This window comes from Porphyromonas macacae DSM 20710 = JCM 13914, from assembly GCF_000379945.1.
GTDB lineage: Bacteria > Bacteroidota > Bacteroidia > Bacteroidales > Porphyromonadaceae > Porphyromonas > Porphyromonas macacae.
The window spans coordinates 1-57,671 of record NZ_KB904150.1 but is presented as its reverse complement, the minus strand read 5'-3'; the positions used below and the strand labels follow the sequence as shown (position 1 = coordinate 57,671).

Here is a 57,671-nt window from a genome sequence, read left to right as displayed (position 1 = left end):
GACACATCCGGCGAGATATGCCTCAGACCATCGATAACTTCCTTTTGAACCTTACGGTTTACGTCCTCCGTCTCTAATGCTGCATACAGTCGTTTTATAACAAAACGCAGTTCAAAAGCAGCATGCGGATGTTCATCGATTACGGTTTGCAGTATAGGGCTAAGTGTTTTGCCATGCAGTTCTATTTGCAAGGGATAACGTCGAACGGTAAAAGCAACCGCCGTCCATAAACGTGCCCGCAAATGTGGAGAAATCCCCCGGCGGGTAAGCAAACCAAGAATAAGTTCTATTTTTTTCAGATCCCACCACTCTTCCAGGCTCATCATGAGGGCCGATGCGACTACGCATAAAAGGTAATCATCCAAACGTGTATCGAAAATTGCCTGAACCTGTTCCTCACTCAATGATCTGGTGACCCATATAGCATAAAATAAATCCTGCACATAACGATCATAAGCGCGTCTATCGGAAACGACCAAAGCCTCTTCTATCAATTTTATAATACCCAATTCATCAATGCCACTGCAAAACCGCAGACGATTGTAAAATTCAGCGGAGCTGTTTCTCTTCTCCGTTTTATATACGATCAAATCGGCAACTTCCGCCAGATTGTGCCCCACATATAATAAAATGTCTTCCCGCTTGACATCTTCTATGCCTCTGATGTAATAACTTAATAAATCATGATAAACAGACTCCAGTTCATCGATTTTTGCCGTATACTTCATCACCTGATCGGAGTTGATCAAAGCTCTGGTTTTACCGAAAGCTTCGGAGAGACGACGGGATTTTATGAGGGAATATATATCATTCAGTTTCTTTTTCATCTGTCAGAGATATTCATTTATTTAGTTGCTTAATAACAAAAGTAAGACCATTCGATCATTTATTGTCAAAAAGTCAGAGAAAAGTAAAACCGGAATCGAAACAGATTCATTTTGCCAACCGTTTACTCTTAAAGAAATTCTGCATCAATTGTTTGCATTCGTCCTCCATTACTCCGCCAATAACGATACAGCGGGGATGTAGCGCATTCGAGCACAAAACACGGTATCCGACCTTTGGCTCTCCGGCTCCAAAAACAACCGTTTTCACTTGCGCCCATCTCATTGCCCCGGCACACATGGTGCACGGTTCTATGGTCACATATAATATACAATCGGAGAGATATTTACCGCCTAATGTATCCGTTGCCATCGTAATAGCCAACATTTCCGCGTGAGCCGTCGGATCAGACAAAGCCTCGACACGATTGTGCGCTCTGGCTATCAATCTGCCCGCGGCTTCTCCCTCCGGCCGGTAAACAATGGCTGCTCCGATGGGTATCTCGCCCTCCTCATAAGCCTGCACTGCTTCCTCAAAGGCCACAGACATCCATTTGGCGTGTTCTGCCGAAACCTGCTCCCGGCAATCCCTACAATCATCATTCATGGTTCTGCATCTCTTTAATGTCAAAAAGACAGGGCATTTGCGAGTAATACTCTTCGAATATATGCGTCATCAACGTTTCACGAATCCATTTGGAACGATTGCGAATACGAAACTTTTTGCAATATTGCTCCAGAGCTTTGTACTCGGATTTATTCAGGCGAAAATGAATCTCATAGCTCAATCGAGGACTGCAACAGCCAACCTTAGAGGTTTCTCTTTTCTTTTTGATCATAAAATATTCAAAAGGGGCATCAAAATTATATGACACAGCGTCCATTCATAAATAACACTCAGTTATACAAATTTAACCTTTTTAGTATCTTTACCGTCAGAATTAACGTCGGCAGACCGTATTTCTTTTCTCTTAATAAATTCACATTCCGCCTCGCCTGCACGATACAAGACCAATCGGGATGTATTGTTTTTCTATGGTTCTTTTCGTATCTTTGCAGCGCTAATTTTATCAAATAGTACCGAAAGGATTGGGAATCAGCATGTTTCCATGCAATTTTGCCGAAACAAAAGCATAAATAATTTACAACAAGCCCGAGATAAATATTTATGAATTTGCAAGGGAACAGCACGTCCGCGAGGATAGATTGCTCAATTAATTCGTCTATCAATTAACCAATTAACAATTAAAGAAGTGGATACTTTAAGTTTTAAGACCGTTTCTGCAAACAAAGCAACTGTTAATAAAGAATGGGTTGTAGTAGATGCTACGGGGTTGAGCCTCGGCCGTCTGGGATCCAAAGTGGCAAAGCTGCTGCGTGGGAAATACAAACCCAACTTTACACCACACGTAGACTGTGGCGACAATGTTATTGTTATTAACGCAGATAAAGTCGTTCTAACGGGTAAGAAATGGGACGACAGAGAATACAAACGTTATACCGGCTATCCCGGTGGTCAACGTATCATCAGCCCTCGTGAGCTTTACGCAAAAGGTTCAGACCGTTTGGTGCGCAAGGTGGTACGCGGTATGCTTCCTAAAAACAAATTAGGAGACAGCATCATCAACAACCTTTATATTTACGGCGGTGCCGAGCACAAGCATGAAGCTCAGCAGCCCAAGCTTATTGATATTAACACACTAAAATAAAGTACACTCATGGAAGTAGTAAACGCTATCGGTCGTCGTAAGGCAGCTGTTGCCCGTGTGTATGTATCAGAAGGCACCGGGAAGATCATGATCAACAAGCGTGATCTGAAACAATATTTCCCATCTTCTATTCTTCAATACATCGTTCGCCAGCCTTTGGCAAAACTCGATATTGAAGAAAAGTATGACATCAAAATCAATCTTTACGGTGGTGGTTTCAAAGGACAAAGCGAAGCTGCTCGTCTTGCCATTGCCCGTGCTCTTGTAAAAATCAATCCGGAAGACAAGGCCGCTCTGCGTGCAGAAGGCTTTATCACACGCGACTCTCGCAGTGTTGAGCGTAAGAAACCGGGGCGTCCCAAAGCACGTAAAAGATTCCAGTTCAGCAAGCGTTAATTTATTGAGAGTCTCTCTGAATTATTCGCGTTTAGTATCTAAATCTGTTGGATTTCGGTTAAGCGCTTGATCTACCACACAGATTGCAAGTAACAAATGTTTTACATTATAGAACGTAAACGAAATTATTATGTCAAGACTAACTTTTGACCAATTATTAGAAGCCGGCGCACACTTCGGGCACTTAACAAAAAAATGGAACCCGGCTATGGCTCCTTATATTTTCATGGAGCGCAACGATATACATATTATCGACCTGCACAAAACAGTTGCTAAAGTAGACGAAGCAGCAGAAGTAGCAAAGAACATGGCTCGTAACGGCAAAAAAATCCTGTTCGTTGGTACGAAAAAACAAATCAAAGCTCCCGTAGCTGAGATGGCTGCATCTGTAAATATGCCATTCGTCACCGAGCGTTGGCCGGGTGGTATGCTTACAAACTTCCCCACAATCCGTAAGGCTGTGAAGAAGATGGACTCTATCGAAAAAATGAAGTCCGACGGTACATTTGATAACCTTTCAAAACGCGAAAAACTGCAAATTACCCGTCAAAGCGAGAAATTGCAAAAGAACCTGGGTTCTATCGCAGAAATGAAACGCCTCCCCTCCGCTTTGTTTGTAGTGGATGTAATGAAAGAGCACATTGCCATTCGTGAAGCCAATCGTTTGGGAATACCTGTGTTTGGCATCATCGACACAAACAGCGACCCTAAAAACCTGGATTACGTTATTCCTTGCAATGACGACTCTACGGAAGCGGTGGAACTGATATTAAGTGCTATTTGTCAAGCTATTGCAGAAGGACTCAACGAACGCAAAGCCGAAGCAAAAAGCGATCATCCCAGTGGAGACGAAGAAGAGCCGCAAAAGATTGGCGGTGCCCGTAAAAGCGGTGCTCGCCGTCAGCGTATAAACAAAAACAACGCTGAGGAGGTAAATGAAGAAAATGCTGAAGAAGAAGGAACTGAAGAAGCGGTAGAAGAGTAAATCATCGCTTCACTTACCTTTCAAACATTATTTTCAAATCATAACAATCAAGCTCCCGGCAGACAAGGCAATATTATCTCCGGGAGCTTTTCAAATTAAAATTCTTAACATAGACATAATCTTATGGCTGTTACAATTCAAGACATCGCAAAATTGCGTAAAATGAGTGGTGCAGGTATGATGGACTGCAAACAAGCTTTAGAGGAAGCCAACAACGACTTTGAAAAAGCAATGGAAATCATCAGAAAAAAAGGACAGGCTGTTGCAGCGAAGCGTTCAGACCGAGAAGCTACGGAAGGCTGTGTGCTGGCCGCTGCAAAAGATGATTTTGCTGCTGCAGTCGCTCTGCAATGCGAAACCGATTTCGTTGCCAAAAACCAAGGATTCATCGACCTGACCAGAAATATTTTGAATTTGGCTTTGACTAACAAGCCGCAAAATAAAGAGGATTTGAAAAATATGATTCTGGCAGAAAACCGTACGGTACAAGATCATATTACAGATCAGGTGGGTATTACCGGTGAAAAGATGGAGTTGGGATACTACGAGTTTGTAAATGGCCCCACAACCACAGCATATATCCACCCGGGGAACAAGTTGGCTACAATCGTAGCATTTAATGAAAAAGCAGATTATGAAGTCGCACACAACATTGCCATGCAAGTAGCCGCAATGAATCCTATTGCGATCAGCGAAGAAGATGTACCTCAGGAGATTAAAGAAAGAGAACTGGAACTGGCTCGCGAAAAAGCTCGCGAATCAGGCAAACCGGAAAATTTAATCGAACGTATAGCCGAAGGCGGTCTGCAAAAATTCTATAAAGAGAATACATTGTTGCAACAGGAAAATATCAAAAACAACAAACAGTCTGTTGCCGACTACTTGAAAGAAAACAGCAAATCTCTGTCTGTAAGTGCATTCAAACGCGTAACATTAAATGCCGAATAACCCTCCGGTATTTTATATTACAAGTCATTATTAAACAGAAAAGACGAGGAAATTTTCCTCGTCTTTTCTGTTTAGAGAAAGTCATTAAGGTTAATTAGACAAACACAATTTCATACCTATTTATTGGTATATTAAAAAAGTATGTTATCTTTGCATCGGAAAAGAAATTCAATATTTCACTTAAACAATTAAAATAATGGCACATTTAATTACAGACAATTGCGTAGCATGTGGTTCTTGCATTGACGAATGTCCTGTTGGAGCTATCTCTGAGGGCGATATCTATAAAATTGACCCGGACACCTGCATCGATTGCGGCGCTTGTGCAGCAGCTTGTCCTTCGAGCGCAATTGAGGGCGGTCACTAATTTTTTCTTAGAAAAGAACCAGACCTTACAATAAAGCGCAACATTTTAGCATACGGCTATTCTGTATCAATGACAGTATAGCCGTTTTTCTTTTACACTAATATCAACATTAATTAGTACCTTCATAATTATATTATTTTCACAAAAATGAAGCAGTACTTAGACCTTATACAACATGTGCTTGTGAATGGCCAGGAAAAAGAAGACCGTACCGGAACAGGCACAAAAAGTATTTTTGGTTACCAAATGCGATTTGATTTATCGGATGGATTTCCCCTTATGACTACAAAAAAAATCCATCTAAAAAGTGTTATCCATGAATTGCTATGGTTTCTAAAAGGAGACACCAACATAGCTTATCTCAAAGAAAACGGTGTAAGGATATGGAATGAGTGGGCAGACGAAAATGGAGAATTGGGGCCTATCTATGGTTATCAATGGCGTTCATGGCCGGATTATAACGGTAACTATATAGACCAGATCAGCGAAACTGTCGAAGAAATAAAAAACAACCCCGACAGCAGACGTATAATTGTCAGTGCATGGAACGTTGCGCAACTACCGGAAATGCATCTGGCTCCATGCCATTGTTTTATGCAGTTTTATGTTGCCAACGGAAAACTGAGTCTGCAACTTTATCAGCGGAGCGCCGATATATTTCTCGGGGTACCTTTTAACATAGCCTCCTACGCTTTGCTGCTAATGATGATGGCACAGGTTTGTAATTTGCAACCCGGAGACTTCATTCACACTTTGGGAGATGCACATATCTACAAAAATCATATGGAACAGGTGCGACTGCAGCTAAGCAGATGCCCCGGGAAGTTACCCCAAATGAAGCTAAACGAAAATATTAAGAATATTTTTGAGTTTACATATAAAGATTTTGAATTGATAAACTATACCCCCCACCCGCATATCCCGGGAGTGGTTTCAGTATAAATACTGCAATTATGTTAAAATCGATCATCGTAGCGACAGATGAACATGGAGCCATAGGACGTAATAATACGCTTATGTGGCATTTACGGGATGACCTGAAAAGATTTAAGGAATTGACAACAGGCCATACCATAGTGATGGGAAGGAATACTTTCAATTCTTTACCGAACGGCCCCTTACCCAACAGAGTAAATGTTGTAATTTCATCTACCATAAAAGAAAAAGAAGGAATTATCTGTTTCGATACTTTTGAAAAAGCATCGCATTACATTGAAGCTCAAGGGGAAGATGAACTGTTTATTATCGGCGGAGGGAAATTATACGGTTCAACTTTAGATGAAGCAGACAAACTCTATCTTACGGTTGTTCACCACTCTTTCCCGGATGCCGATACTTTTTTCCCGGACTGGGACCCAAGAAACTGGGATGTGTTAAAAATAAAACATTGCCAGGCAAATGAACAAAATGAATATGACTCTACGTTTTATGAATTAAGACGTAAAAAGATATAAGAACTGACATCTATGCAAAAACCGACCATACCTAAAGGAATGAGAGACTTCGGGCCTATTGAAATGGCTCGAAGAAACTATATATTCAATACGATTAAAGACGTTTATGCCATCTACGGATTTAGCCAGATAGAGACGCCTACGATGGAAAACATGAACACTTTGATGGGTAAATACGGAGAAGAAGGCGACCGTCTTCTTTTTAGAGTCTTGAATTCCGGAGATTTTTTCAAAGGTGTTTCCGATGAAGAACTTATCGGACGGAACACCGTACTTTTTTCAAATAAAGCCTGCGAAAAAGGATTGCGTTATGATCTGACCGTCCCCTTCGCCAGATATGTAGTCAATCACTTTAACGAGCTCAGTATGCCTTTTCGACGCTATCAGATTCAACCGGTATGGCGTGCCGACAGACCCCAAAAAGGAAGATACAGAGAATTCTATCAGTGCGATGCCGATATCATCGGTTCAGATTCCCTCATTAACGAAGTAGAATTGATTCAGATTATCGATGATGTGTTTTGCAGATTGGGAATCAACGTGAAAATACACCTCAACAATCGAAAAATCTTAGCCGGGATGGCAGAGGTAGCGGGAGAACAGGATCGGATCGTGGACATTACTGTTGCTATCGATAAATTGGAAAAAATCGGTTTGGAGAATGTCAAAAAAGAACTCCGGGAAAAAGGCTTCAGCGAGAATACGATACAAACATTGGAACCTTTAATCACACTGGACGGTAACAACAACGAAAAATTAGACCGATTGGGCACGTTGCTGCAAAACTCGGAAATCGGGCAGAAAGGTATTGAAGAAACACGGTATATATTAGACCGTTTGAATGTTGTAAATATAAAAAACGAGATTCTGGTGGATCTTAGTTTGGCCAGAGGGCTATCATACTACACGGGAGCTATTCTGGAAGTAAAAGCGAAGGATGTGGCCATGGGAAGCATTACGGGCGGAGGAAGATACGATAATCTTACCGGTATTTTCGGCATGCAGGGTCTTTCCGGTGTGGGAATATCATTCGGTGCGGATCGTATCTACGACGTGATGCAGGAATTGAATCTGTTTCCTGAAGAACAGCTTAAAAATACCCAATTGATGTTTGTCAATTTCGGTGAAGATGAAACAAAGTTTTTGCTACCCGTCATTGCACAAATAAGAAAAGCCGGGATAAGAACAGAATTGTATCCGGAACCTGCAAAAATGAAGAAGCAGATGGCTCATGCCGACAGTCTGAATATTCCATTTGTGGCTTTAATGGGAAGTCAGGAATTAGAGCACAAAAAAATTAACATAAAAAACATGAAAACCGGGGAGCAAAACTTGCTCTCTGTTGAGGAGGTTATCACATTAATCGGAATATAGTTAATAACTCAGGATCTTTTTGAAAAAGATATCGACATGGTAAACGTTAAAGATATTCAGGAATACAAGCTTTTGACTAAGATAAACAGTCCGGCAGACATGCGTAAGCTTCCGGTTAAATCTTTACCGAGGCTATGTGCCGAACTTAGAAAATATATTCTTGATGTCGTATCGCAACGACCGGGACATCTTGGTTCCAGTTTGGGTGCAGTAGAACTGACCGTTGCACTACATTATGTTTTTAACACTCCTAAGGACCTTATTGTATGGGATGTGGGACATCAAGCTTACAGTCACAAAATATTGACCGGAAGACGAGATGAATTCAAAACATTAAGACAATGGGGAGGTATTGCCGGTTTTCCGACTCCGGAAGAAAGCGAATATGATACATTTGCTGCAGGCCATGCTTCAAATTCCATATCCGCAGCCTTAGGAATGGCCGTAGCCGTAGCACAGAAAAATGAAGACAAGCTGGTTATTGCCGTTATTGGAGATGGTTCGATGACCGGCGGTTTGGCTTTCGAAGGCTTAAACAACACTTCATCTTTCCCGAATAACCTGCTCATTGTCCTAAATGACAATAACATGTCCATAGACAACAATGTGGGAGGGCTAAACCATTACATGGTTGATTTATTGACAAGTAAAGCATATAACACATTAAGGTACGATGCCTATCGAGGACTAAAGAAACTCAAACTGATTGACGACGTTAAAAGAAAAAATGTACAACGTTTGAATAATAGTCTTAAAGCGCTCGTATCCAGACAAAACTTATTCTTTGACGGCTTTAGCATAAGATACTTCGGCCCCATTGACGGGAATAACATCAACCGTCTGGTTACCGTTCTCGGGGATATTAAAGATATGAAAGGACCTCGTATCCTGCATATCAAAACAATCAAAGGGAAAGGTTATCTGCCGGCGGAAAAACAGGCAACCATTTGGCATGCCCCGGGTGTTTTTGATGTAAATACAGGACAAAGAATAAATCAAAAGACGGACGTACCTCAACCACCCAAATTCCAGGATGTATTCGGTAAAACATTGGTTGAATTTGCAGAAAGAGATGAACGTATTGTAGGAGTAACTCCGGCCATGCCAACGGGCTGTTCCATGACTTTTATGATGAAAGCCTTCCCTAAAAGAACTTTCGATGTAGGTATTGCAGAAGGGCATGCCGTTACATTCTCGGCCGGACTCTCAAGAGAAGGGTTGATACCGTTTTGCAATATTTATTCTTCTTTCACGCAACGTGCTTACGATCAAATCATTCATGACGTAGCACTGCTGAAAGAGCATGTTATTCTCTGTCTGGACAGAGCCGGATTGGTTGGTGAAGACGGAGCTACGCATCAAGGGGCATTTGATTTGGCATACCTGCGCATTATACCCAATATGACCGTCTGCTCGCCTTACGACGAAATCGAGTTAAGGAATCTGATGTACACTGCATACAAAGGACAAAACGGACCGATTGCGATCCGATATCCGCGTGGTACCGGTTCCGTAGTCGATTGGCAAACTCCTCCTCAATTAGTAGAAATAGGGAAAGGCAGGACACTCCAGGAAGGAGAAGATTTAGCTTTTCTTACGATCGGACCTGTGGGAGCAAGAGTTGCATCCATTGTAAAAGAGTTAAAAACGAAAGGATACTCCACAGGACATTACGATATGGTCTTCATAAAACCATTGGATGAAGACTTATTGCATCATGTAGCCAAACGATACAAACATATTATCACAGTTGAAGACGGCTGCATAACGGGAGGTATGGGAACCGCTGTAATAGAGTTCTTAATGGATAACGGTTACGGAAACAAAGTTAAGAGATTAGGTATTCCAGACCGTTTTATCCCTCACGGAACACCTTCTGAACAGTATCAGGACTGCGGTTTGGATAATCAAACCATTTATGAAACAGCTGTAGACATGCTGAAATCATAACAAAAGTTTATAGATCGATTTACAATGAGAATCTTGATTGCCGGTGCAGGGGAGGTTGGAACACATTTAGCCAAATTGCTTTCTAATGAGGATTTCGATATAACCCTCATAGACCCGGATCCGGCCAGACTCGAACAGGCAAGCCATCGTTTAGAGTTGCTGGCAATACAGGCAAACCCCACATCACTCAAAGATCTTCAGGAAGCGGGAGTAAGTAACACAGATCTTTTCATCAGTGTAACTCCGGAAGAATCCACCAACCTTACCGCATCGATTCTTGCATCAAGGCTGGGAGCCAAAAGGACATTGGCACGGATAAACAATCATGAGTATTTAACCCCGGATAACATGACTTTCTTCGAGAATCTGGGGATTAACTCCATGATTTATCCGGAAGAATTAGCTGCAGATGAAATTTATGCGGCAATACGTTATCCATGGGCACGACAATTTATCGAACTGTTCAACGGATCTTTAATTCTGGTGGGAGTAAAAGTTCGGAATGGAGCGGAATTGGTCGGTAAATATTTACATGAACTTGGGAAAGACAACAATAAAGTTTTTCACATAGTGGCAATTAAACGGGATTTGGAGACTATTATTCCTTCGGGAAATACCAGGGTAGAGCATGGAGATGTGGTTTTCTTCACTTGTGCACCGGATCAAATATCCACCGTAAGAAGTATAGCAGGAAAGAGAAATCCCACAGTTCACAAAGTTGTTATCATGGGAGCAAGCAGAACAGCCCTAAGAGCAATAGCACGCATCCCTAAAAACATCAATGTTTGTCTGATCGAACGAAATAAAGAAAAATGTATAAAGCTCAGCTCTGTTCTCCCTTCGGAAGTCAAACTCTATCATGGGGATGGCAGAGATCCCGACCTATTAAAGGAGATAGGCCTTAACGAAACAGACGTTTTTATCGCACTTACAGAAAACTCAGAAACCAATGTGATGGCATGCCTGTCCGCAAAACGTTACGGCGTATTCAAAACCGTCGCTAAAGAAGAAAACATTGACTATATACACTTAGCTTACGGCTTGGACATAGGCACACTAATCAACAAAAAACTAATCACGGCAGGACATATATTCAGAATGCTTCTGGGAGCTGACAGCAGTACGGTAAAATGCTTATCTGTGGCCAATGCCGACGTAGCCGAGTTGATTGCCAAAAGAGATTCGAAAGTAATCGCAAAGCCTATCAAAGAACTTAATTTAGGAAACAACATCACTTTCGGCGGTATGGTGCGCAATGGAGTGCCCATGATGATTGACGGCGATACGGTTTTGGAACCGTACGATCACGTAGCTGTTTTCTGCCATGATATCTCTATGAATCAACTGAAAGACCTGTTTAATTAGCCATCAAGAAAGAGCATTCATAACCGATGTCAAGAATTAACTGTAAATTCATCTCTCGAATCGTAGGAATGATGTGTATCATAGAAGGAGTCGTACTGCTGTTCTGTTTACTTGTCTCCCTGATATATCGAGAAAATATTTTCCCCATTCTTATCTCTTCTCTCGCTTTTGCCACAATCGGATTTGCTTTTTTTCTTCCTTCTAAAAATTACAGAGAGAAAAAAATCGGAAGCCGGGAGGGTATGCTTACCGTTACTTTGACCTGGCTAATACTTTCCTTAATCGGCACCCTGCCCTTTTTATTATCTCAGAGCACAAATAACTTTATCGATGCTTTTTTTGAAACCATGTCAGGTTTCACCACTACGGGCGCAACCATATTCACCGAAGTAGAAAACCTGCCCAAAGGAATTTTACTTTGGCGAAGTATCACACAATGGCAGGGAGGTGTCGGTATCGTAGTTTTTTCCATTGCACTCATTCCTCTTATAGGAGGTGGAGCCAGTTCTCTTTTTAATGCTGAAACAACAGGTATTACACATGATCGTTTTCTGCCAAGAATAACTCAAGTGGCCAAAAGAATTTTTACCATTTATTTATTCCTGACCTTTCTGCTCTTTATCTTATTATTAATTGGCCCAATGGAGCTATACGATGCAATATGCCATTCTCTAACGTGTATATCTACAGGAGGTTTTTCTACTAAAAACAACAGTATCGGCAGTTATAACTCTCCCTATCTGGAATATATTGTTTCGATATTCATGTTTATTGGCAGTTTAAGCTTGGCATTACTTTATTTTGCAATTTTAAGGAAACAGCCCCAAAAACTTTTGCGAGATGAAGAATCAAGGTGGTACGCAGGCATCATGGGGGTCTGTGTAATCATAACAATGAGCTGGCTTATCTATCATAACGAATATCCATCTATTGAAAGCAACTTCAGGCATGCTTTATTCCAAGTAACGTCTTTATTCAGCAGTACCGGCTATTTAACGGCAGACATCGGTAGTTGGGGAGCTTTTTTCGGTATTTTAGCTGTTTCCATGATGGCGGTAAACGGATGTGCAGGCTCTACGAGTGGGGGATTAAAAATGGGACGTTTCCTGATACTGCTTAAAAATCTGAACAACGAATTTCACAAACGCGTAAGTCCGAATCAAGTCGTTCCCGTAAAAGTAAACGGACATACTCTTGCAGTAAGTACCGTGCATCAGGTTTTAGCTTTTACTTTTTTGTACTTTTTTCTAATACTGACCGGAGCAATGCTTCTGATGCTGATGAACGATCATTCTTTCATAGAAGGGATTAGCGTAGCGACCTCAGCAATCAGTAACTCGGGGCCTGCTTTGGGCTCTTTTGTAAACAATTTCGAACATGCCGGCTTTTTCACCAAAATCATCATGTGCTTTCTAATGTTAGCCGGTCGTTTGGAAGTTTTTACCGTTATAACGATACTGACACCCACTTTCTGGCGAAAATAAACTGTATTTATTGCTATTATAATATTTATAAAGAGCATAAAATCCATATCCCAAAAAAGAAAACACCACAAAAAAATTCTTTTTACAATTTATAAACCGCTCCAAATTTTTCTTGTTTTTTTCTTTATCGGATAAAAGAACATTGATATATTCCTTTTTAATAGTATATATTATTTTGTATTATTTATATTTGTAATGGAATTATCCTAAAGACCACGAATCAAATACTAAACAATATAGATATGGACTCAAAGATCCAGGAACTCACTCAAAAAATTTTTAACGAAGGCGTCCAAAAAGGTAACGCAGAAGCAGAAAGAATCATTGCAGAAGCCACGGCAAAACGTGATACGATAATGCAAGAAGCCAAAGCGCAGGCTGAAAGTATTATTAAGGAAGCCGAAAAAAAGGCAACCGTACTTCAGCAAAATACGCAATCCGAACTAAAGCTGTATGCTGATCAAATGATCGAATCGTTAAAAAGTGCCGTAACAGATAAATTAACCGGTGACATTGTAAGCAACAATGTAAAGGCGGCAATGGCAGATCCGGCCTTCATGCAGCAGATTATTTTAGAAATGGTTCGTAGCTGGAATCCTGACAATGGTTTGGAAATCAAAACCTCCGAAGCAGAAAAGCTAAATGCCTATTTTGTATCAAATGCCAAGGAATTACTGGATAAAGGCGTATCCATAAATAGCGTTAGCGGTATTCCTACTTCTTTCCAAATCGGGCCAAAGGACGGATCATACAAAATGATTTTTGGAGAAGCTGAATTTATTGAGCTGTTTAAAAGCTTCCTGAGACCTCAATTAGCCAAAATGCTTTTCTAATCAATAGCCATGGCTAATTATTACGCATTAGTTTCCGGACTGCCCAATATTTCTGTGGAGCAACGCAAGTTGCCTATGACACAGAACGGATTTGCGGAAATTTTAGAAAAAGAGCTAACACCCGGAGACCTGAAATTGCTCAATATTCTTCGCTATGAAAATGAGAATAGAAGACTTCTCGTATTATTAGAAAAATTAGACGAAGAAAAAAAAGAAGAATCCGCAACCAAATCTTCATCCGATGAATTCTTAGATGAAGCAGATAATAAGCCCGGAATAAACGAGTTCGATCGAAAAGAAGAAAACGCTGAAAAGTTTCAAGCTTTTACGGAAGTTGAAATCAAAAAGATCGTTTTTTCCATAGCTCGCAAAAAACAGCCTGAGAAATTCAAACACATCCCGGAATACATATACAAATATCTATTGGAAAGATACACGCCCATAGATGAAGACGAAAAAAAGGCATTAGAAGAAAGTAAAGACCGGGATAGCGATATTATTGATTATAAACCGTCCAAAGAAGACAGGCTATCGGCTCTATATTATGAATATGCCATGAAGCAATCGAACGACTTCATGGAAGACTGGTTCAAACTCAATCTTAACCTTAAAAATGTATTAGCGGTATATACAACGAAAAAGTTGGGATGGGAGACTAAAAATCTTATCGTTGGAGATTCATATGTTGAAAATCAAATGCGGACTTCAACGGCCAAAGATTTTGGGTTAGGAGACGAACTGCCCTATTTACCGCAAATGATTGCAATCGCCGAAGAACAGGATATCAGCAAACGTGAACGTGATTTAGACTTATTTCGCTGGAGATGGCTGGAAGATGAATGTTTTACCAAGGTTTTCAGCATAGAAAGAGTATTAAGTTACTACATACAGTTAGGAATCATCGAACGCTGGGTAAACCTCAATGAAGTAACAGGAGAAAAAACATTCCGCAATATTGTGTACTCACTTAAATCGGAGAGTCGAAAATCATTGGATGAATTCAAAAAGAAACAACAGAAATAAAATAAATAATGGCTACAAAAGGAGTTGTCAAAGGTATCGTTTCCAACCTGGTAACTTTAGAGGTTGACGGACCTGTATCTCAGAATGAGATTTGCTACATTACCGTAGGTGGCGTAAAGTTGATGAGCGAGGTCATCAAGGTAATAGATGGCGTAAAAGCCTATGTACAGGTTTTTGAAAGCACCCGTGGCATGCGTATCGGCGATGAAGCAGAGTTTGCCGGACACATGCTCGAGGTCACATTGGGACCGGGACTTCTGTCTAAGAATTATGACGGACTGCAAAATGACCTGGACAAGATGGAAGGTGTATTCCTGAAACGAGGCGACTATACCGAAGCTTTAGATGCAGACAAGGTATGGGAGTTCAAACCTCTCGCCAAAGAAGGAGACATCGTTCAGGCCGGTTCATGGTTAGGGGAGGTAGATGAAAATTTCCAGCCTCATAAAATCATGGTACCTTTTGTCTTTGAAGGAAAATATAAAGTTAAAAGTGTAGAAAAGGAAGGTTCTTACCGTATTAACGACGTGATTGCAGTGGTCACGGACGGTGAAGGAAAAGACCATGAAATAACTATGGTTCAGAAATGGCCTGTTAAAGTACCGATCACCTGCTACCGCGATAAACCCAGACCCTTCAAATTATTGGAAACAGGCGTTAGAACCATCGATACGATCAACCCCATTGTCGAAGGAGGTACCGGATTTATCCCCGGTCCGTTCGGTACGGGGAAAACAGTTCTCCAGCACGCTATTTCAAAACAGGCGGATGCCAATATCGTAATTATTGCAGCTTGCGGAGAGCGCGCGAACGAAGTTGTAGAAATTTTTGCCGAATTCCCGCACTTGGAAGACCCTCATACAGGCCGGAAGTTGATGGAACGTACCATTATTATTGCAAACACTTCAAACATGCCTGTTGCCGCTCGTGAAGCTTCTGTTTATACGGCAATGACTATTGCTGAGTATTATAGAACCATGGGATTGAAAGTTCTTTTAATGGCCGACTCCACGTCACGTTGGGCACAAGCTCTGCGTGAGATGAGTAACCGCCTTGAGGAGCTACCCGGCCCGGATGCTTTCCCGATGGATATTTCCGCTATCATAGCAAACTTCTATGCACGTGCAGGATACGTCAATCTAAATAACGGGGAAACCGGTTCTGTAACTTTTATCGGTACCGTATCCCCTGCCGGCGGTAACCTTAAAGAGCCTGTTACCGAAAATACAAAGAAGGTAGCCCGGTGTTTCTATGCTTTGCAACAAGAGCGTGCAGACAGCAAACGCTATCCGGCTGTAAACCCCATAGACAGTTACTCCAAATACTTGGAATACCCGGAATTTAAAGAGTATATCAGCAACCGTATCGGTGCAAACTGGGTCAATAAAATCAACGACCTGAAAATGAGACTGCATCAGGGACGCGATATTGCGGAACAAATCAATATTCTTGGAGATGACGGTGTTCCCGTAGATTATCACGTTACATTCTGGAAAGCAGAATTAATCGACTTCGTTATCCTGCAGCAAGACGCTTTTGACGATATCGACTGCAATACTCCGCTGGAAAGACAAGAGTATATGATGAACCTCGTTTCCGATATTTGCCGAAAAGAGTTTGAGTTTGAAGGCTTCGTAGAAGTATCTGAATACTTTAAAAAGTTAATTAACATCTGCAAACAGATGAACTACTCAGAGTATAACAGCAATAACTTCCAGAAATATGAGGCTGAATTAAAAGCAATGGTTGAAGATAAATAAGATATACTACGAAATATGGCAACGAAAGCATTTCAAAAAATATACACCAAGATATCTAATATTACCAAAGCCACTTGTATGCTTCACGCTACAGGTATCGGTAACGACGAGCTTGCAACCATAGACGGACGTTTGGCACAGGTTGTGCGTATTATCGGGGATGAAGTTACGCTTCAGGTATACGGAGGCACAGAAGGCATACCGACAAACGCCGAAGTCATTTTCACCGGCAAAGCCCCGACATTAAAGGTGGGAGATCAATTAGCCGGACGTTTCTTCAACGCATACGGTGAACCGATAGATGGCGGTCCTATGCCTGAGGGAAAAGAGGTAGAAATCGGAGGACCTTCCGTAAACCCCGTACGTCGGGATCAACCCTCGGAACTAATATCCACCGGTATCGCCGGTATCGATTTGAATAACACTTTGGTAACCGGACAAAAAATTCCATTTTTCGCAGATCCGGACCAACCCTTCAATGAAGTTATGGCGATGGTAGCCCTCCGCGCACAAAGCGATAAAATTATCTTGGGAGGTATGGGACTTACCAATGACGACTACCTGTACTTCAAAAATACTTTTAGCAACGCAGGGGCTTTAGACCGTATCATCAGTTTTATCAATACCACTCAAGAACCCTCTGTAGAACGTTTGTTAATTCCGGATATGGCATTAACTGCGGCAGAATATTTTGCTGTAGAAAAACATGAGAAGGTACTGGTCTTGCTAACAGACATGACTAACTATGCCGACGCTTTGGCTATCGTATCTAACCGTATGGACCAGATTCCGTCGAAAGACTCCATGCCGGGTTCTATTTATTCGGATTTGGCTAAGATTTATGAAAAAGCAGTACAATTCCCCGATGGCGGCTCTATCACAATCATTGCAGTAACGACACTGTCCGGTGGCGATATCACACATGCCGTACCCGACAATACGGGTTATATTACGGAAGGTCAGCTTTATTTACGTAAAGATGCAAACGTCGGAAAGGTTATCGTAGACCCGTTCCGTTCTCTTTCCCGTCTGAAGCAATTGGTAATCGGCAAGAAAACCCGTCAGGATCACCCACAGGTAATGAATGCCGCCGTACGGCTTTACTCTGATGCCGCAAATGCTCAAACGAAAATGGAAAACGGTTTCGACCTCACGGATTACGACAATCGTGCATTAAGGTTCGCCGAAGACTATTCTTCTCAATTATTAGCAATCGATGTTAATCTCGACACCACAGAAATGTTGGATAAGACATGGGGGCTTTTCTCAAAATATTTCACTCCTGCAGAAGTTAACATCAAGCAAGCTCTTATTGATGAATATTGGCCTGAAAATACCCGGGTAAAGCACGGAAAATAGATCGATAGATATGGCTATTAAGTTTCAATACAATAAAACATCCCTTCAGCAGCAGGAAAAGAACCTGAAAATGCGTTTGCGCACTCTTCCGACAATCAAGAGTAAGGAAAGTGCACTGCGTATTCAGGTCAAACAAACCAAGCGAGAAGTGGTAAAATTGGAACAGCAACTTGAACAGGAAATCCAGGGCTATCAAAGTATGGTTAGTATGTGGGATGAATTTAATCCGAACCTGATATCCGTAAACCGTGTAGATCTTTCTACAAAGAAAGTGGCAGGCGTGGTTATACCCGTATTAGAAGATATCCACTACGAGATCAAGCCCTTCAGTCTATTCAACTCCCCATCCTGGTATGCAGAAGGAATCGAACTGCTCGAGCGTTTGGCCACCACCGGTATACAGGCAGAGTTTTTGAAATTGAAATTGGATTTTCTGGAATATGCACGAAAGAAAACGACCCAAAAAGTCAACTTGTTTGAAAAAGTGCAGATTCCGGGCTATCAAGATGCTATTCGTAAAATCAAGCGTTATCTGGAGGATGAAGAAAGCCTCTCTAAATCGTCGCAAAAGATTATGCGTGCCAATTTAGAAAAGCGAAACAATAACAACAGGAAGGAGGAGGCAGTATGATCGTAAAAATGGAAAAATACATATTCCTGATCTTCCATCAGGAGTATAAAGAATTTCTCTATAAACTACGCTCATTAGGTGTTGTACATATCGGGGAGACACAGAATCCGAAAGATGTGGCTACGCTTCAGGAAACAATCGAAGCGCGAAAAGATCTAAAAGCCACAATGCGGGCGGTTAAGTCTTTTCAAGATATGGAAAACATAACAGAATCGCCTGTTGCAAAGACCGAGCGTTCCATGGAAGAGGGGCTTGAATCTCTAAAAGAAGCACAGTATTTACTTCAGAGACGAAATGAGTTAGAGCAAGAATTTGCAGCTAAACAGCGTGAAGTAAATGATATGAGCAATTGGGGAGATTTCGACATGTCCACCATTCAAAAACTTCGGGATAATGGCTATATCATAGATTTCTTCTCCACTACCAAATCTAACTTCAAAGAAGACTGGGAAGATAAATACAATGCTGTTGTAATTAATAATGTACGCTCAAACGTCTATTTCATTACAATTAATAAACAGGGAGAAGATTATCTGAAACCGGAAGCAGACTTAATTCGGATGCCGAATAAGAGTCTCTCCGAATTTGAAGCAGAATTGAACAGTATCGAAAATCTGCAGGTAGAAAACATAAAAGGTCTGCGTCATTTTGCCAACAACCGTTTATGGGAGTTGGAAGAGTACGACAAACAGCTCGAAAGCAGCTTCGACTTCTCCAATGCTTTAATTCAAGCCGAATCTCAGGCAAGCGAAACGGTTAAAGTATTACAGGGTTGGGTACCGGAAGAGAGTGTCGAGACTCTTGAGCAGACATTGGAAGCAGGAGGTTATTTCTTCAAAAAAATGGAAATCGAAGAAGGGGACAAAATTCCGGTAAAACTTAAGAATAATGCTTTTGCACGTTTTTTTGAGCCTATTACCGAGATGTTTTCCTTACCCAACTATACAGAAATAGACCCTACCCCGCTTTTCGCTCCATTCTTTTTGCTGTTTTTCGGTCTCTGTTTCGGAGATGCCGGCTATGGCTTGTTGCTGCTGATAGCTGCTACCATCGGTAAAATCAAGAGTGACAGCAAAGGAGTTAAAAATGTTTGCACCCTTCTTCAATATCTCGGAGGAGGAGCCTTGGTTATCGGGCTTATGGTGGGCACTGTATTTGGAGTTACTCTACCCTATGCAAGAAAAGAATCTTTTATTTTGAACCAGGACAATCTGATGACCTTATCGATTATCATCGGTCTTATCCAAATACTGTTCGGTAAGTTCATCGCAGCTCTTAAAGTAAAAAAACAGCAAGGATTAAAATACAGCCTTTCCCGCTTTGCATGGGTATTGGTATTGATTGCAGCCGGAGCGGCTTTGATTTTACCGGTCTTAATTGCCGGAATATCTCCCACTGTCATCTATGTATGCTGGGGAGTTGCGATAGCAGGTCTTTTGGTTGCATTCTTTTATAATTCACCCGGTAAAAACCCTCTGATCAACGTAGGAGCAGGTTTGTGGAATACATATAATATGGCTTCCGGACTCTTGGGAGATACACTCTCATACATCCGGCTGTTTGCTATCGGTTTGACAAGCGGTATTTTAGGAAGCGTTTTTAACTCTTTGGCCATCGATACTACAGCTACGGCACCGTGGTATATCAGATTTCCTTTGATGCTCCTGATTCTACTTATCGGACATGGACTGAATATGGGCTTGGCTATAATCAGTTCATTAGTTCACCCGTTACGTCTCACTTTTGTGGAGTTTTACAAAAACAATGAGTTTGAAGGAGGAGGAAAACCTTACTCTCCTTTCCGAATCAAGAAATAATCAATAAAGTATAATCAATAAAACAAAGAACAGAATTATGAATGAAATGATGTTGGCTTATTTTGGTGTGGCTCTAATGGTCGGACTAACAGGTATCGGTAGCAGTATTGGAGTAACCATAGCCGGTAATGCGGTAGTAGGCTCAATGAAGAAAAACCCGGATGCTTTGGGTCAGTATATCGGTTTAAGTGCACTACCCAGCTCACAGGGTCTTTACGGATTCGTCGGCTTCTTTATGGCTTCAAGTCTTATCCAAAACCTGGTGGCTGCAGGCAAACTTAATATCTTGGCAGCCTGGGCTATCTTTTTTGCAGGATTGGCTTTGGGTGTTGTAGGTCTTTACTCTGCTCTGCGTCAAGCTAAAGTTTGTGCCAATGGTATTCAAGCCATCGGTTCCGGTCACAATGTATTCGGTGCAACCATGGTAATGGCGGTGTTCCCTGAGTTGTATGCTATTTTGGCCTTACTTGTATCGATTTTGATTTTCAACTCTGTGCCGGCAATGGTAGGCATGTAATCAAAAATATCGTCTTCCTGAAAGAGGGTGCTGCAATTTTCTGTTTTGCAGCACCCTCTTCATTTTACTTCCTAAGGCTCTCCTCCATTCCATCTCTTTCTTAAGAACAGATCATTCTTCAAATTCCGAAAGCGTATAATATCATGATACGCCAAAAGGATTCTTTCATCGCGCTATCAGAGATAAAAACCATTGCCTGAGGGTTCAAAATTCTTTGCCTGATGGATTTTTATCCAAGTTAACTTCGTTGAAAATCCTTTGCCTGAAGAATCTTCAACCATCAAGCAGAATATTCCCGTCATGATATAAAGAAAATAATCCTTCGCATAATTCGATGTAAAGGCACATACAAAAACATCAAAACAAACAACATCGATAGCCTCCTTCAGAAAAATCACCTATTGCTTTCTCTTGATTTTTTGATACACTTTTCGATTTATACCCGCTTAATTACAAAAAATCGAACTTACATATTGCCGAAAGAGAGCCGGATTTTCCATGCTTTTTCTGCAACATGTCATTTTTATGGCCTCAAAAAAAATAAATTGACAAGTTTATGGTCGGATATTTGGGGGCAATTAGACTTTTATAGTTACTTTTGCAAGACAAATCCGACAGGGATAAAAGAATATAAAAATATTTGCCCTGCGGATATGATCCAAAGAAATTTAATACTTATGAACGAAAAAACTGTAGTAACCGGCGTTATCGGTGCCGATGCTCATGCCGTAGGGAACAAAATCATTGCATTTGCTCTGGAACAGGCAGGTTTTAAGGTTATTAACTTGGGAGTAATGGTCTCTCAGGAAGAGTACATCGAAGCTGCAATCGAAACAAATGCAGATGCGATTCTGGTATCATCGCTTTACGGGCATGGAGAAATCGACTGCCAGGGATTACGAGAAAAATGCGATGAAGCCGGGCTGAAAAACATTCCTATTTTAGCCGGCGGCAATCTTGTCGTAGGTAAACAGAACTTTGAAGACGTTGCAAAACGTTTCGAAGCAATGGGATTTAATAAAGTATATCCTCCGGGAACTCCCATTGAAGAAACCATTGCCGACCTGAAAAAAATCCTGAAAATCGATTAAAACGATTTTCAGGCACATTCCATAAAACGGACAATTTTTACATTACACCAAATTCCGGGTTAACATCTCCCAAAAACTCCATGAAATACTTAACGGTAGACTTTGGCAGTACATACACGAAACTAACGGCTATTGATTCTGAATTAAAAGAAGTAATAGCTACCTCATCATCCTTTACCACCATAGAAACAAATGTTTTGGACGGTTTCAACGCGGCTATGGATAAACTGAACAAAGCTGTGGGAGGGAAATTCGATTATGATGAAATGCTTTGTTGTAGCAGTGCCGCCGGAGGGCTTAAAATGGTGGCTTTGGGTCTGGTACCAGAACTCACTTCAAAAGCAGCTCGCATGGCTGCCTCGAGTGCCGGTGCAAAAGTCGTAAAAACGTATGCATTTGAGATTTCAAACAAGGAGCAGCAAGAGATTTATGACATTTGTCCGGATTTGGTTTTGTTGTGCGGGGGGACGGATGGAGGAAATAAAGAAGTTATCGTTGCAAATGCAAAAAAACTTTGCACCATCGACCGAAATTTTGCAGTAATCGTAGCCGGGAATAAAAATGCAGCCGACGAGATCGATGAACTGTTCAAGAACTCGGATAAGGATTATGTAATCACAGACAATGTGATGCCGAACTTTAACGAGTTAAACATCGGTCCGGCAAAAGAACAGATCAAAGATCTGTTCATTCGTAAAATCATCGAAGCCAAAGGGCTGACTACAGCACAAAAGATGACCAAATACAAAATCATCCCCACGCCTTTGGCTGTCATGAACGGATGTGAATTATACAGCAAGGGAACGAAGAATATACCCGGGCATGGAGACTTGATGGCCATAGATATAGGCGGAGCCACTACGGATGTCTACTCGATGGCTACTGGAGAGCCGACCATGGAAGCAACTATGGTTAAAGGTCTGCCCGAGCCTTACAGCAAAAGAACGGTAGAAGGAGATTTGGGCATGAGATACAGCCTCCGTCATGTATTGGATGCAATCGATATTACACAAGTTGAAAAGGAAACGGGTGTATCCGAGGATAAAATCCGCTCCTGGGTGGAACATTGCACCGCAAACCCTGAAACGATAGCCGATAAAGGCAGCGAAAACGAACTTATAGAGGAAGGCTTAGGCAAGGCCACGGTTTCACTTGCCGTACAACGGCACTGCGGCACTATCAGCTCGGTTTACTCTCCCATGGGGCAGTTTTACTCTCTTACCGGCAAAGACCTAATGAATACGCCTTTTGTCATTGGTATCGGAGGTGTTATCATCAATAGCAACAATCCGGATAAAATATTGTCCGGTGCAAAATATGACTTAAATCATGCCGAATCTGCAAAACCCAAAAATCCACGTTATTTTATCGACGCACGTTACATTTTTGCAGCTATGGGTTTGCTTAGCTCAATAAACCCTGATTTGGCATTGACCATTCTGAACAAAGAAATCAAACAAATCTAATCACACCCATAATTATGGAAGTAACAAACAAAAAACTTTCTGACGACGTATTCTTTGCCGAACGCGAAGAAGTACTTCAACAATGGCCGACCGGAAAAGGTGTAAACTTCGATGAGGCGGTTAAATATCAACAATCTATTGCCCACAACAGACGGTTTGGCAACAAATTAGCTCAAGCAGTAAAAGATGGTGTGACACTGATTCAGCCACGTGCCGGTGTTGCTCTTTATACGCAGCATATAAAACTGTTGCAGTATCTCGAAAATGAAGGAGAAGCAGATTTGCTCCCTTCTACCGTAGACAGTTACACCCGCTTGAACAGATATCATGAAGCTGAAGTCGGTATTGAAAAAAGTAAAGAAAGTGGCAGATCGATGCTAAACGGGTTCCCTATCGTCAATTATGGGGTGGACATCTGCCGTGCTGTTACTTCTGCATTGGAAAATCCGGTTCAGGTGCGCCACGGTACCCCCGATGCTCGTTTATTGACTGAAATCTCCATTGCCGGAGGTTTCACCTCTTACGAAGGTGGAGGTATTTCATACAATATCCCGTATTCTAAAAATCACTCTTTGGAAAAAACCATTCGCTACTGGCAGTATACAGACCGTTTGGTGGGTATGTATGAAGAAGCGGGTGTCTCTATTAACCGCGAACCGTTCGGACCTCTGACCGGAACATTGATTCCCCCCTGTATTTCCAATTCCGTTGCTATTATCGAAGCGTTGCTTGCCGCCACTCAGGGGGTAAAAGATATTACTGTCGGCTACGGTCAGTGCGGAAACCTGATTCAAGACATTGCGGCTGTCAGGTCTTTGAAAAACATGACCGAAGAATATCTTCACAAATACGGGTTCAATGATGTACGTGTCACCACCGTATTCCACCAATGGATGGGTGGATTCCCACAAGACGAATCGAAGGCATTCGGTGTGATCTCATGGGGTGCAGCAGCTGCGGCCTTAAGCAAAGCAACGAAAGTTATCGTCAAAACTCCACACGAAGCTATGGGGGTTCCCACGATGGAGGCCAACGCAGCAGGCTTGAGAGCTACAAAACAGGTTATTTCGATGCTTCGTGATCAGGATCTGCGAGAAATACCCGAAGTCGTAAAAGAAAGTGAAATCATCAACCGGGAAGTCAATTGCATACTGGATAAAATAGAAGAACTCGGTAAAGGAGATATTGCCATCGGTTCTATTGCTGCTTTTGAAGCCGGAGTTTTAGATATACCATTTGCTCCCAGCCGCTTCAATGCCGGAAAAGTGATGCCGGCACGGGATAACTACGGAGCAGTCAGAATTTTGGAGATGGGTAACCTGCCCTTGAGCCGGGATTTGAAAGATTTCCACAGAATGAAACTGGAAGAACGGGGAAAATTTGAACACCGCGATGTTAGTTTCCAAATGGTTATCGACGATGTCTACGCTATTGGAAAAGGCTTCCTCGTAGGACGTAAAAACTAAAAAACGGGTGCACAGTGTCAAACACTGTGCATTCTTCTTTATAATAAAAACAAAACATTCATATAAATCTCATAAACAACAACAAGCATGAAGATTAAAAAGGTAATTTGTTCTCCGGGAAAAACCGGATTTTACTTCGACGACCAAAAGGCAATTAAAGCCGGTGCAAAAAATGACGGAGCTTTTTATGTCGGTGATGTTCTGACCCCGGGTTTTACTTCCGTAAGACAAATGGGAGAATCCATATCTGTAATGTTTATTCTGGAAAACGGAGCCATTGCAGTGGGAGATTGTGCAGCCGTTCAATATTCAGGGGCAGGAGGACGCGATCCTTTATTTTTGGCAGAAAACTTCATTCCCATCATTGAGAAAGAAATTGCCCCCATGTATGAAGGAAAAGAGATTACATCTTTCCGCGAAATGGCAGACATCGTAGATAAATATGTATGCCCGAAAACAGGTAAACCTTACCATACGGCCATCCGTTATGGTGTCACTCAGGCCTGTTTGGATGCTGTTGCCAAAAGTCAAAATAAACTGATGGCACAAGTTATCGCAGCAGAATATAATGTTCGCATTGCAGACAGCATGGTTCCCATCTTTACGCAGTCAGGTGATGACCGCTACATGAATGCAGACAAAATGATCATGAAAGCAGCTGCCGTACTGCCTCATGCCTTATTTAACCATGTGGAAGACAAAGTAGGATTGAAAGGTGAAAAGATCGAAGCATATGTAGAATGGCTGCGTAACCGTATCATCGAACATAAACCTTTCGACGCTTACAACCCGACCATCCATATCGACGTGTACGGTACTTTGGGATTGGTATTCAATAATGATTTCAAGAAAATAGCCGAATACATTGCCAACCTGTCTAAAATTGCAGCGCCATTCCACCTTCGCGTAGAAGGCCCTGTAGATATGGGTGAGAAAGAAGCCCAAATCGATGCTTTGGCCTCTATCCGCCGTTATATGGAGGAATTGAACACAGAAGCCGAAATCGTAGCGGACGAATGGTGCAACACCTTAGAAGATATTCGCGATTTCACGGCCAAGAAAGCCGGGCACATGGCTCAGATCAAAACTCCGGACCTGGGAGGTATCAATAACTCTATCGAAGCTGTGCTTTTCTGCAAGAAAAACAATATGGGTGCATATTTGGGTGGCACATGTAATGAAACAAACCGTTCGGCAGAGGTCTGTGCGCACATCGCAATGGCCACGCAACCCGTTCAATATCTCGCGAAACCGGGTATGGGTGTAGACGAAGGCTATATGATTGTATTTAACGAGATGAGCCGGATATTGGCACTCAAGGATGTTCTCTAATAATTAATTTCAGTTTTTTTAATCGAATTCGAAATGGAAGAAATAAGAGTTTTATCCCCCACGGCAATTTTGGGATACGGATTTCCCGAAGAATCATTCCAGGAAGGAATGAAACGCAAACCTCACGTTATTGCAGTCGATGCAGGTTCCACAGACCCGGGACCATATTATTTAGGTGCCGGTATTTCTTTTACGGATAGAAATGCCGTTAAAAGAGACTTGTCGATCATGATCCCTGCGGCCTTAAAAAACAATATACCGGTAATTATCGGTACGGCCGGCGGTAGCGGAGCACACCCACATGTTGAATTAACTGTTGAAATCATCAAAGAAATAGCTCAGGAGCAACAGTTAAAATTCAAAATGGCCGTTATCGAATCCGAATTGGATAAGGAGACGGTCAAGGCAAAACTGGCTAAAGGCGAGGTAGAGCCGTTGAAACCGGCCGGCCCCATTACTGCAAAGGATATCGATGAAGCCGTCCATATCGTAGCCCAAATTGGCGAAGAGCTTTACATCAAGGCTTTGGAAGAGGGTGCCCAGGTAATTCTGGCCGGCCGTTCATACGATCCGAGCGTCTTCTCTGCTCTTGCTATTAAAGAAGGTTTTCCCAAAGGGCTTGCCATCCACATGGGCAAAATATTGGAGTGTGCAGCCATTACCTGTTTGCCGGGCAGCGGTAGCGACTGCATGTTCGGCTATCTGCGTCATGACAGTTTCGTGTTAGAGCCGTTATCTCCGGTCAGAAAATGTACCACTCTTTCGGTTGCGGCACATACTTTATACGAAAAAAGCAATCCTCTGTTTTTACCGGGTCCCGGCGGTGCAATCGACCTGCACGAATCTACATTTACCCAAATCGACGACAATAAAGTCGAAGTTCGTGGTAGCAAATTCGTGCCGACCGACGATTACTTCGTAAAATTGGAAGGTGTCCGTAAAGTCGGTTACCGTACTATTTCTCCCGCCGCAACTCATGACCCTGTCATGATCAGCAAAATCGATGATGTCGTTGAAAACGTTAAAGCACGTGTAAAAGACAACTTCAAGAATTCCGGTTTCGGCAACTTCTTTCTGGATTTCAAAATATATGGTAAAAAAGGAGTCATGCACATGTTCCCGAACACTCCGGAATCCAACTCGGACGAACTTCTCATTATCATCGAGGCGGTAGCTCCCACGCAGGCTCAAGCAGATACGATCTGCAGTTTTGCACGGAGCACAATGCTGCACTATGGTTATGAAGGACGTATTTCTACGGCGGGAAACCTTGCTTTCCCTTTCTCTCCCTCAGACTGCCACGTCGGCGAAGTTTACGAATTCAACGTTTACCACTTAATGAAAGTGGAAGACCCGATCAGTCTATTCCCGATCAAATACATTCAATTTTAACCGATAAACAGATAATGCAATGCAACATAAATTGATTGACCTTGCTTCCGTTATTCGCAGTAAGAATTCCGGTCCTTACGAATTGACTTTCGATGTCATTTTCAAGGATTTTGAAACATTCAATAAAGTAAAGGCTGCAAGAGCTATTAACGAAAAGAATTTCTGTGCTCTATACGGTATACCCGAATCAGATATCATCAATCTTGTATATTTTGATCCGGCGAAAGCAGTCAAAATAACAATCGTCCGCCCCATTCCATCCGGTTCTTTAGGCGAAACAGATGTTTACGGCGCCCAACAGCATGGTCCTCTGATGGGAATGGTGATTGATTTCTAAACTAAAAAATAAGTTCGATGACACACAATCTGCTTCAAGAATACTTTGTATCAGCCCAATATTTTGCTCCGCGCGGCAAAGAACGGATCATTTTTTTGGGGGAAGTCATTGCGCATCGTCATTTGAACTACAATGACCGATTAATAGGTATTATTGGCGATGCCGGTTCGGGAAAATCCTCCCTGATTAAAGGGATGTTTCCCGGACTGGAATTAGCCAATGATGACGACATAATGAACCCGCGTAAAATTATGCTGGTTCGAGATGCTTTGCACGAAGGCTTGCCTGACGCTTCCACCTATCACATGGATATGCGTTTTTTAATGGCTTTCATGCAGATGTCCGATATTGTGGATTATGTCAAGGAAATACTAAAAAACAATCGACGGGTTGTTGTCGAGCACTTCAATCTCCTCTACCCGGCCCTTAAAATAAATGCCGATTTAATTGTCGGTATCGGGGAGGAAATTATTGTATCCCGGCCATCTATTTTCGGTCCGACTCCCCAAGGTATTTATGACATGGTTCACTTCTCCCTGATATTCAGGCGAATGGCTCATACAGCAGAAGAGCTGACCGTAATATCTCTATTGGAAGAGGTAGAGAATCTTAATGAAAATTCATTCTACAGCTCCGATATCCGAAATGGTTTTGTATTGCGTTTCTACGAAAAACCGGAGATCGATTTTGACGCGATTACAAAACGCGTTCAGAAAATGATCGATGAAAAACTCGATGTTTGTTATAAGGATGACAAACACATAAGAATCGGAGATCGAATCATTCCATGCGATGGGCCGCGTATTCACGTTTCGAATACATCCAAGATAGAAGATTTCCACATCGTTCCGTATCTGGTACATGACAAAAAAACAAAAACCTACTGCTTGGTAGGATTGATAGGAGGAAATTACGACAATATTGAAGATCGTAATACAACCTACTTCTTACACCGGTCTGACATATAAATCACTTAATATGCGCCAAATTGAATTTACAAAGATCGTCGATGTCGTTCGCGATCTCTGCATCAAAGCAAACACCGAACTTACGCAAGACATTAAAACCTGTTTTGCATGCAGTCGCAAAACAGAACGCTCTCCTCTCGGACGCGATATATTGGCTACACTTGAAGAAAATGCCGATATAGCATACAACGAAAAAAGCCCTATCTGTCAAGATACAGGTATGACAGTCGTATTCGTCAGAATGGGACAAGACACCCATATCAACGGCGGATTTATCGAAGAGGCCATCAATGAAGGGGTACGCCAAGGTTATACACAGGGATACTTGAGAAAAAGTGTCGTAAAAGATCCGATCAATCGTATCAACACCGGTGATAATACCCCTGCAATCATTCACTACGAAATGGTTCCGGGCGAAGAATTCCACATAACCGTTGCTCCTAAAGGATTCGGGAGTGAAAACATGAGCCGGCTCATTATGCTTAAACCAAGCCAGGGGCTGCAAGGAATAAAAGATTTCGTTATTGAAACGGTGTCTGTTGCAGGAGCCAATCCATGTCCTCCGATTATCGTCGGAGTGGGTATCGGCGGTACAATGGAAAGAGCTGCCTTTCTGAGTAAAAAAGCCCTTTTACACCCCGTGGATAAATTAAATGAAAATGCTCAACTGGCAGAAATTGAAAAAGAACTGTTGGAAAAAATCAATAAGCTCGGTATCGGTCCTGCGGGATTCGGTGGAACAACAACCGCAATGGCCGTTAATATCCTCACCGGTGCAACCCACATCGCAGGCCTGCCCGTTGCCGTTAATATCGGTTGTCATGCCACACGCCATGCAGAGGCTGAATTATAACTTTACATCACAATCACGACTATGAGCGAACAAAGAAAAGAGCTTGTCACACCTTTTACCGACGAGATGATAAGCAACCTGCATGCAGGTGATATGGTATATATTTCAGGAACAATCTACACAGCACGTGATGCTGCACATAAACGTATGTGCGAAATGTTGGAAAAAGGCGAATCCATGCCTTTCGATTTCCGGGGAGCCGTAATTTACTATGCCGGCCCCTGCCCGGCCAAGCCGGGAAAACCGATAGGTTCTGTCGGCCCCACTACAGCCTATCGTATGGATCTCTACTCTCCGGTTTTAATGGAAAAAGGATTAAAAGTGATGATCGGCAAAGGATTGAGGAACAAGGAGGTGGTCGATGCTATCATCAAGCATAGAGGCGTATACTTCGCAGCTATCGGCGGAGCGGCAGCGTTGATGGCAAAATGCGTAAAAACGGCAGAAGTAATTGCTTTTGACGATTTGGGCACTGAGGCTGTAAGACGCCTTACCGTAGACAAACTCCCGGTCATCGTGGCAATAGACTGTAAGGGTAACAACAGTTATCAATCAGGCCGTGAAAAATATGGCGAAGATTAATTTTCCCCAAACAAAAAATTGCAAACTTTTAAGGCCATCTTTAATAAATATGTAAAAATCCCTATAAATAAATTGGGCATTTTGTAAAAAAAGTTATCTTTGTGTTCATTAATTAATTTTTTTATAAACCCCCGAAATAAACTGACCTTATCATGGAACAACCTTACGTAATTGGCNTAGACTTAGGAGGTACGAACACAGTATTCGGAGTTGTAGACGCAAGAGGAAACGTAGTAGTTAGCGCTTCAATCAAGACCGGTACACACAATGACATTAACAAATATCTGGATGATCTAATCGTAGGACTGACCATGCTCATAGAGCAAGTTGGAGGAAAAGAAAAGATCAGAGGTATCGGAGTCGGAGCTCCTAATGGCAACTATTTCACCGGCTCCATAGAATTTGCTCCCAATCTGCCCTGGAGTGGAAAAATTCCTTTGGCAAAACTCATTTCCGAACGAATCGGTATCCCCGTAGCACTTACCAACGATGCGAATGCTGCTGCCATAGGCGAAATGACTTACGGAGCTGCCAGAGGTATGAAAGATTTCATCGTAATCACCTTGGGCACCGGCGTAGGCAGCGGTATCGTAGTAAACGGGAATTTGGTATACGGCCATGACGGATTCGCAGGGGAATTAGGACACATGATCGTTCGCAGAAACGGCAGAAAGTGCGGATGCGGCAGAGAGGGATGTCTTGAAACCTACTGTTCTGCTACGGGTGTGGCACGCACGGCACGGGAATACTTGAGTATACGCTCGGACGAAAGTTCTCTACGCTCATTAGAACCTGAAAAAATCACCTCAAAAGATGTATACGATGCAGCTATCAATGGGGACCCTATGGCTCTGGAAATTTTTGAAGCCACAGGAAAAGTATTGGGAGAGGCCTGTGCCGACTTTGTTACATTTTCCAGCCCCGAAGCTATCATTCTTTTCGGTGGGTTGACCAAAGCAGGCGATCTGCTTATGAACCCGATCAGACACCACATGGAGAAAAACGTGCTTAATATCTATAAAGGCAAAACAAAACTATTGATTTCTCAACTGAAAGAAAGCGATGCCGCTATTTTGGGCGCCAGTGCTCTCGGTTGGGAAGCTAAAGAAACAGTAACGAACCCGGAATAAATCTTTTCGATGGAACGCCATCCGTTAGAATCTTTTGAATACTGCCCGCGATGCGGTAAACGCACTTTTGTGGAGCGTGGAAGCAGGGCAAAAAACTGTACGGAATGCGGCTTGATCTATTATGCCAACGTAGCAGCTGCCGTAGCCGGTATTATCAAAGATAAGAACGGAAATTTATTGACGGTCAGAAGAGGGCGAGAACCGGCTATTGGTACATTAGACCTGCCGGGTGGTTTTTTGGAACCCGAGGAAACGGCAGAAGAAGGGTTAAAAAGGGAAATCCTTGAAGAGACAGGATTGCAAATCGATAATATCGTTTATCTTTTCTCCCAACCCAATATCTATCCCTATGGCGGCAATACGGTTTATACCACAGATCTTTTTTTTACAACGGAATGCAAAGATTTATCTCAGGCCAAAGCAGCGGATGATGCCGCTGAAATAGTCATACTAAAGCCGAATGAAATAGATCCGGCACTGTTCGGCCTCAGATCAATCAGGAATGCGATAAAAAAAATACTTAATCACAACTCTCAATAGACTTAACGAACATTTTAACGGCTCCTTATACGGAAATAAGGAGCCGTTATATTTACAAAAATTCGAGATGCGTCCTCCACACAATTTTTTACGCCGGGCTAAAGATTATGGCCTTCCCATAGCCATGACCTTTGGCGTATTACTTTGGGAGCCATTAAGCAGATTAGAGTTTTGCATCCCCTATCTTATTTTCGGGATGTTGTTTATAACCTTTCTGAAACTCAAAATCTCACAACTGCAGTTCAATGTCTGGCACATAGTACTCCTCTCCATACAGATGATTTCTGCCGTCGGATCCTATTACTTGCTGCTAAGAAGTAATCCGGTTTTAGCCTCAGGAACGATGATCTGTTTTCTGGCACCGTGCGCAACGGCATCCGCAGTTATCATCGGCATGCTGGGAGGAAGTATTGCTTTCAGTACGCCTTATGTGCTGCTATCCCATCTCGTTCTGGCCTTTACGGCACCGATTTTATTTTCCACACTCGGGGCTGCCGACACTACCGTCGATTTCTGGCAAACAGTATGGTACATCTTTAAGGGCGTTATACCTTTGGTTATATTTCCTCTTTTGGCAGCCCAACTACTACGTTATGTTACCCCCGGAATACACCGCAAACTTGCCAGCATACCGCAAGCAGCCTTTTATCTTTGGATTATTTCATTAGCCATTATTCTGGCCAAGACTACAAAGTACGCGATGCTACAACCCAAAGAAAATATTCACACGGAAATCTTATTAGCCATGTGTGGTCTTCTGGCTTGCACCGTTCAATTTATTATCGGTAAACTTTTGGGTCGAAAAATAATGGGAGAACCGATTACCATGGGGCAATCTTTGGGACAAAAGAATACGACTTTGGCCATTTGGATATCATTAACCTATCTCAATCCCCTCAGTTCCATTGCCCCGGCAAGCTATATCATTTGGCAAAATTCGTTAAATTCGATCCAGCTTTGGAATGCCGGCAGAAAAGCAGACCGTAGTAAACAGAAAAACAATCAGAACAATGAGGCTATCGGATAAATGGTTCACATCGCTTAGCGAAGATGAGAATCAGGCAATGATATACATAACAGGTCGCACTGATATCGAACAATTCAGAAACAGCGGAAAATTCCCCATCAGAGCCGAAATAAAATGGAGCTATCAAGCCGACTCTCAAGGTATGCCCCAGGGAGAAGAAGCCAACTTGATGGCACAGGCAGAAGAATCTGTTCGTAAAGTAATGGAGAAAGACAAATTGGCGATTCTGACTGGTATATACACCGGAGGAGGAAATAAATACTGGATCTATTATATGCGAAATCTGGAAGCTTTCGGAAAACGCCTTAATGAAGCATTAGAGCCTATGCCTCCGCTGCCGATCGAAATCGAATGTTCGAAAGATCCTGATTGGGACGAATACACGGACATGCTCGAAATGGAACAATGGGCTATCGAAGATTAATTCTATTGATTAATTTCGATGATTTAATTACTTTTGCAGGACTAAAATTCTACTTCCCGCGGTAGTAGCTCAGTTGGTAGAGCACAAGCTTCCCAAGCTTGGGGTCACGAGTTCGAGCCTCGCCTACCGCTCTCCTCTAAACGGGGCTGTGTCAAAATTCATTTCTGTTACAACCCCGTTTAGGTATATCAGAATGTGTAAAGTACAAGGCACTAAAACTGAAGTTCAAGGAAGCGTACCGAAGTACGTGACCAAAAACGAATGTCGCAAGCAACGCGGTCATTTGCGCATGATGACACACCGTCTTTTTATTTTCAATTCAAAATAAAGTTCGATGCTTTTTGTAATTTAGAGTCAAAGACTGAATATTATAAACAAATCGCTGTTTTTGATTTTACTATGACTTATACCTCCACAGCTATACGGGATGTTATTATCATCGAACCCAAAATATTCTATGACGATAGAGGATATTTCTTCGAATCTTTCAACCTGAAAGAATTTCAAAAGCATATCGGCACCATATCGTTTGTGCAAGACAACGAATCCGAATCCTGCTTTGGCGTACTGCGCGGACTTCACTTTCAGAAACCACCCTTCGCACAGGCAAAACTTGTTCGAGTCGTCAAAGGTAAAGCACTCGACATAGCAGTAGATATCCGAAAAAGCTCCCCCACATACGGGCAACATGTTGCCATCGAACTGTCAGAAGAAAATAAGAGATCGGTCTTCGTCCCTCGCGGATTTGCCCATGGATTTGTAGCCCTGAGCGATCATACCGCTTTCCAGTATAAATGCGACAATTTTTATGAACCTTCTTCTGAAGGAGGTATTTACTGGAACGACCCCGACTTAAATATCCGGTGGCCTGTATCCGATAAAGACATGATTCTTTCAGGAAAAGATCTCAAACATCCCCTCCTCAAAGATTTCGCATCACCTTTCGATTAACAGTCTCATTCAAAGAAAAGCAGCATTCGCTCAAAACTGTATGTCAAAAGAAAAAAGCCTTCCGGAATGATTTCTCCTATATCTCGAATAAATATACAGGTAAAAAAGTCGAAAGTATTGTGCAATTAAAAAACTAATTCTATCTTTGCACCGTTCAAAAGGAAAGACATGGTGCCATAGCTCAGTTGGTAGAGCAAAGGACTGAAAATCCTTGTGTCCCCGGTTCGATTCCTGGTGGCACCACTTTGAAGAAAAGCAAAACAGCGTAAACTCCTGATTTCTAAACGAAGTCGGGAGTTTTTATTTTTCCCACTTACGCAAAATATAGCAGAATATTACCGATTTTGGTGGAGCAAAAGGTGGAGCAAAAGGTGGAGCAAAAACAGCAGAATGAAATCTCCACCGAAAAAGTTTCTTTACCACTGATATGCAGTGATTTGCGTGTTGATAACTCGTGAGTGATTTCCGAATTTTGTATCAACTAAAAACGTATCGAAATGAGAAGGATTTCATTCAATGTGCTCTTCTTTATCAAGAAGACAAAACTGCTCAAAAACGGAGAAGCCTCGGTTTGCATGAGAATTACCGTTGATGGACAACGTGTCGAAACTAATATCCGAAAAAGTGTCGATCCGAGTTCTTGGAACCAAGCCAAAGAGTGTGTACGTGGTAAAAGTCGTAAAGCCAACGAACTGAATAGCTACTTAGAAGAAGCAAAAATCAAGTTACACTCTATCTTTACTGAGTTAGAAGAACAAGGGAGCACAATAACCGCTCGTATTCTTCAAGAAAAATTCTTCGGCTTAAATATTCTGAAAGAACAACCCAAAACTCTCCTTGCTACGATACAGGAACATAATGATCAATGTCGAGCTCTTATAGGTAAGGATTATACTTTGATTACTGTTCGGCGTTATGAAACGTGCAAACGTTACTTGGCGGAATTGATCCAAAGGAGATACAATAAAGATGATCTTCTATTGACTGAAATCAATGGAGAGTTTGTTCTTGCCTTTGATTTTTATCTGAAGACAGAGAAGGAATGCCAACAAAACACGGTTATCCGCTACATGAAATGTCTGAAAAAGATAACCAACCTTGCACTTGCCAACGAATGGATCGCAAAAGACCCTTTTATCGGGATCAAATTCCATGAGAAAGAGGTTATCCGAGAGTTTCTTACACTGGAAGAGCTGAAAACTATTTACCAAAAAGAATTTACCGTAGAACGAATTGTACTTGTCCGTGACATCTTTATTTTCGCAGCTTTTACCGGACTTGCCTTTATTGATGTGCAACAATTATCTCCCGAACATCTTGTGCGAGATGATAACGGAAACCTTTGGATTCGTAAACCTCGACAAAAAACCAAAAATATGTGCAATATTCCCTTGTTGGATATACCACAGGAAATATTAAAGAAGTATGAGAACCATCCATTCTGTCACAAGAAAGGAACACTTCTTCCTGTACCCTGTAATCAGAAAATGAACAGTTATCTGAAAGAAATAGCCGACTTATGTAACATTCAGAAGAAATTAACCACGCATACCACAAGGCATAGCTATGCTACTTCTGTTTGTTTGGCAAACGGTGTTAGCATTGAGAATGTGGCGAAAATGCTCGGTCATTCCAACATCAAAATGACGCAACATTATGCCAAAGTCCTTGATAGAAGTATAATGGAAGATATGAGAAATGTCGCCCTTGCTTTATCTAAGAAATCACTTTCTTGAGACACTTGGAGGAAAAGCGAAACGCAAATTGCCGTATTGGAGAAATGGCTGATGTTGCTATATCCTATCTTTGTTGCAATTCCCGAAATAGAACACTCATAGAAAGAGGGGAGAATTAACGTCTCTACTCTGTAAATAAAAGCTCCTAAGCTTTCGGGCGAAAGCTTAGGAGTAATCAAGAAAAAGCTTAGGAGCTTCGGAGAGTAAATTAAAGACAATTCGTTTGAATCCCAAAAGAGACTGTATGGAGCTTTTTTTACTCAATTCTTTGGGCTTTTCTTTTGAGTAGTCTATCTTTGCGAATAGTAGCCATTACGGCTACTATTAAAGAATAAGGAAATGGCAGAAAAAGTATTCTCTTATGGTGATTTTATCAGGCAGGTCTTGTCGGTGGGGCGAATTTCGTTTACCATTGAGGAGGTGATGAAGCAAAACGGATATGGCAGGAAAATCGCACAGGTATCCTTATCGCGTTTGGCAAGCAAGGGAGAGATTGCACTTATAAGACGAGGCTTTTATGTGATTATTACCCCGGAGTTTTCCCTGCAAAAAAACGTTCCGCCTCTTATGTATATCGATGATTTGATGAAATACATAGAAAGAGATTATTACGTCTCTCTTCTGTCGGCTGCCGCACTTCACGGGGCTGCCCATCAGCAACCGATGCGTTTTTTTGTTACTACAGGTATGCCTCCTGTCAGAAACATAGAGAATGACAGGTTGCATATCGCTTTCAACATAAGGAAAGAGTGGGATAATTCTTGTGTTACACAGATGAAGACCCGAACGGGATATGTGAATGTGTCCACTCCGGAGGCGACAATGCTCGACCTTGTGGAAAACCAACGCACTTTCGGATTGGCACGGGTTGTCGGTATTATTGATGAATTGTCTGAATGTATCAGCAAATCTTCTTTGCGAAACACCGCAACCTATTACCCTACGGCCATCATACAGCGTTTGGGCTACATCTTTGAGAGTTTGCCGGGAAAAGCAGACCTGACAAAGGGCTTGGCTTCCGTACTTGCCAAGCGGACTGTATATCCCCAATATTTTTCTCTTTCGGCAGAGAAGCGTGGCACATTGGACGAAAAATGGAAAGTCATTGTAAACGATGAAATAGAAACAGACGTATTATGATTCCTCAACGATATATCCTCGAATGGAAATCCGTAGCCCCTTGGACGAACGAGGCACAAGTGGAACAGGATTTGGTTATTAGTCGTGCACTGGTGGAAATGTTCTCCTCGCCACTCATCAGGGAGACTTTGGCGTTTCGTGGAGGAACGGCTCTGCACAAACTCTACATACAACCACAGGTGCGCTATTCGGAAGACATCGACTTGGTACAGATAAAGCCGGCTCCGATTAACCCGATATTGAAGGAAATACGTGAACGGCTCGCATTCTTGGGAACGAAACGAACAGTCAAGCAGCATATCCATAACAATACGGTCATTTATCGCTTTGAATCGGAGTTTCCTCCGGTCATCGACCTGCGGCTGAAAATAGAAATCAACACCCGTGAGCATTTCAGTGTATTGAGACTGAAACAGATTCCTTTTCAAGTAACCAATTCATGGTTTACAGGAAAATGTGATTTAACTTGCTATGAGTTGGAAGAACTGCTCGGAACAAAACTTCGGGCATTGTATCAACGCCGTAAGGGACGCGACCTCTTCGATCTCTATTGGGCGATGAAGAATAATGATACGAATGCAACGAAAATATTGGAGTGCTATCGTCAATATATGGCATTTGTAGTGGAGCTGCCTCCCACACGCAAACTGTTCCTTGCCAATATGGAAACCAAGTTGAAAGACAATGAATTCATCACCGACATGTATGCCATCATCCGTCCGGGAATATCCTACTGTATAGAGGAAGCTTGGGAGTTCGTTCGGGAAATCTTGGTGGAAAACATTTAAAACATGTCCCGGTTCCCCAACCATAGAAGTTCACAACTCTCCGATTTCGGAGTCTATCTGAAGACTGTCGTCTCTCGGACATCGGCATCTTCGGAAAAATACGCCTTTTCTCATACCGACGATTATTATTTCTTTGGCTTCATAGAGGGTGGGCAATGCTGTCTGAATATTGATTTCGAGGAATACACTTTCGGGAAAGGAAGTCTGGCTATCATTCTACCCGGGCAGGTGCATCGTATCATCGACGCTTCCAATCTTTCTGCAAAATTTCTGGTTATCGACTCGGTATTGGTGGATAAGGAGGAAAAACGAACGCTTGAGAGATATGGTTGCCCCCAAATACAACTATCCGACATATTGGAACAGAAACTATTATTATCACTTCTTGACCGCAAACTGAGTGGCATGGAAAATCCATCTGCCAAAGCAGTCGTTCAGCGACTGACCACCGTCATTGTAGGGTTGGTCGTAGAGAACGTTGTAAATGCAACGATAGCTCAATCCAAATTGCAGGGGATAGTGACCAGACACAAGGAAATAGTATGGGAATTTCGGGATTTGCTGGAAAGTAATATCCGAAGCAATCGTTCGCCATCATTCTATGCCGGACGGCTGAACATTACCGTTGCCTACCTGAATGAGGCAGTAAATTCTGTTCTGGGGACAAGTGTGAGCCACCATATCCAAAACGAGATTATTTTGCAGGCTAAACGTCAATTGGTCTATACTACAGATTCCGTCAAAGAGATTGCACATAGTTTGGGCTTTAACGATCACTCCTACTTCACACGACTGTTTACCAAGGTTGTGGGCATTTCTCCCTCGCTTTTCAGAAGAACTTACCACGAATAGTGCTATTATCACCGTTGTCCGTCTATTGTGGCAGCCTGTATTCAACCATACCTTTGCAGCGAACTTTATTCACTTAAAAAGATACGGATTAGAAAGATGAACAACGCTGTGAATATTTTGCGAGAAGGAAGTATGATGAAAGCCCTGACAAAGTTGGGGATACCTATTGTCATCGCAATGCTGATTATGGCGATATACAATGTGGTGGACACTTTCTGGGTTGCACGTTTGGGAACTCTTCCCGTTGCCGCCGTATCGGTCGTTTTCCCTCTGTCGCTGTTATTTCTCGGGATAGGTTTGATGTTCGGTGTCGGAGGCGGAGTGTATATATCCCGTCTGTTGGGAGCGAAGCAGGTTGTCAAGGCAGGTCAGGTCGCTTCCGTCTCGGTGATTACTTCTGTGATATTGGCTGCTCTCATTGCCCTTGTGTGCAATGCGTTCCTGCCGGACATTCTGCTGTTTATGGGAGCAAACGAGGGAATGATGCACTTGGCAGAAGCATACGGCAGACTCTTCATCATCAGTTGTGTCATAGGGGCGTTGAATGTGTCGATGTCCAACATCATTGTTTCACAAGGGGCATCGAAAATATCCGCAACGGCAATGATTATCGGCTCTGTCGTCAATGTTGCATTAGACCCCTTGTTTATCTACACCTTCAATTGGGGAGTGGAAGGTGCGGCATGGGCAACCATTCTTTCAAGAATCATCACGACAATCATTTATATTCGCTTCATCCTCTCGAAAGCAGAGGTAAAAGTGTCGTTTGCCCTGTTCGCTCCCACGATAAGAATGTATGCGGACATCATCAAGATAGGCATCTCGATGCTCTTTCTGCAATTGCTCCAAACCCTTTCCGTCAGTCTGTTGCAGAGAGCAGCCGTGAAATATGGTGCAGAGGCAGTTGCAGCCGTGGGAATCGTCTTGAAAATCGTTACGTTGGGAACAAATGTGGTTTTCGGATTTGTCAAAGGACTCCAACCGATGGCCGGCTATAACTATGGAGCAGGCAATTTTCAACGATTAAAGGAAGCGGTGAGATGTTCCCTGATACTCACAACCTCGTTTTGTGTGCTTTGGAGCATACTCATAATGGTATTTACCTCTCCTGTCATCAGTTGTTTCGGCAAAGACGAAACAATGCAGGGAATCGCAAGGATAGCCCTTCGAGCCAATACGATTATGTTCTTCACTTTCGGTTTTCAATTTGTGTATTCCACACTATATATGGCAATCGGACAGGCAAGGCAAAGCCTTTTACTCAATATCGGACGGCAAGGTCTGTTTTTTATCCCTGCCATATTGCTGCTTCCATCGTATTGGGGATTGAACGGAGTACTCTATGCCCAGCCTGTCGCCGACGTCTTTGCAACTTTGATGACACTGTTCTTCGCCATCCAAATTCATAAGGAGATAGGTCATAAATCACATCTCATAACAGAGAATCTGCAATGTTGAACCATAAAAGATATGATTATGCTAAGACTTACTCAAACGGAAGACTTTAAGACAATAATCTCTTTATGCTCTACAAAAGGACAGATACAAAAAGCGTCAGACAACTTTATTCTGAGGATTATTGCCCTATGTGATGCAGAAGGAGATTCAGTTTCATTGTTTCGTACCCTCCGTTACACACGCTTTTGCCTGCAACCCTTGCAAAGGGGAGATTCAATGGACGGAGAGGGGAAAAAATGTAAAGAAACTGCTCTTTGTCATTGACACGGAGCTGGAATTAGTGAAGATGCGAATGCAGGGGCTCCTTCCTGCTTTGTCCGTCAAGCCAGCCAAGAAACTCTGTTGGACAGGCAAAGCAACAGATTTAGTTGAACTCCTTTACGCTCTCGACACCTGCGACTGTATCAACAACGGAGAAATAGGTGTAGAGGAGTTGGCAGATGCTCTCTCGGAGATCTTCGGAGTGGAGATAAAGAATTGCTACAACGTCTATATGAATATGAAACGCCGCAAGGACGACAGTCGCACATATTTCCTTGACGAACTCCGAGAGAAACTCAGCAGACGTATGGTGGAGAGCGACCTGAAGGGCGGCAAGTTCAAAAAGCGGTAATCGCCATCAAAAGGTTAATCAGGCTTCCCCAAACGAGATGGAAGCCTGATTTTTTCATCCATAAAGAACAGTACGATGTAAAATGGTTACTGCCGATGTTGCCATTTCTCTTGAAATTCACGAGTCAGTTGCACGATTTCACCTCCGATTATTGCTAATTCAAGTGTCAGTTTCTCCAACTGGGTGAGCATCGCAAGGCTTTCTTCTCCGTGAAATTGCTTTTCAGAGCGACCACAGTCTGGTTGTAATTCACCCCGACGCTGCGAAATTGCCCGTACAGAGTCGTCAATTTTTGATAGTAATCAAACAGTGACCGATCCACTTTTATCACTCGAAAGGTCTCATTAAAGACTCTTGCCTTGATAAATAGTGACAGACTTCGTACACCACTTTCCTCTTTCATCGTGAGGGAATGAGCGTATTCCGTCGGCGTGAAATTGACCGAAACACGCTTTTCAGTCTTCTCTTTAGAGCGTGCGCTGCTAATTTTCTTCATTTTCATTTCTTAGTTTGGATTTTAGTGTTTCACGGCATACCCGGCATTCGAAACATGACATTTTCTCTTCCAAGAAAAAACGACTTTGGAGTTTTTTTCAGTTCTCTGCAAGAGCAAGGGTTTTATGCTGCAAAAACGGGGTCGTGCTGCATAAAACATACCTTGCTATTTGCTCCGACGCAAATAAATTCGTTCCGAAGAACGATATGTTATTCTCTCGAAAGGTATGTTTTCAAAGCCATGAAATACCGGCTTATCGCTTGCTGCAAAGTTACGACCTCTTATATCCAAAGCCATTAGATAGAACGAAGCCACAACTAATCAAATTGAGGTCACAAGTACGCACTAAAGGAAATCACGCAGATTACAGCATCACCGGGCCATATATTTGCACTGTCGAATATGTCGGTGAGGGTATGTGTCTTCGATAACATCACGTTCCGATGAGCGATATAGGCGAGGGTGTATGTCAAAGAACATATCCTTGATTCTTTCACTCGAACGTGGGAATGTGCGAAAGCAGATACAATCGAACGATTGTATTGATGGACACTAATGAACATCTCCACTGAAAGGGTATGAACGAAAGGATGTAGCCCTACTGGTACAAGCCGATTGTTGGACATATCTTCGATAGTGGATGTATTCGTCTTCGTCGGTAAATATACCGGCAACGAAATGAACAGAGAATTGTATAACAATAGAAATTAAGAAAGTATGACAGAGAATCAAAACAGCAAGGTAGATCCCATTGCCATCCGAGAACTTATTTCACAGGGTATTCCCATGAAAAGAAAAGAGAGTGAGATGATACGCTCTCAATCAGAAGAGCAGGGTGTTGAATCGGAACGTTCCAATGACGAACCAATATCAAAGGATTTTTCAAGAGTTCCAAGACGAGAAAGGCGAAAGACTGACAAAGGTGATTATGAGTCGCTTTTCATCTGTCGCAATACCTTGAAAAATCGCAAGACCATCTATATTGCCAAAGAGTTGCAAGACACATTGGCAGAGATAGTCATGTCTATGAGGAACAGGGATATGACCATCGGCATCTATGTGGAGAACATCATCCTTCATCATCTTGAAACCTACAAAGATGAAATCAACAGATTGGCAGAGATGAAATTCAAGAAGCTACTGTAATTCCCTATGTAAGACATCAATTTTAGGGGGAAAATATGGGGATTTCCACAAAGAATTATCTCTATCTGCCGCTGCAAAAGCAAAATTCTGCAAAGTCTTGTCAAACGACAAAAAGTAGAGTTTGGTCTGTTTTATATTCCCTGATTGTACAGAGACCCCCTTGTGAGTTTTATCAGCTTGCAAGGGGCGTTTTCTTGCCGTTTTATTCGTCTTCCTCGCCATGAATGAGTAAATTTGCAATCTAATTTATAACAAATATGATCATATCGCAGAAGACTATTGAAAAATTAAGAGAGCTAATAAATGAAGAAACAGAATATCATTCTGGTTCTAAACTTGTTACTTTTTTCAATCAATATGGATTTAGAGATGTGTATGGAAATGGCTTCCCCTCAAGATGGATATATACAGAAGAGAAAACACGTGCATTAAATGGGAAAGCCGAATTTAGAAATTATATTGATCCATTTTAGCAGATGTTAGAGCATTTTTCTCAGATGAGAATACCGCAAAAATTTGCTTTCAAGTATTGAAAACTGATTGAAGGTTGCATTCTTTCTAATAAACATAAAACAAAATGAACTTCAGTATAATCGTTAAATAAAAACACTTCGTTTATTCAAACAACCATGTATATAAAGCAATTTAAAATAAAAAATTTTAGAGTATTTGATGAAGTATCCTTACTCTTTAACAAAGGTATTAACATCATTATTGGAGAAAACAATTCCGGAAAAACAGCTATCATTGATGCTCTTAGGATCTGTCTTGGCTATGGAAAACCAGATATAAATATCTATATTCAAGAATCCGATCTTCATCTCAACCCTTCTGACCCTAACAAATGCAACACAGAGATACAATTTGACCTTATTTTTGAGATCGAGTCAGAAATTGAGAGATGCTGTTTTTATGACTTTATTTCACAAGATTCTGAAAATCCAGAGTTCCAAACCATCCAATTTCATCTTAAATACTCATTAGAAGAAAATGGGAGAAGGCGTTTTTTTAAAAGAAGCGTATGGGGTGGCGATAATGAAGGACAACAAATTCCTTATGAAGCATTACAGGAGATATTTTACACTTATTTAGGGCCTCTTCGTGATGCAGTAAGTGGCTTAAAACCTCATTCATATAACAATAAGACAGCTCAGCTATTTAATAAATTGACGAAATACAGAAAAGGAGATGACACTATAAATCTAAGTGATGAAATAAAAAAGTCTTTAGCAGAAAAGCTTTACAGTGTTTTTGAAAGTGATGAATATGACTGGAAACACATATTGTGTGAGGGAAAAAGTAAGGTCAACGATCATCTTAACGGAACAGGCATCCTTGATAAATCTCCTCAAATAGAGATGAATTATGTTGGAAGAAAATTTTCTGATGTTGTGCGAGGAATAGAAATTAGAAGACCTATATACACAGAACCAGTAGAGCCTCGTCTTCAAAAATATTTTGAGATATATCAAAATGGATTAGGTGAAAATAATCTAATCTTTTCCTCCGTTGTTCTTGGTGATCTAATGAACCGGTGTGAAGATTCTGAATTAGAAATTTACAATGCTCTACTCTTGGAAGAACCGGAAGCTCATCTTCATCCACAATATCAAAATACATTTTTTGAGTATTTGAGCACACTCACAAATAGAGGGTTGCAGATATTCATTACATCACATTCTCCAACAATTACCGCGAAATCAGACATAGACAATGTAAAAGTACTACAGAGACAGGGAAGCTCTGTCAAAGCATTTTGCTTTAACATTCTTAGTGAAGCAGATTATACAAATAGTAATAGAAAATATTTGAGGAAATTTCTGGATACCACCAAATCTCAAATGTTCTTTGCTAATGGAACTATATTGGTTGAAGGCATTGCAGAAGCAATCTTATTACCAATATTATCACGCAAATTTCTAAAACCTCGTAAGATTGACTTGGAAAAGAATGGAGTTGAAATTGTAAATATTGGAGGCGTAGCATTTGAACATTTCGCAAAGTTGTATAATCATGATGATGAAAACAAACGACTCTTTTCGAAATGTGCTATTATAACAGACTCTGATCCAACTGCAGATAAAGCAATGTCGGACAGAGCTGTTATAGCTCAAGGCTTAAAGAAAAACCATTTAGAAGTTACATTAGCTACGAACACTTTTGAACATGATTTATTTGAGACTTCAGATATAAACAGAAGCATAATGCGCACTGTTTATAGGAGCATGCATCCAGACACACAAGATCTACAAGGAGATTTTAATGTAGAAGTTCTGATGCAAAAATTAAAATCGAATAAAGATAAAGCTGAATTTGCGCTACAGTTGAATGACAGATTGATGAGAGAAGATAGCTTTGATGTTCCTCCTTACATAAAAGCAGCTATAGAGTTTGTAGTTCCAACACGAGAAATCTCCCAAGAAATGGCAATAGAGGTATAAGCTATGTTTGAAAGGTTATCACCCACTCAAAGAGAAATTGTAGATTGTCCGGATCGCAGAATCGTAGTTAAAGCTTGTCCAGGAAGTGGGAAGACGTTCTCTGTAACAGCACGTCTTGCAAGGTTATTATGCAATAATCAATTAAATAAGCATCAAGGCATTGCTGCAATTTCTTTCACACATACTGCATGCGATGAAATAAAAAACGGAATACAGAAATTCGGAGTTTCAAATGTCACTTATCCCCATTTCATTGGAACTATAGATAGTTTTATCAACAACTATATTTTCTTTCCATATGGTCATTTATTTATGGGGTGCAATAAGAGACCAGAGGTTATAGGTACCGAATACAACCCTTGGTTTAATTACGATGCAACGATAAGAAATTATGATAGGACAAAAATAATTGACCCCAACTATTATTTTGACAAAGTTTCCTTTGGTTTAAGTGACAATCTCCTTCGGCTAGCACCTTACCATGTATTTAATTTTAGAAAATCAGATTGGGATAATCCATATAAAAAAGACGGGAATCTAAAAAAGGTAATATCAGATCTGATTGAAATGAAAGTAATTCATTTTAGATCGGGGAAAGCAAATCAAGCAGACGCCAACTATATAGCGTACAAAATTCTAACGAAATATCCTGTTATAGCAAAAAACATTGCACAAAAATTTCCGATACTGATTGTTGATGAAGCTCAAGATACAACTGCCATTCAAATGGCATTGATTGATATATTAGACAGAGCCAATGTCAATTCAATTCTTTTGGTGGGAGATCCCGATCAGGCCATATTTGAATGGAATACGGCCGAACCGTCATTATTTATGGCAAAATATGATAGCCCTGCTTGGACATCTTTAGAACTGACTGAAAACCGACGAAGCTCAAGCAATATTTGTCGAGTGAATAATCGGTTCTTCAACAGTAATATGGTATCTGTATCTGAAGAAGATATTGACTATCCAGCTATACCTTCCATAGTCGGTCATTCAACCCAATCAGACTCTATAAATCAGATAAAAAATGATTTTGTAAATGAATGTCAGAAATTAGGCATTAGTGAAGATCATTATGCTATTACATATAGGGGAAGAAAATTTGGAGAAATACATTTTGGATTAATGGATGAATCCAGAACTGATCAGAATGAGAAACCATGGGTTCATGGATATTATTATGTGAGAGATTTGGTTCATGGAAAATATCTCATAAACAAAGGTGCACACAAAAAAGGATTCTCCTTAATAGAACGTGGATACCACAAAATGCAAGAAGGTCAATCCTACATACCTATTGAGTTTATAAGGAATAAGATTAAAAACTTAGGATTCAGAAATTATCGAGATATAATATTCCAGTTTATACGCAAATTGCCTGATACGAATTGTACATTATCTCAATGGATTGCGCAGGCAAGAAATAACGGCTTAAATTTTTCTATAAATACAAATAAAGAGGATAGTAATATATCAAATCTTTTTCATGAGGACGGTATTACTACAACAGACATCCCCAAATATTTGAGAACAATTCATTCTGTCAAAGGGATGACATTAGAAGGAATGTTGGTTTTTCTTGTGAAGAAAGATGTATTTAATTATGCAACCCTTTTACCTCAAGCATATAATGCAACACCAGAAGGACAGGAACAGATGAGAATTGTATATGTCGCTTGTACACGCCCCAAGAAGTTATTATGGATAGCAGTTCCTGCTGAGGATGTCGGCGTTTGGACTAAGAAACTTTTAGAGTAATTACAAAGAGAGAATAACTTATGGATCAGTCATGGTTTGAAATGCGGGATCTAAGAAAACGCAAATTGGATAAGTCAGTTTGGGTTCCACTAAGAGCTGAGAAAGAAATTCGAAATTCAGTTCAATTTGGCTTTATAGATTATACTGAAGAGTTTATTGGATATGGCTCTATAATGGTGCCAATAGATAAACAATCTTTTACAGAACAACTAGATTGGACTGATGTTGGAATTAGTCATACTCACAGTTGCTCATTTCATGATGATAAATATGTGCCTGCCGATGTTTATTACAACGATGATTTAGAAGGAGTAAACTTGGTTTTAAATCAAAGCTTTGACAATAATTTGGATTGTAACGAATGGCATCTACATCAGGACTTGGTTATAAGCTTAGGACTAAAAAGAGAAGGCGACATTTGGATTTGCCCAAGCAAAGGGTATGTAGAGGTTGCCAAACTTGAAAGGAACCAAGAAGGAAGCCCAATATTATTGCAAATCAAGAATCAATTTTTAAAAGATTACTTATGTGCTAGAGAATGTGGATTATATGTAACTTCTTATTTTAGTAGGGATAAAATTTATGAAAACTTCCCTGTTCTCTCATGGAAAGGAACTTCTAAAAATGAAAAAGAGGGACGAGATTTTTGGGAATGCAGAAAATTGGAAATACATGAAGGGGGATTTCCTTTTGGACAAAAAATAGCAGTTTCTCATGTTGGAAGAATTGACATTGACGAAAATGAGGATGTTCCTGATATGAATTCTTTCCCAACAGATGAAAATGTGAAATCGGTTTTTTTTGAGAAAAGTTTTCAAGGGAAGAAATTATATAGAATAATGTCTGAACTTTGGAAATATGACTGGATAAATCCTGCGAAGTCAAGTCCTATTATCTTAGGAGATGAACACCCCATTGATATATATTATATTACTGATGAGGAAGGCACAAAAGAGAGTGGCAATAGCCTGACTAAAGGAGGAAAATGGCTTTGGTTTAAGCCAGAACTAATTTCAAATTTATTGTCTATAAGAGGCAGTTTCTTGAACTGGTATACTAGAGATACCGGAAGTGTTTCTTGTGCTCCGAATGGAGGAATTCATTTTGGCGTGAATGATTTAGGGCTAATTACTGTCTATGCGAAAGATGTTGGATATTTGCCCGAGTGGCAACAGCAAATCTGGACAGGGTACAACATTGCTCCAGAAGGTGGAATATCTAAAGAATTACATGCGGCACAGGTTAAAGCAGAACCTGCATCAACCCTTGCTCCCGAGGCCTTTATAGAAAGAGCAATAAATGAAATAAACGAAGAAGCTAAAAAACAATTAAATATTCGCTTTTTTAGAGGTCATCACTCCATTGGCGAAATAATTAAGTCAGTTAATAGATTTAGAGCTATTGATGAGAAAGGCCTATTTTCCCTAGCAAAAGATATTGCAAGAATAATAGTGGATGATATCGATATAGAATCTGTTCAAAAAATTGCAGTTCCTCCTAAAAATACAAAATGGGGTTCTTTGAAAACAATTGAAAATCTGTTGGCAATAAAGATTCATTCGGAAGATGCTAGAAAAATTCTAAGTCCTATTGTTGGCATTTATGAATTAAGACATGGCGATGCTCATTTGCCAAGTAGCGATATAGAAAACTCATTCAGTTTAATACAAATAAATAGAAGTTTGCCTTATGTTACTCAAGGCTATCAGATGATATATGCGTGTGTAGATAATTTATATGTAATTCTTCGAATCCTTAAAAAATGGGATCCTAAATAATAATTATGTCAAAAGTTGCAGGTTACTTTTTAATCTTAAATGAAAGCAGGTATTTCTCTTTTCAGGGGAATATATATGATAAATTTGCCGAACCTGTCCCGGAATTCAGTCATCCGAGGCATGTCCCATTAGTCTGTTTTATTACAAATGTATCTGGCAATATAACTCATATAGGACTGGGGAAACGTGGCGTACGTGCAGGAACAGACTTACGAAGACTCAATATAGAAAATATATTTGAACTCAAGAAGCCTGTTTCTGCTATCGAGATAGCTAATACTACAGGCTCTAGGGTGAAATCGCATCTGATTAATAAGATAAACTCTGGAGGGCTATTTCCTCCTAGAAGCTTTGACGAATTTCTTAGTGCATTCTTAAAAAAAATCCCTGAAACAAATTCATTCTTAGACAAATACTCCAAAAGTAGGCAATTAAGGATTTCAAGCCTCTCTAAGAATGTAAAAAAATCATTAGCAGAACAAAAGGAAGCTGTGTTAACAGCGATGAATATTGCTGGAATAGATAAGAGTAATGCACAAGGGTGGGATTATGATGAGGGCGAAAAGCCTTTATCTTTTCTTGATGGTATTGCTCAAGTAAGACTTCGGGAAGATTCTATGATAATAAATGATTTATCGAATATTCCTGGCTTTGATTTAATCAAATCAACAAAATATTCCTCCTCTGTGTTTGAAAATGATAAAACACGTCTCACGGTCTTGCTAGCAAATAGATTACCATTAGAAGAACTTTTAGGAACTGATTTGATTTATTTCAATGAAGATTTTAAATGTTTTATTATGGTTCAATATAAAACTATGGAAAAGGAAGGGGACAAATTTGTTTTTAGATTTCCTAATTTGCAATTTACAGAAGAGATTTCTCGAATGGACTCAATAATCCAATCCTTAAAATCAACGAAAGGGAATGGATTTATACATGATTATAGATTTAATGAGAATCCTTTTTTTGTTAAGATTTGCCCAAAGTTAGAATTTGCCCCTGATAATGTTGGTTTAAGTTCTGGAATGTATATGCCTCTTGATTACATTAAAATGCTAGAAACGGACGAGTGTATTAAAGGAGAACGTGGTGGAAAAACGATTAGTTACGACAATGTTGGAAGATATTTAGATAATACAGGATTTAAAACGATTATAGAAGGCGGGTGGATAGGTACAAATCAAAATCAATCCTTATTGATTGAAAAAATAATCAAAGCTATTTTAGAGAATGGGAAAACGGCTGTTCTCGCAATCAAGAAGAAGCTTGAAAAAGATATTATTTCTGAACAATTTGAAGAAAATGAAGAAGGATCAGATGATTTCGATAAATTACCATTTTAATGACTAATACCAATTGAAAAGATCGTAAAAAGAGATGAGAAAAACATTTTATATGAATTGGGTTCAATTTAATCTGACAGTTAATGGGCAAACAAATCAAAATTGTAACTATCAGAACACAATCATCCGTAACAAATACACGGTTTTTTGTTTCGTATTTTAATTTATACTCCAACATATCCTAGGAATACATAATTTATTTTAATAATTATTGACAAGGTGTTTCAGAAATCTTGCTTCTTCTTTTCATATATGAGCGTATTTAAGAAATGAGTAACCAAAGTATTCCCCCGATGATGAGGACATAAGTCAGAATGTACACTGCGATAGCCAAAGCGATGGTAAAGAGTAACCGAATGAGGAATTTTCTTGCACATATCCCTGCCAGCCAAAGCTAAACGCTTAGAGAGCCTGCGAGTGCAAGTGCCACCCCAATTGATATTTTACGTGAGTTCGATATAACGATTACAATTATTTGTTTGAATAATAGGAACATAGCGATAAAAGTATTAAATTCATAGTATCTTTAAACGATTATCACTATGTTCCCAGAGTCTGGGGTTACGGAGATTTATTGTATGGCTGATGATTTTTGCAAGGAATTTGCAGTTCAACAAGAAAAATATCTGGTTGAAGATAATTCACTCCCGCATCGAAATAAGCCCAATCGTATGAGCGATGCAGAAATTATGGTAATCCTTATTCTGTTCCATTCGGGTGGTTTCCGTTGCTTCAAACACTATTATCAGGAATATGTCTGCAAACATCTGACACACCTATTCCCCCAGAGAGTTTCGTATAACCGTTTTGTGGAACTGGAAAAGGAAGTGTTTCTCTCGCTGACTATCTTCATAAAGCAAGTTCTGTTGGGAGAATGTACCGGAGTCAGTTTCGTGGATTCTACCTCTTTACGCGTCTGCCGTAATCAACGGATTCTGATTCACAAGACATTCGAGGGCCTTGCCGAACGTGGGAAATGTTCCATGGGATGGTTCTTCGGGTTTAAACTGCATCTGATTATCAATGATAAGGAAGAGATACTGAACTTTATGTTCACTCTGGGTAACGTGGATGACAGAGAGCCTTTGAAACAGAGTCGGTTCGTAAAGAATGTAAAAGGGAACTTGTGTGGCGATAAGGGATATATCGGACAAGCATTGTTTGAAAATCTATTCATGAATGGAATACAACTGATAACCAAAGTCAAGAATAATATGGGGAATTCCCTTATGAGTATTGCTGATAAAATCATTCTCAGGAAACGGACACTGATTGAAACGGTTAATGACGAGTTGAAGAACATCGCACAGATTGAGCATTCCAGACACCGATCTTTCGACAACTTCATAGCAAACGCACTCTCGGCAATAGCAGCATATTGTTTCTTTGAAAAGAAACCCGCTATTGATGTGAGTTACATAAATGACGGGCAATTAAGAATGTTCTAAAATTATATCGAACTCACGTTATTTTGTATCTCAGTTTCATCTTGTCTGATTTTTTTGATTTTATGCGGATTCCAGAGGTGAGGGAGTTGAGTTTCAACTTTTTCTTTTTTTTCTGCTTCTCGCATATCCGACATTTTTTTATGCGTTTTTCCGTCGGGTCGGTCGTTTTCGTTTCAGGGGCGTAAAAAGGTAGGGCTTAGGACAAACAAGGTTTTACGGCGAGAATACTACCTGCAAAGAAATGGAAGTGTGGAGATTGTCGTCTAAACGGCTTGCTGTCCCGACCTTTTTTGTTCGTAGAAGCCTGGGACTACCTTTGCCGCTGACAACGAATAATCGATCCCGACATGATACACGGGCATAAGTGGAGGATGTGCAGGTGGGGAAGCAGGGCAAAAACAAAAAGGCGCCCCTATGGAAGACTTTACAAAAATTTCAAGAAAGAGAATTCTTTTTTCTCACGATATACCCTTATCTTTACAACGAGTTCTTCGAGTTATGCAAAGCGTTGTATATCTCTGCTAAAGATAGGTTGCTAAATCATCACCGACTGCATTTTATAACTTATTAGTCTATTGAAAGACAACTATTTGAACTTAAATGATAGGTTTTATAAAAAATGACACTTCAAGAGCACGAGATAAAATACATATTCAATCCTTACGTTCTTCTTCCTGGGGATATTCTGCTGATGAATACTTATGAGGAGAGGCTGAGGAAGATGATGGGATGCAAGTATGAGCATGCTGCCATATATCTTGGCGATGCTTATGCTATGGAGGCTAATGGCCTGCATGTACTGATGACGCATATATATTCGTATGCGTTCAAAGAGTTAGAACATGCTAGAGTGTTGCGCCTGAAGAACTCATCACAAATTAAGATAGATAGGATTGTGCGTGCTTCTTATTACCAAATGGGTAAGCAGTATGTGGATACTACCCAATTCAGGTATGTAAGACAATTTAAGGACACAAGAGAGCAGGATACTTCCAACCGTTCCTTCTGTTCCAGGCTAGTGGCACAATCGTATGCTAAAGAGGGAGTGAATCTTTTACCAAATGCTGATTATTGCGAGCCTGATGATTTTCTTGAATCACCATTGTTAGAGCTTGTGAAGGATGCGGTAGTTCCATTCTCGCCTGAAATGGCTAAAGTGGTTATGAGCCAGCAAAAAAGTAGAGAAGAGCATGATGCCGATAGTCCCAATGCAGAGATGTTTGCTATACTCAGCAAGCTTTATGGTACAGATGTACAAGAGTTGGGGCAAGTATTCATGACATCCTTTTTACAACCAGAAAAAGATGAAGATGCAATTAACATTATCAAGGCATCTCGAATGTTCAAGCATTTGGAGGATGTGAATAGAAGCATGCCCTGGTTTTGGAAGGATGAGGAATTCTTTGCACATTATAATAATACAGAGGAGGAGTTGCATTTTCTATATAGCCAGATGAATCATTATGATAGCACTATTATTCCGAGATACAAAGAATTACATATACAAATGATTTTGGCAGCCTACTATCATCCCGAAAGTCGTTTGCTTGCTTTCATGCAAGATTATATTGGAAAGATGGTGGATGAAGCAGTTATCTGCAGAAAGAGGATGGCCGACTTGTATGTTGCTACTTTTCATCATGACGAAGGGGCTTTCGTCTTGTTTATAGATAAATATGGATATTACAGCGGTTTTGAATATGTAGATAAGCCAACTGATATTGGATTCCTTCTGCACGATGTGATGAAAGCGATATCAAAGCTTAAAAATAAATCATGAATCTTAAAACTACAACAATAATACTTGGAGCTTACTTACTTCTGGCAACCTAATGCCATTGCGACCGAGAGATTAAGAAGATAAAACTACATACCATGCTATCATCGGAATAAAATTATAAGTAATAAAGAGTGATCTCGATATAAGAATATCGTGGCAAACTTAGAGTCGGATACAAATAGACAGATCAACACAAAATTTTCTTCATAAGTCAGACTACCGTCACTATGCGAAAAAGGAAGGGAGAACTCCGAAAGAACTGCTACCAGAAAATAAAACAGAAAATAATTGCTCTTTCCCGAGGATCCTATTACCTTTGCACATAGATAAGAATATCACCCACGAAAAAGAAGCAAAGCATTGCAGAAAATCGGTGGAGCAATAGCGGGAGATTAGATCTTTTGCAGAATATAAACTCAAAGAAATACAGCCACTTATCAAATTTATTCGATTCCTGGTGGCACCACTTTGAAAAGAGCACAGAACGTTGTAACTTGTTTAGTTACAACGTTTTTTTGTTTTGCAAAGTATAAACTACAGACCCTCTTAAAGCGGACGTATGTAAATTTCAATCAGAATTTAGAAAAACACTGTAAATTTAGTCAAGAACTCCCCTCTATTGACAACTTTTTCCTCGACACATTAAAGATATTGAAGTTTGGGGATTTTATGGATTCGCATATTGGATAAAAAGGATTAAGAAAGCATATAATAGATACTTTAAAAGATGTGAATTATGACTGAACATCTCATCACATTCGTTGACACTGAAATTGATCCCAAAAGTCGTCAAATTCTCGATATCGGAGGCATTAAGGATAATGGAAATATTTTCCATAAAACATCTGTCGTAGAATTCATTCAGTTTCTTAAAGGAACAAAATATGTTTGCGGACACAATATATTGAATCACGATATCAAATATATCGGCAAAGCCATAGCCGAGACAAGTATCGACCCTAAAAATATCATCGACACGCTGTTTCTTTCTCCATTGCTTTTTCCAACCAGGCCATATCATGCTTTATTGAAAGACGACAAACTTCAAACGGAAGACATGAACAATCCCTTAAATGATTCAATAAAGGCAAAAGATTTATTCTATGATGAGGTTTTAGCTTTCAGTCAAACGGAGGAAACTCTCAAACAAATTTTCTATTTGTTGTTGAAGGATAAAAAAGAATTTTACGCTTTCTTCGATTTCACCGCTTACATAAGCATAAATTCGGATGTCGAAAGTCTGATTAGGCAAAAGTTCAAGAATGAGATATGCGAACAGGTTGAATTAGGCAAAATCATAGTAGAGCATCCGATCGAACTGGCCTATAGCCTATCTCTGGTTAATTCGTTTATCCTTCATCAGAAAACTCATTCCATTACACCTCCCTGGGTTTTAAGAAACTATCCGGAAGTGGAACGAATCATGTTCAATTTGCGAAACAAGCCCTGCATAAGCGGTTGCGCATACTGTAACAATGTGTTGAATATTCACAAAGGTCTAAAAAAGTTTTTCGGTTTTGACTCATTCAGAACTTACGGGGGTGAACCACTGCAAGAGAAAGCAGTTAAAGCAGCTGTCGATAATAAATCGTTACTTGCCGTTTTTCCGACCGGAGGAGGAAAATCAATTACATTTCAAGTTCCGGCTTTAATGAATGCTGAAAGTTCAAACAGCCTTACGATTGTTATATCTCCATTGCAATCACTAATGAAAGATCAGGTCGACAATCTGGAAAAACTTGGAATTACCGAGGCGGTAACCATAAATGGATTACTTGATCCGATCCAAAGGGCAAAGTCTTTTGAAAGGATAGAGGATGGTTCGGCTTCCATACTTTATATATCACCGGAATCTTTACGATCGAAAACCATAGAAAAACTGATTTTAGGAAGAAAAATTGCTCGTTTTGTAATCGATGAGGCTCACTGTTTTTCTGCATGGGGGCAGGATTTCCGGGTCGATTATTTGTACATCGGCGATTTCATTAAGTCGATTCAGGAAAAGAAAAATCTTGAAGATGCAATTCCTGTTTCCTGTTTTACAGCAACAGCAAAACAAAAGGTAATAGAAGATATTCGGAACTACTTCAAAGAAAAACTTTCTCTCGAACTTGAGTTGTACACATCAAAAGCCTCAAGAACAAATCTTCAATACAAAGTTTTTGAAAAAAGAAATGACGAAGAAAAATACCAAGCTGCGAGAAATTTGATTGAAAAGAAAAATTGTCCGACAATTATTTATGTGTCAAGGACAAAAAGAGCCTATTCTCTTGCTGAGAGATTGACCAAAGATGGTTTTAATGCAAAACCATATCATGGGAAGATGGATAAGCAAGAAAAGTCCATAAATCAGGATTCATTCATTAACGGTGAAACTCAAATTATGGTTGCAACCTCTGCTTTCGGAATGGGAGTAGACAAAAAAGATGTAGGCATGGTTATCCACTATGATATTTCAGACTCACTCGAAAATTACATTCAAGAGGCCGGCAGGGCCGGGCGAGATGAACATATCATGGCCGATTGCTTTGTACTGTTCAATGAAGAAGACCTGAACAAACATTTCATATTGCTGAATCAAACAAAACTTTCCATTAAAGAAATTCAACAAATCTGGAAAGCTATCAAAGAATTAACCCGGTTTCGCTCAAAAGTTTCAGATTCCGCATTGGAAATTGCAAGAAAAGCGGGTTGGGATGACAACGTTGCAGAGATTGAAGTACGCGTAATAACAGCTATTGCAGCTTTGGAAGAAGCAAGATATTTGAAGCGAGGACAGAATATGCCGCGAATTTATGCCAATAGCATCTTGTCCAAAAATGCACAGGAAGCTATTGACAAAATCAATGCTTCTGAAAGATTCGAAGAAAAACAAAAGGAAAAAGGAATCCGGATTATAAAAAAACTTTTTTCAAGTAAAAGTCGAAAACAATCCAGCGAAGAGACGGGTGAAACGAGAATCGATTATATCAGCGATCATCTGGGAATTGTAAAAGAGGAAGTGATTAATATTGTGAATCTTCTTCGCGAAGAAAAAATTTTAGCAGATGCAAAAGATTTGACAGCATTCATCAAAAAAGGTGAGAATAAAAATCGCTCGCTGCATATTGTAGAAACATTCAATGAAATTGAAAACTTTTTAATTCCATTATTTGAAGAACAGGAAAAAGAATTTCACATCAAGCAATTAAATGAAGAGGCAGAAAAACAGGGTTGTGAAAATGTAAGCACATCTAAAATAAAAACCATCCTGAACTTCTGGGCAATCAAGAATTGGATTAAAAGACAAAATCCGGAATATTCAAAGAACCACATTGTGGTACTTTTCCTCCAACCGAAAGGGCTATTGAAAGAAAAGCTGGAGAAACGATATGAATTGGCAAAATTTATAGTCGAACACCTCTACGAAAAGAGCAACCTGAATATCTCAAAAGAGGATACAGGGAAAGAGGAAGTGTTGGTTGAATTTTCTGTTCATGAATTAAAAACAGCGTATGAAAACAGCTCCAGCCTCTTTAAACTAAACATCGATATCGATGACATAGAAGACTCTTTGTTTTACCTGTCAAGAATTGGAGCAATCAAAATTGAAGGAGGTTTTCTGGTTATTTATAATCGACTGACTATCGAACGTACCGAACGGGATAATAAAAAGCGCTATACAAAAGAAGACTATCAAAAGCTGAATCAATTCTATGAAAATAAAGTTCAGCAAATTCATATTGTCGGCGAATATGCAACGAAAATGATTACGAACTACAAAAACGCTTTACAATTTGTAGATGATTATTTCCAGTTAAACTACACATCTTTTCTGAATAAATATTTTAAGGGCAGTAGACAAAATGAGATCAGGCGAAATTTAACACCGTCTAAATTCAAGCAACTTTTTGGAGAACTTTCTCCAACACAATTAAAAATCATAAATGACAATGAAACAAAACATATCGTGGTTGCAGCCGGGCCCGGTAGCGGTAAAACAAGAGTATTGGTACATAAACTTGCCTCTCTGCTTTTGATGGAAGATGTAAAGCACGAACAGTTGCTCATGGTCACTTTTTCAAGAGCAGCAGCTACAGAGTTTAAAAAGAGGCTAATCAAACTGATCGGCAATGCAGCGAATTACGTTGAAATAAAAACCTTTCATTCCTATTGCTTCGATTTGTTAGGTAAGGTCGGCAGTTTAGAGAAATCAGACAATATTCTGAAAAAAACCATTGAGAAAATAAAAAATGGAGAAGTCGAAGCAAGCCGAAGGGGCTGTGTCAAAATTCATTTTTGGGGCAGCCTCCTTTTTTTATTCCTCATCCAACGACAAAGCCCCAACTTTCACAAGCTAGGGCTTCGTTCGTTCACTAAGTTTGAGTAACTTAGCAAATATCAATTACTTAATGAATACAAAGTTACACTTTCGTCCTTACATATCCGACCCCATCCTGCTATTTCCTGCAGAACTTGGTCAAGATATTGATGCCAATGACCCTGTGCGCCTGGTCAACAGCATTGTAGATTCGCTGAATTTAGAATCAA

49 protein-coding genes, 2 tRNA genes and 2 pseudogenes (1 of these 53 running past the window's edge) are annotated in these 57,671 nt (G+C 40.6%); 49 read left to right on the top strand and 4 right to left on the bottom strand.

Going from position 1 to position 57,671, the window contains the following annotated elements; all coding sequences use genetic code 11:
- The 3 genes from A3GI_RS0108185 to A3GI_RS0108175 form a co-directional block, all read right to left on the bottom strand.
- Positions 1-827, bottom strand: the start of a protein-coding gene (locus tag A3GI_RS0108185; protein WP_018360970.1) for a tetratricopeptide repeat protein. Its footprint begins 1,324 nt before the window's first position; only the first 827 of its 2,151 coding nucleotides appear in the window; it begins with the start codon at positions 825-827; its stop codon lies off the left edge, out of view.
- 106 nt (positions 828-933) lie between these two features.
- Positions 934-1,431 (bottom strand): nucleoside deaminase, encoded by a 498-nt coding sequence (locus A3GI_RS0108180; protein ID WP_018360969.1) that lies wholly within the window; start codon positions 1,429-1,431, stop codon positions 934-936.
- Positions 1,424-1,663 (bottom strand): hypothetical protein, encoded by a 240-nt coding sequence (locus A3GI_RS0108175; protein WP_147277718.1) that lies wholly within the window; start codon positions 1,661-1,663, stop codon positions 1,424-1,426. The genes A3GI_RS0108180 and A3GI_RS0108175 overlap by 8 nt, the downstream gene beginning before the upstream one ends.
- Positions 1,664-2,077: 414 nt before the next feature.
- On the opposite strand from A3GI_RS0108175, the gene rplM reads away from it, so the two are divergent.
- From rplM to A3GI_RS0107965, 40 genes are all read left to right on the top strand, one after another.
- Positions 2,078-2,533 (top strand): 50S ribosomal protein L13, encoded by a 456-nt coding sequence (rplM, locus tag A3GI_RS0108165; protein ID WP_018360967.1) that lies wholly within the window; start codon positions 2,078-2,080, stop codon positions 2,531-2,533.
- 9 nt (positions 2,534-2,542) lie between these two features.
- Complete coding sequence (rpsI, locus tag A3GI_RS0108160; RefSeq protein WP_018360966.1) at positions 2,543-2,929, top strand: 30S ribosomal protein S9; 387 nt, start codon at positions 2,543-2,545, stop codon at positions 2,927-2,929.
- A gap of 130 nt (positions 2,930-3,059) precedes the next feature.
- Positions 3,060-3,914: a 30S ribosomal protein S2 gene (rpsB, locus tag A3GI_RS0108155; protein WP_026216017.1), complete on the top strand. Its 855-nt coding sequence runs from the start codon at positions 3,060-3,062 to the stop codon at positions 3,912-3,914.
- A gap of 123 nt (positions 3,915-4,037) precedes the next feature.
- Positions 4,038-4,862 (top strand): translation elongation factor Ts, encoded by an 825-nt coding sequence (gene tsf / locus A3GI_RS0108150; RefSeq protein WP_018360964.1) that lies wholly within the window; start codon positions 4,038-4,040, stop codon positions 4,860-4,862.
- A gap of 196 nt (positions 4,863-5,058) precedes the next feature.
- Entirely contained in the window at positions 5,059-5,229 is a 171-nt protein-coding gene (locus A3GI_RS11520) for a DUF362 domain-containing protein (RefSeq protein ID WP_081612817.1), read from the top strand.
- Positions 5,230-5,376: 147 nt separating this feature from the next.
- The gene (locus A3GI_RS0108145; RefSeq protein ID WP_018360963.1) at positions 5,377-6,171 is read left to right on the top strand and encodes a thymidylate synthase; all 795 of its coding nucleotides are present in this window, start codon (positions 5,377-5,379) and stop codon (positions 6,169-6,171) included.
- Positions 6,172-6,182: 11 nt separating this feature from the next.
- A complete protein-coding gene (locus tag A3GI_RS0108140) occupies positions 6,183-6,683 on the top strand; it encodes a dihydrofolate reductase (RefSeq protein ID WP_018360962.1) in 501 nt (166 codons plus the stop codon).
- A gap of 12 nt (positions 6,684-6,695) precedes the next feature.
- Entirely contained in the window at positions 6,696-8,057 is a 1,362-nt protein-coding gene (hisS, locus tag A3GI_RS0108135; protein WP_018360961.1) for a histidine--tRNA ligase, read from the top strand.
- A gap of 36 nt (positions 8,058-8,093) precedes the next feature.
- The gene (dxs, locus tag A3GI_RS0108130) at positions 8,094-10,007 is read left to right on the top strand and encodes a 1-deoxy-D-xylulose-5-phosphate synthase (RefSeq protein WP_018360960.1); all 1,914 of its coding nucleotides are present in this window, start codon (positions 8,094-8,096) and stop codon (positions 10,005-10,007) included.
- A 24-nt stretch (positions 10,008-10,031) separates the two neighbouring features.
- A complete protein-coding gene (gene trkA / locus A3GI_RS0108125; RefSeq protein ID WP_018360959.1) occupies positions 10,032-11,372 on the top strand; it encodes a Trk system potassium transporter TrkA in 1,341 nt (446 codons plus the stop codon).
- A 26-nt stretch (positions 11,373-11,398) separates the two neighbouring features.
- A complete protein-coding gene (locus tag A3GI_RS0108120) occupies positions 11,399-12,856 on the top strand; it encodes a TrkH family potassium uptake protein (protein WP_040575337.1) in 1,458 nt (485 codons plus the stop codon).
- Positions 12,857-13,098: 242 nt separating this feature from the next.
- Positions 13,099-13,689 carry a hypothetical protein gene (locus A3GI_RS0108115; RefSeq protein WP_018360957.1) on the top strand — a complete coding sequence of 197 codons (591 nt, stop codon included), beginning with the start codon at positions 13,099-13,101 and terminating at the stop codon, positions 13,687-13,689.
- 9 nt (positions 13,690-13,698) lie between these two features.
- Complete coding sequence (locus tag A3GI_RS0108110; protein ID WP_018360956.1) at positions 13,699-14,712, top strand: DUF2764 family protein; 1,014 nt, start codon at positions 13,699-13,701, stop codon at positions 14,710-14,712.
- An 8-nt stretch (positions 14,713-14,720) separates the two neighbouring features.
- Positions 14,721-16,472, top strand: coding sequence for a V-type ATP synthase subunit A (locus A3GI_RS0108105; RefSeq protein ID WP_018360955.1), 1,752 nt, complete (start codon positions 14,721-14,723; stop codon positions 16,470-16,472).
- 15 nt (positions 16,473-16,487) lie between these two features.
- Positions 16,488-17,831: a V-type ATP synthase subunit B gene (locus A3GI_RS0108100; protein ID WP_018360954.1), complete on the top strand. Its 1,344-nt coding sequence runs from the start codon at positions 16,488-16,490 to the stop codon at positions 17,829-17,831.
- 10 nt (positions 17,832-17,841) lie between these two features.
- Positions 17,842-18,462 carry a V-type ATP synthase subunit D gene (locus A3GI_RS0108095; protein WP_018360953.1) on the top strand — a complete coding sequence of 207 codons (621 nt, stop codon included), beginning with the start codon at positions 17,842-17,844 and terminating at the stop codon, positions 18,460-18,462.
- On the top strand, positions 18,459-20,279 hold the full coding sequence (locus tag A3GI_RS0108090) for a V-type ATP synthase subunit I (protein WP_018360952.1): 1,821 nt from the start codon (positions 18,459-18,461) through the stop codon (positions 20,277-20,279). The genes A3GI_RS0108095 and A3GI_RS0108090 overlap by 4 nt, the downstream gene beginning before the upstream one ends.
- A 37-nt stretch (positions 20,280-20,316) precedes the next feature.
- Positions 20,317-20,796: a V-type sodium ATP synthase subunit K gene (locus A3GI_RS0108085; RefSeq protein WP_018360951.1), complete on the top strand. Its 480-nt coding sequence runs from the start codon at positions 20,317-20,319 to the stop codon at positions 20,794-20,796.
- Positions 20,797-21,473: 677 nt separating this feature from the next.
- Positions 21,474-21,887 (top strand): methylaspartate mutase subunit S, encoded by a 414-nt coding sequence (glmS, locus tag A3GI_RS0108075; RefSeq protein ID WP_025003556.1) that lies wholly within the window; start codon positions 21,474-21,476, stop codon positions 21,885-21,887.
- Between the two features lie 80 nt (positions 21,888-21,967).
- Complete coding sequence (gene glmL / locus A3GI_RS0108070) at positions 21,968-23,353, top strand: methylaspartate mutase accessory protein GlmL (protein WP_025079473.1); 1,386 nt, start codon at positions 21,968-21,970, stop codon at positions 23,351-23,353.
- Between the two features lie 14 nt (positions 23,354-23,367).
- On the top strand, positions 23,368-24,819 hold the full coding sequence (locus A3GI_RS0108065; RefSeq protein WP_018360946.1) for a methylaspartate mutase subunit E: 1,452 nt from the start codon (positions 23,368-23,370) through the stop codon (positions 24,817-24,819).
- An 87-nt stretch (positions 24,820-24,906) separates the two neighbouring features.
- Positions 24,907-26,151 (top strand): methylaspartate ammonia-lyase, encoded by a 1,245-nt coding sequence (locus A3GI_RS0108060; RefSeq protein ID WP_018360945.1) that lies wholly within the window; start codon positions 24,907-24,909, stop codon positions 26,149-26,151.
- Between the two features lie 33 nt (positions 26,152-26,184).
- Positions 26,185-27,543: an acyclic terpene utilization AtuA family protein gene (locus tag A3GI_RS0108055; protein ID WP_018360944.1), complete on the top strand. Its 1,359-nt coding sequence runs from the start codon at positions 26,185-26,187 to the stop codon at positions 27,541-27,543.
- A 19-nt stretch (positions 27,544-27,562) separates the two neighbouring features.
- On the top strand, positions 27,563-27,880 hold the full coding sequence (locus tag A3GI_RS0108050; protein ID WP_018360943.1) for a DUF4387 domain-containing protein: 318 nt from the start codon (positions 27,563-27,565) through the stop codon (positions 27,878-27,880).
- Positions 27,881-27,897: 17 nt separating this feature from the next.
- Positions 27,898-28,848: an alanine-tRNA synthetase second additional domain-containing protein gene (locus A3GI_RS0108045; RefSeq protein WP_018360942.1), complete on the top strand. Its 951-nt coding sequence runs from the start codon at positions 27,898-27,900 to the stop codon at positions 28,846-28,848.
- A gap of 10 nt (positions 28,849-28,858) precedes the next feature.
- Positions 28,859-29,701, top strand: coding sequence for a fumarate hydratase (locus A3GI_RS0108040; RefSeq protein ID WP_018360941.1), 843 nt, complete (start codon positions 28,859-28,861; stop codon positions 29,699-29,701).
- A gap of 21 nt (positions 29,702-29,722) precedes the next feature.
- A complete protein-coding gene (locus A3GI_RS0108035) occupies positions 29,723-30,283 on the top strand; it encodes a Fe-S-containing hydro-lyase (RefSeq protein WP_018360940.1) in 561 nt (186 codons plus the stop codon).
- 152 nt (positions 30,284-30,435) lie between these two features.
- Positions 30,436-31,413, top strand: coding sequence for an ROK family protein (locus A3GI_RS0108030; protein ID WP_018360939.1), 978 nt, complete (start codon positions 30,436-30,438; stop codon positions 31,411-31,413).
- 9 nt (positions 31,414-31,422) lie between these two features.
- Complete coding sequence (locus A3GI_RS0108025; protein WP_018360938.1) at positions 31,423-31,953, top strand: NUDIX domain-containing protein; 531 nt, start codon at positions 31,423-31,425, stop codon at positions 31,951-31,953.
- 67 nt (positions 31,954-32,020) lie between these two features.
- Positions 32,021-32,980: a bile acid:sodium symporter family protein gene (locus A3GI_RS0108020; protein ID WP_018360937.1), complete on the top strand. Its 960-nt coding sequence runs from the start codon at positions 32,021-32,023 to the stop codon at positions 32,978-32,980.
- Complete coding sequence (locus A3GI_RS0108015; RefSeq protein ID WP_018360936.1) at positions 32,964-33,404, top strand: DUF695 domain-containing protein; 441 nt, start codon at positions 32,964-32,966, stop codon at positions 33,402-33,404. Before A3GI_RS0108020 ends, A3GI_RS0108015 begins: the two co-directional genes overlap by 17 nt.
- Positions 33,405-33,462: 58 nt before the next feature.
- Positions 33,463-33,535: transfer RNA gene (locus tag A3GI_RS0108010), tRNA-Gly, on the top strand.
- A gap of 268 nt (positions 33,536-33,803) precedes the next feature.
- The gene (rfbC, locus tag A3GI_RS0108005) at positions 33,804-34,355 is read left to right on the top strand and encodes a dTDP-4-dehydrorhamnose 3,5-epimerase (RefSeq protein ID WP_018360935.1); all 552 of its coding nucleotides are present in this window, start codon (positions 33,804-33,806) and stop codon (positions 34,353-34,355) included.
- 170 nt (positions 34,356-34,525) lie between these two features.
- Positions 34,526-34,598: transfer RNA gene (locus A3GI_RS0107995), tRNA-Phe, on the top strand.
- A 254-nt stretch (positions 34,599-34,852) separates the two neighbouring features.
- Positions 34,853-36,091 carry a site-specific integrase gene (locus A3GI_RS0107990; RefSeq protein WP_018360934.1) on the top strand — a complete coding sequence of 413 codons (1,239 nt, stop codon included), beginning with the start codon at positions 34,853-34,855 and terminating at the stop codon, positions 36,089-36,091.
- Positions 36,092-36,430: 339 nt separating this feature from the next.
- A complete protein-coding gene (locus A3GI_RS0107985; RefSeq protein WP_018360933.1) occupies positions 36,431-37,231 on the top strand; it encodes a type IV toxin-antitoxin system AbiEi family antitoxin domain-containing protein in 801 nt (266 codons plus the stop codon).
- Entirely contained in the window at positions 37,228-38,019 is a 792-nt protein-coding gene (locus A3GI_RS0107980) for a nucleotidyl transferase AbiEii/AbiGii toxin family protein (RefSeq protein ID WP_018360932.1), read from the top strand. Before A3GI_RS0107985 ends, A3GI_RS0107980 begins: the two co-directional genes overlap by 4 nt.
- A 3-nt stretch (positions 38,020-38,022) precedes the next feature.
- A complete protein-coding gene (locus A3GI_RS0107975; RefSeq protein WP_018360931.1) occupies positions 38,023-38,871 on the top strand; it encodes an AraC family transcriptional regulator in 849 nt (282 codons plus the stop codon).
- Between the two features lie 96 nt (positions 38,872-38,967).
- A complete protein-coding gene (locus tag A3GI_RS0107970) occupies positions 38,968-40,329 on the top strand; it encodes an MATE family efflux transporter (protein WP_018360930.1) in 1,362 nt (453 codons plus the stop codon).
- 286 nt (positions 40,330-40,615) lie between these two features.
- Entirely contained in the window at positions 40,616-40,942 is a 327-nt protein-coding gene (locus A3GI_RS0107965; protein ID WP_025079475.1) for an RteC domain-containing protein, read from the top strand.
- A gap of 158 nt (positions 40,943-41,100) precedes the next feature.
- Here the strand turns inward: A3GI_RS0107965 and A3GI_RS10920 are convergent.
- A pseudogene (locus A3GI_RS10920) lies at positions 41,101-41,438 on the bottom strand (plasmid mobilization protein); the annotation flags it as partial.
- 717 nt (positions 41,439-42,155) lie between these two features.
- On the opposite strand from A3GI_RS10920, the gene A3GI_RS0107945 reads away from it, so the two are divergent.
- The 9 genes and pseudogenes from A3GI_RS0107945 to A3GI_RS0107900 form a co-directional block, all read left to right on the top strand.
- Positions 42,156-42,584 (top strand): DUF3408 domain-containing protein, encoded by a 429-nt coding sequence (locus A3GI_RS0107945; protein ID WP_018360927.1) that lies wholly within the window; start codon positions 42,156-42,158, stop codon positions 42,582-42,584.
- A 257-nt stretch (positions 42,585-42,841) separates the two neighbouring features.
- Positions 42,842-43,057, top strand: a complete 216-nt coding sequence (locus tag A3GI_RS0107935; protein WP_018360925.1) for a hypothetical protein — start codon at positions 42,842-42,844, stop codon at positions 43,055-43,057.
- Positions 43,058-43,213: 156 nt separating this feature from the next.
- Positions 43,214-45,025, top strand: coding sequence for an ATP-dependent nuclease (locus tag A3GI_RS0107930; RefSeq protein ID WP_018360924.1), 1,812 nt, complete (start codon positions 43,214-43,216; stop codon positions 45,023-45,025).
- A 3-nt stretch (positions 45,026-45,028) separates the two neighbouring features.
- On the top strand, positions 45,029-46,789 hold the full coding sequence (locus A3GI_RS0107925; RefSeq protein WP_018360923.1) for an ATP-dependent helicase: 1,761 nt from the start codon (positions 45,029-45,031) through the stop codon (positions 46,787-46,789).
- A gap of 20 nt (positions 46,790-46,809) precedes the next feature.
- A complete protein-coding gene (locus A3GI_RS0107920; RefSeq protein ID WP_018360922.1) occupies positions 46,810-48,567 on the top strand; it encodes a hypothetical protein in 1,758 nt (585 codons plus the stop codon).
- A gap of 5 nt (positions 48,568-48,572) precedes the next feature.
- Complete coding sequence (locus A3GI_RS0107915) at positions 48,573-49,913, top strand: hypothetical protein (RefSeq protein WP_018360921.1); 1,341 nt, start codon at positions 48,573-48,575, stop codon at positions 49,911-49,913.
- A gap of 542 nt (positions 49,914-50,455) precedes the next feature.
- Positions 50,456-51,361 (top strand): IS982 family transposase, encoded by a 906-nt coding sequence (locus A3GI_RS0107910; RefSeq protein WP_018360920.1) that lies wholly within the window; start codon positions 50,456-50,458, stop codon positions 51,359-51,361.
- A gap of 619 nt (positions 51,362-51,980) precedes the next feature.
- Positions 51,981-53,141 (top strand): YiiX/YebB-like N1pC/P60 family cysteine hydrolase, encoded by a 1,161-nt coding sequence (locus A3GI_RS0107905; protein ID WP_018360917.1) that lies wholly within the window; start codon positions 51,981-51,983, stop codon positions 53,139-53,141.
- 736 nt (positions 53,142-53,877) lie between these two features.
- Positions 53,878-57,402, top strand: a pseudogene (locus tag A3GI_RS0107900) (RecQ family ATP-dependent DNA helicase); the annotation flags it as partial.
- Between the last annotated feature and the right edge of the window lie 269 nt (positions 57,403-57,671).

Excerpts from the sequence above, each read along its gene's own strand:
- A3GI_RS0108180 (WP_018360969.1), bottom strand. The coding sequence starts at position 1,431 with ATGAATGATGATTGTAGGGATTGCCGGGAGCAGGTTTCGGCAGAACAC.
- A3GI_RS0108175 (WP_147277718.1), bottom strand. The coding sequence starts at position 1,663 with ATGATCAAAAAGAAAAGAGAAACCTCTAAGGTTGGCTGTTGCAGTCCT.
- rpsI (WP_018360966.1), top strand. The coding sequence starts at position 2,543 with ATGGAAGTAGTAAACGCTATCGGTCGTCGTAAGGCAGCTGTTGCCCGT.
- rpsB (WP_026216017.1), top strand. The coding sequence starts at position 3,060 with ATGTCAAGACTAACTTTTGACCAATTATTAGAAGCCGGCGCACACTTC.
- tsf (WP_018360964.1), top strand. The coding sequence starts at position 4,038 with ATGGCTGTTACAATTCAAGACATCGCAAAATTGCGTAAAATGAGTGGT.
- A3GI_RS11520 (WP_081612817.1), top strand. The coding sequence starts at position 5,059 with ATGGCACATTTAATTACAGACAATTGCGTAGCATGTGGTTCTTGCATT.
- A3GI_RS0108145 (WP_018360963.1), top strand. The coding sequence starts at position 5,377 with ATGAAGCAGTACTTAGACCTTATACAACATGTGCTTGTGAATGGCCAG.
- A3GI_RS0108140 (WP_018360962.1), top strand. The coding sequence starts at position 6,183 with ATGTTAAAATCGATCATCGTAGCGACAGATGAACATGGAGCCATAGGA.
- hisS (WP_018360961.1), top strand. The coding sequence starts at position 6,696 with ATGCAAAAACCGACCATACCTAAAGGAATGAGAGACTTCGGGCCTATT.
- dxs (WP_018360960.1), top strand. The coding sequence starts at position 8,094 with ATGGTAAACGTTAAAGATATTCAGGAATACAAGCTTTTGACTAAGATA.
- trkA (WP_018360959.1), top strand. The coding sequence starts at position 10,032 with ATGAGAATCTTGATTGCCGGTGCAGGGGAGGTTGGAACACATTTAGCC.
- A3GI_RS0108120 (WP_040575337.1), top strand. The coding sequence starts at position 11,399 with ATGTCAAGAATTAACTGTAAATTCATCTCTCGAATCGTAGGAATGATG.
- A3GI_RS0108115 (WP_018360957.1), top strand. The coding sequence starts at position 13,099 with ATGGACTCAAAGATCCAGGAACTCACTCAAAAAATTTTTAACGAAGGC.
- A3GI_RS0108110 (WP_018360956.1), top strand. The coding sequence starts at position 13,699 with ATGGCTAATTATTACGCATTAGTTTCCGGACTGCCCAATATTTCTGTG.
- A3GI_RS0108105 (WP_018360955.1), top strand. The coding sequence starts at position 14,721 with ATGGCTACAAAAGGAGTTGTCAAAGGTATCGTTTCCAACCTGGTAACT.
- A3GI_RS0108100 (WP_018360954.1), top strand. The coding sequence starts at position 16,488 with ATGGCAACGAAAGCATTTCAAAAAATATACACCAAGATATCTAATATT.
- A3GI_RS0108095 (WP_018360953.1), top strand. The coding sequence starts at position 17,842 with ATGGCTATTAAGTTTCAATACAATAAAACATCCCTTCAGCAGCAGGAA.
- A3GI_RS0108090 (WP_018360952.1), top strand. The coding sequence starts at position 18,459 with ATGATCGTAAAAATGGAAAAATACATATTCCTGATCTTCCATCAGGAG.
- A3GI_RS0108085 (WP_018360951.1), top strand. The coding sequence starts at position 20,317 with ATGAATGAAATGATGTTGGCTTATTTTGGTGTGGCTCTAATGGTCGGA.
- glmS (WP_025003556.1), top strand. The coding sequence starts at position 21,474 with ATGAACGAAAAAACTGTAGTAACCGGCGTTATCGGTGCCGATGCTCAT.
- glmL (WP_025079473.1), top strand. The coding sequence starts at position 21,968 with ATGAAATACTTAACGGTAGACTTTGGCAGTACATACACGAAACTAACG.
- A3GI_RS0108065 (WP_018360946.1), top strand. The coding sequence starts at position 23,368 with ATGGAAGTAACAAACAAAAAACTTTCTGACGACGTATTCTTTGCCGAA.
- A3GI_RS0108060 (WP_018360945.1), top strand. The coding sequence starts at position 24,907 with ATGAAGATTAAAAAGGTAATTTGTTCTCCGGGAAAAACCGGATTTTAC.
- A3GI_RS0108055 (WP_018360944.1), top strand. The coding sequence starts at position 26,185 with ATGGAAGAAATAAGAGTTTTATCCCCCACGGCAATTTTGGGATACGGA.
- A3GI_RS0108050 (WP_018360943.1), top strand. The coding sequence starts at position 27,563 with ATGCAACATAAATTGATTGACCTTGCTTCCGTTATTCGCAGTAAGAAT.
- A3GI_RS0108045 (WP_018360942.1), top strand. The coding sequence starts at position 27,898 with ATGACACACAATCTGCTTCAAGAATACTTTGTATCAGCCCAATATTTT.
- A3GI_RS0108040 (WP_018360941.1), top strand. The coding sequence starts at position 28,859 with ATGCGCCAAATTGAATTTACAAAGATCGTCGATGTCGTTCGCGATCTC.
- A3GI_RS0108035 (WP_018360940.1), top strand. The coding sequence starts at position 29,723 with ATGAGCGAACAAAGAAAAGAGCTTGTCACACCTTTTACCGACGAGATG.
- A3GI_RS0108025 (WP_018360938.1), top strand. The coding sequence starts at position 31,423 with ATGGAACGCCATCCGTTAGAATCTTTTGAATACTGCCCGCGATGCGGT.
- A3GI_RS0108020 (WP_018360937.1), top strand. The coding sequence starts at position 32,021 with ATGCGTCCTCCACACAATTTTTTACGCCGGGCTAAAGATTATGGCCTT.
- A3GI_RS0108015 (WP_018360936.1), top strand. The coding sequence starts at position 32,964 with ATGAGGCTATCGGATAAATGGTTCACATCGCTTAGCGAAGATGAGAAT.
- rfbC (WP_018360935.1), top strand. The coding sequence starts at position 33,804 with ATGACTTATACCTCCACAGCTATACGGGATGTTATTATCATCGAACCC.
- A3GI_RS0107990 (WP_018360934.1), top strand. The coding sequence starts at position 34,853 with ATGAGAAGGATTTCATTCAATGTGCTCTTCTTTATCAAGAAGACAAAA.
- A3GI_RS0107985 (WP_018360933.1), top strand. The coding sequence starts at position 36,431 with ATGGCAGAAAAAGTATTCTCTTATGGTGATTTTATCAGGCAGGTCTTG.
- A3GI_RS0107980 (WP_018360932.1), top strand. The coding sequence starts at position 37,228 with ATGATTCCTCAACGATATATCCTCGAATGGAAATCCGTAGCCCCTTGG.
- A3GI_RS0107975 (WP_018360931.1), top strand. The coding sequence starts at position 38,023 with ATGTCCCGGTTCCCCAACCATAGAAGTTCACAACTCTCCGATTTCGGA.
- A3GI_RS0107970 (WP_018360930.1), top strand. The coding sequence starts at position 38,968 with ATGAACAACGCTGTGAATATTTTGCGAGAAGGAAGTATGATGAAAGCC.
- A3GI_RS0107965 (WP_025079475.1), top strand. The coding sequence starts at position 40,616 with ATGCGAATGCAGGGGCTCCTTCCTGCTTTGTCCGTCAAGCCAGCCAAG.
- A3GI_RS0107945 (WP_018360927.1), top strand. The coding sequence starts at position 42,156 with ATGACAGAGAATCAAAACAGCAAGGTAGATCCCATTGCCATCCGAGAA.
- A3GI_RS0107935 (WP_018360925.1), top strand. The coding sequence starts at position 42,842 with ATGATCATATCGCAGAAGACTATTGAAAAATTAAGAGAGCTAATAAAT.
- A3GI_RS0107930 (WP_018360924.1), top strand. The coding sequence starts at position 43,214 with ATGTATATAAAGCAATTTAAAATAAAAAATTTTAGAGTATTTGATGAA.
- A3GI_RS0107925 (WP_018360923.1), top strand. The coding sequence starts at position 45,029 with ATGTTTGAAAGGTTATCACCCACTCAAAGAGAAATTGTAGATTGTCCG.
- A3GI_RS0107920 (WP_018360922.1), top strand. The coding sequence starts at position 46,810 with ATGGATCAGTCATGGTTTGAAATGCGGGATCTAAGAAAACGCAAATTG.
- A3GI_RS0107915 (WP_018360921.1), top strand. The coding sequence starts at position 48,573 with ATGTCAAAAGTTGCAGGTTACTTTTTAATCTTAAATGAAAGCAGGTAT.
- A3GI_RS0107910 (WP_018360920.1), top strand. The coding sequence starts at position 50,456 with ATGTTCCCAGAGTCTGGGGTTACGGAGATTTATTGTATGGCTGATGAT.
- A3GI_RS0107905 (WP_018360917.1), top strand. The coding sequence starts at position 51,981 with ATGACACTTCAAGAGCACGAGATAAAATACATATTCAATCCTTACGTT.